The organism is Streptantibioticus silvisoli, from assembly GCF_027947535.2.
In the GTDB taxonomy this organism is placed as follows: domain Bacteria; phylum Actinomycetota; class Actinomycetes; order Streptomycetales; family Streptomycetaceae; genus Streptantibioticus_C; species Streptantibioticus_C silvisoli.
This window is the reverse complement of the sequence record NZ_JAAGKO020000060.1, coordinates 1-47,071: the sequence shown is the minus strand read 5'-3', so window position 1 is coordinate 47,071 and position 47,071 is coordinate 1. Positions and strand designations below refer to the sequence as shown.

Genomic DNA, 47,071 nt, shown 5'->3' with positions numbered 1-47,071 from the left:
GGGGCGGGCAGCAGGATCGACAGCCAGATGATGCGGGCCGAGCCGATCCGCCGGGTCAGCGGGCCGGCCAGCAGGCCGCCGGCCACCCCGCCGAGGGACGCCAGGCCGAGGACCGCGCCGACCGTGCCGGGCGACGCCCCCAGGACGCGGACCAGGAAGACGACGGTGACCGCGCTGACGCCGCCGCCGAAGAAGTTGGCGGTCGTGGTGCAGGCCACCACCTTGCGCAGGATGGGGTGCCGGGCCAGGTAGGTCAGCCCCTCGCCCATCGCCGCGCGGAAGCCGGGGCGGTCGGCGGCGGCCGCGGTGCGCGGCTCGGGCAGCCGCATCAGCAGCAGGGCGGCGGCACTGGCCGCGTAGGACAGCGCGTCGGCGGTGACGGCGCGGGCGGCGCCGAACAGCCCGGTGAGCGCGCCGCCCAGCGGGGGTCCGGCGAACCGGGCGAGGGCCTCGGTGGTGGCCAGTTTGCCGTTGGCGTCCATGAGTTGGCCGGGGGCCACCAGCGCGGGCAGGCAGCTTTGGTAGGCGACGTCGAAGAAGACGGTGAGCACGCCGATGCCGGCGGCGACCGCGAACAGCTGGACCAGCGTGACGTGGCCCCACCAGGCGACGGCCGGCAGGGAGGCGGTGAACAGCAGGCGGGCCAGGTCGCAGCCGAGCATCAGCCGCCGTTTGCGGACCCGGTCGGCGATCACCCCGGCCGGCAGCGCGAGCAGCAGGAACGGCACGGTGCCCAGCGCCTCGAGCGCGGCGACCTGGAAGGTGGTGGCGTGCAGCACGGCCACCGCCAGCAGCGGCAGCACCAGCGTGGAGACCGCGGAACCGGTCTCGCTGACCGCCTGCCCGGCCCACAGCGCCAGGAACGGCCGGTGCCGCCACAGGGAGGCGGGCGGGGTGCCCGGCGGGGTGGCCGGGGGTGCGGCCGCGGTCGTGCCGTCGGATGCCATGGGCCCACCGATACCCCGCGGCGCCCGGCGGCGGCAACCGCTTTACGCCGCGGGGGCCGCGCGCCGGCCACCGCGCCGGTCCGGGGACCGGCGCGGTGGGCGGCCCCGCCGTGTCAGGCCATCGGCAGGGTGGGGACGAAGCCCTCCGTCAGGTCGACGTCGACGAGTTCGTCGCTGATGTCGTCGATGAGGGTGACGCGGACCGCCGGGCTGGGCGCGGTGTCGATGGTGTCGTGCGGGTCGAGCGAGAACAGCACGGTCACCGGGCGGGCGCCGCCCTGCGGGGTCTCGTGGACGCCGGAGTACTGCAGGAAGCGCCAGCCGTCGGCCTCCCAGTGGTCGATCAGGCCGGACCGCACGACGGGTGAGGCGGCGGTCCAGGCCAGCGAGCGTTCCAGCAGCTGCACGGAGGCGGCCACCGGGACGTCGGCGGCCGCCGCGGTGAGCGGGTGGCCGAAGACCTTGATCCGGGCCTTGCGCAGCGGCGTGAGCCACAGGTGGTCCAGGTCGCGCGAGACGGCGACGAGCAGCGCCGCGGTGACGGCCAGGAAGACGACCGCGGTGACCGGGTGCCGGTCGGCCTGGGTCCACCAGGCCGACCGGGCCGCGATGGCGAAGGCGCCGCCCGCCACGACCAGGCCCGCGCGGACGAAGGACCGCCAGGAGACCGGGCCGTTGTCCCGTGCGGTGCATCCGCAGGAGGACTCCGGCGCGGTGACCCGGGCGTACCCGAGGTATCCGACGAAGCCCACGCCGAGCGCGGTGCCCGCCACCGCGGGGACCACCGTCGTCGGCGCGGCCAGCAGGCCGGCGGCGATGACGAGTTCGGCGACGCCGGTGGCGCGCAGCACCAAGGTGGCGCGCCGGCCGTCGTTGAGGACGCGGACCAGCACCGTGCCGGCCGCCTGGCGCGCCACCTGGCGTCCGAACGCCTTGCCCACGCCGGTGGCGATGAGCAGGACGCCGAGCGCGAGGGGCGCGAGGTTCGTGATGAGCGAGGCCATGCCGTTCCCCCTGACTCAGTGCCCGACGGTGATCCGGGCGATGTCGACGCTGTCGTCCTCGGGCCGCCAGGCGCCCAGGACCTGGGCGTGGTTGCCGATCTTCAGCTGCGACAGGTTGGAGGTGAGGGCGCCGCCGCGGAAGGCCGCGGCGGTCTTCTTCTCCACGATGTTGCCGACCAGCGCGTTGCGCCCGTGGCTGAAGTGCAGGCGCTTCTTCTCGATGCCGCGCACGGTGACGTAGAGGTTGACGATGTTGACCCACACCGCGTCGGCGGCCATGGTGCCGTCGGGCATCGGGACGCCACGCGCGTAGAGTCCGTCGCCGACATGGACGGACTCGGCGGTGACCGTCTCCAGCTTCCAGATGCTGGTGGCGTTGGTGAGCTGGATGAGGTTCTTCTCGCCGTAGGAGCCGGCGACCTCCAGCACGCTGCCCTTGATGGCGGTGATGCGGCCCTCGGCGAAGGTGGACCGGGCGATGGCCGGGTCCAGGGAGGGGGTGGGGGCGGCGAAGGCGGCGTCGGCGTCGAATCCGCCGAGCGCGGAGGCGCCCACGATGGTGGCACCGCCGACGGCTGCGGTGGTCAGGAACCGGCGTCGGTCGAAGCCCTTACGGGTCTCACTCATGGGTCTTCCTCCTCACTCGTAGATGTAGACGGGGACCAGGCCGGAGCTGAGGTTGCCGATGACGGAGAACGCCGCCGGGGTCAGGTCGATGACGCGGTGGGTGCGGCAGACGCCGTTGCAGCAGGTCTGCTCGCTGCACCAGTCCTGCACGTTGGGGCCGCAGTCGGCGACGGTGATGCAGACGGTGGCGCCGGAGCACTGGTGCTTGACGTTCATCACCGACCCGCAACCGCGTCTGGGCATGTTCTCGCCGCAGGCGCCGGGGTTGGTGGTGTCCCAGCAGGCGGCGGTGGTGTTGGGCCAGGCGGCCATGTTCTTGCTGGACTGACAGGTGCCGCAGGCGCCGGTGCCGGCGCTTCCGCAGGGACCCCAGGAACTGCCGCAGCAGAACCAGGAGCTCTCACCCGCCCACAGTTGGGTGGAACCGCATGCCATGAGCTGTTTCCCTTCGTCGGACGCGGATTCGGGGTGCGCTGCCGGGCGGGGGTGCGGCCCGGGCGCGGACTTCCGTGGAGCGCGGACGACTGCCATGCCCATGACAAATTAAACGACCTGGGACGGCAGCGGGTCGAGCGTGGAGCACCGCAATGATGCTCGCTCGGCCCTCCGTTGACCAGTGGGCGGGGAGGGAAAACAGTGGGTGGTGGGAATTGCCGCCCCCGGCAACTCCCACCACCCAAGCGGAACGCACTGACGTCACGTCAGCCCTTGTTGGCCCCCAGCGTCAGGCCGGAGACGAACTGGCGTTGCAGCGCGAAGAAGACCACCAGGGTCGGGATCGCCACGATCAGCGCGGCGGCCGCGATGAGGTTGTTGTTGACGAAGAACTCACCGGTGAGGTTGTTCAGCGCCGCGGTGACCGGCCGGTTCGCACCGGTCTGCATCAGCACCGTCGCCCAGAAGAAGTCGTTGTAGATCCAGGTGAACTCCAGCGTGGCCAGCGCCGCCAGCACCGGGCGGCACAGCGGCAGGATCACCTGCCAGTACTGCCGCCACACCGAGGCGCCGTCCATCACCGCGGCCTCGCCGAGTTCGGCCGGGATCGTGCGCATGTAGTTCGACATCACGAACGCGCAGAAACCGGTCTGGAACGCCACGTGGATCAGGATCAGCCCCGGGAAGGAGTCGTCCAGCTTGCCGGAGGCCGCCAGCCACTGCGGCAGCGGAACCAGCTGGTAGAGCTTGAACAGCGGCGTCACGATGGCCTGCTGGGGCAGCAGGTTGCCGGCCGTGAAGAGCATCAGCAGCGCGATGTTGATCCGGAAGCGGAACCGGGCGACCACGAACGCCACCATGCTGGCCAGCCACAGCGTCAGCACCAGCGCCGGAACGGTGATGAGCACCGAGTTCCAGAAGTAGTGCGGCAGCTGCGCCTGCACCCAGGCGGCGGAGAAGTTGCCGGTGCCGTAGTGCCCGCCGACCGAGACGTAGCCGCGCCGGGCGGTGTCGGCGTACGGGCGCAGCGCGGTGTAGAAGGCGTACAGCAGCGGGACCAGCCACACCAGGCAGGTACCGGCCAGGAAGATGTGCAGGGCTATCCGGGCCGGTGCCGGGGAGTCGCCGCGGGCGCGGTCGGCCTTGCGGGACCGGCGGGCGGGCGCGGCGGCGGGGAGCGTGCCGGGGGCGGTCATGGGCGGCTGTCCTTCCGGAAGACGCTGACGAGGTACGGCACGATGAACGCCAGCGAGATGACCAGCAGGATGGTCGCCAGCGCCGAGCCGAAGCCGATCCGGCTTGCCTCGCCGATGATGTTGTCGGTGACCAGCACCGACAGCAGTTCCAGGCCGTCGGTGCCCTTGTTGATCACGTAGACGATGTCGAAGGCCCGCAGCGACTCGATGACGGTGACGACCAGCACGACGACGTTGATGGGCCGCAGCGACGGCCAGGTGACGTGCCGGAAGATCTGCCGGCCGTTGGCGCCGTCGAGGGAGGCCGCTTCCTTCAGCGACGGGTCGACGGACTTCAGCCCCGCCAGGAAGAGCACCATGACGTAGCCGGTCTGCCGCCAGCAGGCCATCAGCATGACCGCCCAGATGTTCAGGTGCGGATTGCCCAGCCAGTCGGTGACGTGGCCGTGGGTGTGGCCGGTGAGGTTGTTGATCAGGCCCTGGGTGGGCGAGAAGATCAGCTCGGTCATGAAGCCGATCAGCGCCAGCGACAGCACCACCGGCAGGAACAGGATGCTCTGGTAGAGCCGGGAGAAGCGGATGCGCTTGTCCAGCTGCACCGCGAGGAAGAGCCCGAAGGGCGCCGGCAGGCAGAAGAAGACCGCCAGCCACTCCAGGTTGTGCTCGATGGCCGGCGGGAACTCCGGGTAGATGGTGAAGATGTTCTTGTAGTTCTCCAGGCCCACCCACTGGATGGACGACACGCTGCCGTACCCGGACCAGCTGGAGAACGACAGGCCCACCGACGCCAGCGCCGGCAGCCACACCAGCGCCACGGTCAGCAGGGTGGGCACCCCGGCCATCAGCGTGATGACCACCCGGTCCCACCCGGACAGCCGCCTGGTGCGGCGCCGTTTCGGCGTGCCGCGCGGGGCGAGCTCCACCTCGGTCATGCCAGTTCCTCCAACGCGCGAGCGGACATGCGTAAGTCACGGTCCCGGCGGCCGCCCGCGGGTGCGGGCCGGCCGCCGGGACCGTCGATGGCTTCGATCAGCCGCCGGCCGCCCAGATGGACTTGGCCTGCTTGTCGACGTTCGACAGGATCGAGGCGGCGTCACCGGGGCTGTTGAGGAACTTCTGCAGCGCCGGGAGCATCACCGGGTCGGCGAAGTCCGGCCGGGTGTCGCGGTCCATGAACTGCGAGAGGTTCTTCGCGCCGCCGATGAGCTTGACGGCGGCGTTCTGCGGCGCGGTGTACTTGCTGGCGTCCACGCCGGTGGCGGTGGCGATGTCGGCCGGGTTGCTGCCCAGCCACAACTGCTGCGCCTTGGCGGTGCCCAGGTACTTCAGCAGCTTGACCGCGCCGGCGTGGTTCTTCGGCGACTTGGAGACCATCATGCCGTCGATGGGCGCCTCGACCGCCTGCTGCCCGTTGGCCGGGTCGATCTCCGGGAAGGCGAAGAAGCCCAGGTCGTCGGCCTTGGCACCGGTGAAGATCGTGCCGATCTGGTCCAGTCCGATGACCATCATCCCGGCCTGGTGGTTGAGCAGCTGCTGCGCGCCCTCCTGCCAGGTCAGGCCGAGGAAGCCCGGCGAGTAGTACGGGATGAGCTGCCGCCACTGGTCGAGGACCGCCTTGACCTGCGGGGTGTTCCACTTGTCGCCGTTGCGCATCAGCGAGATGTGGAAGTCGAAGCCGTTCATGCGCATGTTCAGGTAGTCGAACGTGCCCATGGCGGGCCAGCCGTCCTTGTCGGTGAAGGCGATCGGGATGGACCCGTCCTTCTTCATCCGCTTGGCCAGCGCGATCCACTCGTCCCAGGTGGTCGGCTCCTCGTACCCCTTGGCCTTCCACATGCTCTTGCTGTAGAAGACGGCCCACGGGTAGTAGTCGAACGGCACCAGGTAGTAGTGGCCGTCCTTGCCCTTGCTCTGGGCCTTCATCGCGTCGGTGTAGTGCGCGCCGATGGTCTGCCACACGTCGTCGACCGGGCTGACCAGGTCCTGCCCGGCGAAGAACTGCATGCGCTCGCCCGCGAACCAGTTGAAGACGTCGTCGGGGTGGCCCTGCAGATAGGTGGAGATGTTCTGCTGGAACGTGTTGTGGTCGACCCAGTTGGGCTTGACGCTCATCCCGGTCGCGGTGTGCGCGGCCTTGAACAGCGTCTCGTAGGCGCCCTTCGGCTGCGGGACGGCCGCGTTGGAACCGAAGGTGACCGTGGTGCCGCCGCCCGAGCCCGAGGAGCCGCTGCCACCGCAGGCGGCCAGCAGCGGGCTCGCCGCCATCGCGGCGATACCGAGCGCGGAGCCGCGCAGCAGCGAACGGCGGTCCAGGGTACGGGCGGGGTGGGTGGTGCCGGAGCTCGTCGTACGGCCGTCGGCCGGCTTTATGTCCAAGACCCCTCCCGGGGAAGCAGAAAAGAACACACAATCGAACGTGTCCCGTCAGATATCACCAACCCTCGGGTCCGCTGTCAAGACATCCGGCACCCCCGTTTCCGCTGGCAGGCGCCCGTTATCACCCCGATATGCGACGCCTCCGGCGGGGTGCGCGTTTCCGCCGGCGCCACGACCGACGGCACACCCGCCCCCACCTGGGAGGTGAGGGCGGGCGGCGGGGGGACGGCGGGGCGCGACGGCCCGGCGGGGCGCAGGTGACCCATGGTGCGGCGCTTCGGCCCGTGGTAGGGCGGACCGGCGCGCGACCATCGCCTCGGGCGCTGGACGGCGGGGGGGCCGGCGGCGCGGGGGCGGATGGGGACGGCCGGGGGCTGCGGCGCGGCGGCAGCGGGCCGGTGGGGCGCCGGGCGGGCGGCGCGGGCGTTGCGTACCGGGCGGACGGGCGAGCGGGCGGGCGGTGGAACGGGGGCCGGGCCGACCGTGCCGGGCGGTGGCGCGGCCGTGGCGTACCGGGCGGTGGAGTGGGAGCGGTGCCGGGCGGGCGGTGGAGCGGGGGAACGGGAGCCGTGGCGTGCCCGGGTCAGAACTCCTCGTGGGTGTCCGGGTCGCCGCCGAGGCGGCGTTCGGGGCGGTCGCCGATCGCGGCCATCTCGGCGTCGGTCAGCTCGAAGCCGAAGACGTCGAGGTTGAGCCGCTGGCGCTCCGGGTCGCCGGACTTCGGGATGGGCACCGCGCCGAGCTGGACGTGCCAGCGCAGCAGCGCCTGCCCCGGCGTGACGCCGTGGGCGGCGGCGACCGCGGCCACCGCCGGGTCCGCCAGCAGGCCGCTGCCCCGGCCCAGCGGGCTCCAGCTCTGGGTGACGACGCCCCGCTCGGCGTCGGCGGCCCGCAGGGCGTGCTGGGGCAGCATCGGGTGGAGTTCGACCTGGTTGACCGAGGGCAGCACGCCGGTCTCCCGCTCCAGGCGGTCGATGTGCTGCGGCGTGAAGTTGGAGACGCCGAGGGAGCGCACCAGGCCGTCCTCGCGCAGCTTGACCATCGCCCGCCACGACTCGGTGAACTTCCCCACCCGGGGCAGCGGCCAGTGGATGAGGTAGAGGTCGACGTACTCCAGGCCCAGCCGCCGGCGGGACGCCTCGAACGACGCCAGGGTGCTGTCGTAGCCGTGGTCGCGGCCGGGGAGCTTGGTGGTGACGGTGATGTCCTCGCGCGGCACCCCGGAGCGGGCGATGCCGCGGCCGGTGCCGGCCTCGTTGCCGTACCGCACGGCGGTGTCGATCAACCGGTATCCCAGCTCCAGCGCGCCGGCCACCGCCCGCTCGGCCTGCGCGTCGTCCATCGGGTAGGTACCGAGGCCCAGGGCCGGAACGGTCGTGCCGTCGTTGAGCCGACGGACCGGGGCGGTGCTCACCGGGAACTCCCTTCGCCTTTTACTGTACGGTGCGACCATTATATGGCGGCGCGTGGTATGCGCGAGGAGGGCGGGGTCGGGGTGGAACGGGTGACGCGGGCACCGGGGGCCGGGACGGTCGGCGCGCCCCGGGGCCGGCCGCGCAGCGAGCGGGCCAGGGCGGCGGTGCTGGAGGCGGCGGCCGACCTGCTGGTGGACGGCGGCATGGACGCGGTCACCATGGAGGCGATCGCGGCGCGGGCCAAGGTCAGCAAGGCGACGGTCTACAAGTGGTGGCCGTCACGGGCGCACGTGATGCTGGAGTCGTTCTTCAGCCGCACCCGGGAGACCACCGAGGTGCCCGAGGGCCTGTCGCTGGAGGAGTCGCTGACCTCGCTGGTGGCCGCGCTGGCCCGGCTGGTGCGCGACACCACCGGCGGCGCGCTGCTGGGCGACCTGATCGCCGCCGCCCAGAGCGACCCGGACATCCGGGCGGCGCTGGACGAGCGCTGGGTGCGACCGCGCCGCCAGGCGTCGGCCGGCCTGCTGCGCGCGGCGGTGGAACGCGGCGAACTGACCCCCGGCCTCGATGTCGCCGCCGCCGTGGACCAGTTGTTCGCGCCGGTCTACTACCGCCTGCTGCTGGGCCACGAACCGCTGGCCGACGACCTGGCGGCCACTTTGGTCCGGCAGTTGCTGGGCGGCCTGCGGCCCCCGCGTCCGCCGCGGTCCTGAAAACCGGGACCGGGCGCCACCGCGGTCCCACCGGGAGGACTCGTCACGCACCGGCTCGGGCGCACCGGCGCCGGCGGCCGGCGGCCGGGGCGGTGCCGACCGCCGCGGCCGGCCGCCGTGACCGGGCGCGTCGACAGTGGCGAGGTGGCGACCGCGGCCGCTCCCCCGGCGGGGCGTACGGGCCGCCGGCGCCTTCTGGTGGGCACCGTCACGGCCGCCGACGAGCCGGCGGCGCGAACGGCACCCGGCTCAACCGTTTCCCGGCCGCGCGGAACCCGCCGGCGGGGAACCTGCGGCGCGGAACCTGCCGGCGCGGGCCGCCGCAGCGGTCACCGGGGCCTCCGCGGCCTCCGCGGGAAACCGGCGCCACCTCCCCGGCCGGGGAGGGCGCGTCACCGGGAGGACTCGTCGCGCACCGGCTCGCGTGCACCGGCGCCGGCGGCCGGGAAGGTGTCGGCCGCCGCGGCGCGTTCGGCGCGGCGCTGTCCGACGGTGGAGACGGTCCACAGCACCAGGCCGAACAGGGGCAGGGCGGCGCCGAGCAGCGTCACCCCGGTCCAGCCGTAGCTGTCGTGCACGACGCCGGCCACGCCGGTGGCCACCGCGCCGCCGAGGAAGACCGAGCCCATGAAGACGGTGTTGATCCGGGCGCGGGCCTCGGCGCGCAGGCCGTAGATCTCCCGCTGGCTGAAGACCTGGTGGCCCTGGACCGCGATGTCCAGCAGGACGCCGGCCAGCCCGAGCAGCACCAGGTTCCCGGCCCACACGTCGGCCAGCACCATGGAGACGGCGGCCAGCGCCAGCGCGATGCCGCTGCCGAGCCGGCCGTGGCCCAGGTCGCCGATCCGGCCGGCCACCGGTGCGATCGCCGCGCCCGCCGCGCCGACCAGTGCGAACAGCGCGATGCCGACCTGGCCGAGGTGGTGGCGGCCGATCAGCTCGAAGGCGACCGAGGTCCAAAAGCAGCTGAAGGCGCCGAACATCATCGCCTGGCAGGCGGCGCGGCGGCGCAGCGCGGGCTCGGCCCGGGCGAGGCGGCCGATGGACAGCATCAGTTCGCGGTAGCCGGCGGTGTGCGTGGGGTGCCGGGTGGGCAGCGCCCGCACCAGCAGCACCGCCAGCAGCAGCATCAGCACGCCGGAGGCGAAGTAGATGGTCCGCCAGCCCCAGGCCGCGGCCACCAGGCTGGAGACGGTCCTGGCCAGCAGTATGCCCAGCAGCAGTCCGGTCATCACGGTGCCGACGTAGCGGCCGCGGTCCTTCTCCGGCGCGAGGTGCGCGGCCAGCGGCACCAGGACCTGGGCGACCACCGAGGTGGCGCCGACCAGCACCGACATCGCCAGGAACAGCCCGTAGCCCGGCGCGAGGCCGGCGGCGAACAGCGCGACGGCGGTGACCAGCAGGGTGCGGGAGGCCAGCGCCCGGTTCTCCAGCAGGTCGCCCAGCGGCAGCACCACGACCATGCCGATCGCGTAGCCCAGCTGGGTGAGGGTGACGACGAGCTCGGCGCTGCCCTGGCCGACGCCGAAGGCCGAGCCGATCGCGGCCAGCAGCGGCTGGGCGTAGTAGAGGTTGGCGACGGTGACGCCGCAGCCGATGGCCAGCACCAGGATGACCTGGCGCAGCCGGGCGGGCGGCAGGCCCGCGTCCGGGACGGCCGCCGTGGCGCCGCCCGTCGTCGTCCGAGGGGTCTCCCCCACCTGAACCCCACCCCTCGCCGGCCGCGCCCGTCTTTCTGTACGTCGCGTTCAGTTTATAGGGGCGGGCGGCGCGGTGGGTGCCCGTCGCGGGTGGCGGTCGCCACACCACGGCGCCGGGCGGAGCGGGCGGCTCAGCGCTGCGGGCGGTAGACGACCAGCCCGCGCTGCGACTTGCGGATCGTCAACTCCTCCGGCGCGGCGGCCACTTCGCCGTCGTACGCCAGCCGGGTGCCCGGGTGCAGGCCCCCGACGCGCAGGCTGCGGCGGCGTACCGCGGTGTACACCGGCGAACCGGCGCTGCCCTTGCGGCCCAGGCCCCCGGTGAGCGCGGCGGCGACCAGCCGGGAGCGCGGGTAGGGGCCGGCGTCGACCAACCGCACGTCGAGCGTGCCGTCGGCCAGGTCGGTACGGCGCAGCGGTGCCAGGCCGACGCTGCGGTACGCGCAGTTGCCGGCGAACAGCAGCCAGATGCGGCGCGGCCGGCCGCCGAGGGTGATCTCGACCGGCTCGGCGGTGCGCAGCACGTGGACGGCGGCCAGCACGCTCGCCGGCCAGCTGCCCAGCCGGCGCGACCAGCGTTCCCGGACGCGGACCAGCTCGGGGTAGGCGCCGATGCTGAAGGTGTTGACGAACAGCACGGGTTCGCCGTCGGCGCCCTGGAAGGTGGCCAGGTCGATGGCGGCGGCGTGCCCGGCCTGCACGGCGGCGGCGGTGTCGCCGAGGTCCCGGATGCCCAGGTCGACGGAGAGGTGGTTGCGGGTGCCGCCGGGGAAGACGGCGAGCGGGACGTGGTGCCGGGTGGCGGCGGCCGCGGCGGTGTTGATGGTGCCGTCGCCGCCGTGCACCCCGAGCGCGCCGCCGTCCTCGGCGGCCGCGCGGGCCGCCTCGTCGAGCAGGGCGGCCAGGTCGTCGTCCTCGGTGGCCTCCAGCACCCGGGCCTTCGGCAGCAGCAGCCGCAGCTGGTCGGCGGCGGGCATCAGGATCTCCGGGACGCCGGAGGCGGTGTTGACCACGACGGTCAGCCCCTCGCCGGCGTTCAGCGCCGGTGCCTCGGCGCGCGGCGGGGCGGTGTCGCGGCGTTCGGGGACCAGGCCGCGCACCGCCAGCGCCGCGCCGGCCCCGACCGCGACGCCGGCCAGCACGTCGCTGGGGTAGTGGGCGCCGGTGTAGACGCGGGAGAAGGCCACCGCAGCGGCCAGCGGAACCAGCGCCAGCCCCCAGGCCGGCGTCTCCAGCAGGACGCCGGCGGTGAAGGCGGCGGCCGAGGCGGAGTGCCCGGAGGGGAAGGAGGTGGTGAACGGCTGGCGGTGCAGCCGCCGGATCAGCGGCACCGCGTCGAGCACCGGCCGGGGCCGGCCCACGGCGTGCTTGCCGACGGTGTTGACCACCGCGGACGCCAGGGCCAGCGACCCCAGGCCGCGCAGCGCGGCACGTCGGCCCGGTTTGCCGCCGGCCGCCGCGAGCGCGGCGGCCGCGCCCATCCACAGCACGCCGTGGTTGGCGGCCCGGCTCAGCCGCGGCAGTACCGCGTCCGCCCCCGGCCACCGGGTCGCCGCGACCTGCCCGAACAGTTGCCGGTCCCACTTCAACAGCCGTCTCATACCGCACCCGTACCCCGGGCCCGCGCCCTGATACGCCCGCGCACCGGCTGCCACCTGCCCGGCCGTGGCCACCCGGCGGAGCAGGCGCTAGGCTTCGGCCTGATCCGAGTGGAATGTTGCAGGGGTAGGGGTAGCTGTGGTGGTCACTGGCCGGATTGTGCGGTTCGACGATGTGCGCGGGTACGGCTTCATCGCGCCCGACGACGGTGGCGAGGACGTGTTCGTCCACGCGAACGACCTGCGCGACGAGAAGTTCCGTTACCGCGCCGGCCTGCGGGTCGGCTTCGAGGTGGAGGACGGAGACCGCGGTTTGAAGGCCTCCGACGTCCATCTCCTGGAACAGCCGAAGAAGCGCGCCGACGACGAGGAGATCCTCTGCGACGTGCTGTCGTACGCGGACTTCTCCCTGGAGCTGACCGAGGCCATCCTCGACGGCGTCCCCACGCTGTCCGGCGCGCAGATCGTGCAGGTGCGCCGGCGTGTCATGGAGTTGGTCCAGACCCACAACTGGGTCGAGGGCTGACCCCGGTCAGTCCCCCGTCACCAGTGCCGCCGCCCGCGCCGCGCTGCCCCACGAGACGGTGACGCCGGCTCCGCCGTGGCCGTAGTGGTGGACGACGTCCCCCTCGCGATCCAGCCGGACCTCGGAGCGCACCGGGCGCAGTCCGGCGCGGTGGGCCAGCACCCGGGCGCCGGCGATGCGCGGGTCGACGCGGGCGCAGCGGCGCCGGATGGCGTCGGCGACGGCCGGGTCGGGGGTGGTGTCCCACGCACCGGGGTCCGCGGTGCCGCCGAGCAGGAGGCGGCCGGGCTGCGGGAAGAAGTAGACGGGTTCGGCGGACTCCTCGTCGGCGTCGACGAACCACTCGGTGATGCCCGGATTCTCCACGATGACCAACTGACCGCGTACCGGCGTCAGTTCACGGTCGCCGAGCAGTTCGCGCGAGCCGAGGCCGGTGCAGTTGACGACGACGGGCGCCTCGCAGGCCGGCTCGTCGAGCGTGCCGACCGTGCGAACGGTCACCGTGCCGCCGGCCGTGGTCAGCCGCCGGGTCAGGTGGTCGAGGTAGGCCGGCATGTCGACGAGCGGGAGCCGCATGCGGTGGCCGGAGCGGTAGCCGTCGGGCAGTTCGGCCGCGGTGGCCGGGCGGACGCCGGGGACCGAGGCGGCCCAGCCGGGCGGCGGGCAGCCGGCGCCGGACTGCGCCTGGAGGCCGTCGACCATGCGGACCCCGGTCTCGGCCGGCCGCTCCGCCAGCCGGGCGAAGACCGCGAACGCCTCGACGGCCCACCGCTCGGCCTGCTCCCGCGGCGCGATCCGGTACGGCTCCCACAGCCCGCCGGCCACCGCCGACGTGGTGTGCGCTGCGGTCCGCTCCGTCCACACCCGTACCGCGGCGCCGGACTCCGCCAGGACGACGGCGGTCGTCAGCCCGATGACCCCGCCGCCCACCACGATCACGTCGGCCTGCGTCACACGTTCCTCCCCGGTCCCCGCTCGCCCCGCCGTGCCGGAACCTACCCGGGAGGCCGCCGGTCCACCATCGCACCGTCCGGTGTCGCACCGTCCGCTGTCGCACCGCCCGGTGCCGTCCCACCCGACGCCGTCCCGTCCGCCGCCGGGGCCCGGTCAGCGGCGGCGGGTGCGGCCGGGCAGCGGTATGCCGGGGGCGGCGACCGCGACGCCGAGGGAGGCGGCGAGGGCGGGGGCGAGGTCGAGCAGCTGGCCGGGGGTGATGGTGGCGCCGCGCAGCGCCTCGTGGCCGTCGGCGAGGTCCAGGACGGTGGCGCCGCGCAGGTCGGCGCGGGTCAGCGCGGCCCGGCCCAGCCGCAGCCGGTGCAGGGCGGTGCCGGGGAAGGAGACGTCGGTGAGGGTGGCGCCGCCCAGGTCGGTGTCGCGCAGCACGCAGTCCTCGAAGACGACCTCGCGCAGCGTGGCGGAGCGCAGGTTGACCGACTCGAACTTGCAGCGCCGGAAGACCGTGCGGCGGATGCGCGCGCCGAACGCCTCGACGCCGGCCAGCACGCAGGCGTCGGCCGTGCCGTCCTGCCACTCGGTCTCGGCCAGCGAGGTGCCCACGAAGCGGCTGCCGCTGACGAAGACGTCGTTGAGGCCGCAGCCGCGCAGCGATCCGTCGGTGAACGCGCAGTCGGTCAGGGCGCATTCGAGGAACCGCGCGTCGAGCGCCTCGACGCCGCCGAAGGCCGTCGCGTCGAAGTGCACGGTGTCGTAGCGCTCGCCGGACCGCAGGCCGGCGCCCTCGTGCGGCTGGAGCAGGTCCGCGTACGGCAGGTCGCGGAGCGAGGCGGGGTTGTCCATGGTGCGACGCTAGCGCGCGGGTCCGACAACGGCGCCGGGCGGAGCGGGGACGGTCGCGTCTCACCCGTGCCGGTGCGCGCGCCCGCCCGTCCGTGCGTGCCGTCGCGCGCCGGCGCCGGCCGGCGTCCCCGTCTCCGGGCGGGTCGTGCGGTGCTGTCCCTCGGGGCGCTGGTTGACCATGATCGCGGCGACGATCGCGGCGGCGAGCATGATGCCGGCCGCGGTCGCGGAGGCGGTGTTGTAGCCGTGGACGGTACCGGCGACGCGCAGGGCGGGGGTGACCCGGCCGGCGGCGTGCGAGGCGATCCAGGCGGTGGCGGCGCTGGCGGCGATGGTGTTGAGCAGCGCGGTGCCGATGGAACCGCCCACCTGCTGCGCGGTGTTGACGACCGCGGAGGCGCTGCCGGACTCGCGCGGTGCGACGCCGAAGGTCGCCACGCTCATCGCCGGCATGAAGACCATGCCCATGCCGAAGCCCAGCAGCAGTTCGGCGGGCAGCACGATGTCGACGTAGGAGCTGTCGGCGCGCAGGAACGTCAGCAGGAACATGCCGCCGGCCGCCAGCAGCAGTCCGGGCACCATCAGGGCGCGGGCCGGCACCCGGGTCATCAGCCGGCTGGCGACCTGGGTGGAGGAGATGACGATGCCGGCCGTCATGGGCAGGAAGGAGATGCCGGCGACCACCGGCGAGTAGCCCTTGATGGTCTGAAGGTAGAACGTCAGGAACAGGAACAGGCCGAAGAGGCTGATGATCGCCAGGGCCACCGCGATCGCCGCGCCGCCGCGGTTGCGGTTGCGGACGATGTGCAGGGGCAGCAGCGGGTTCTTGATCGCGGACTCCACGAAGTAGAACACCACCAGGAGGAAGACGCCGCCGGTCAGCATGCCCAGCACCAGCGGGGACAGCCAGCCGCGGGTGACGGCCTCGGCGCAGCCGTAGACGATGGCGAGCAGGCCGCCGCAGCCGAGGACCGCGCCGACCAGGTCGAGCCGGATCCTGGACTGCCGCATGGTGTCCTTGAGCGTCCGGGTGGCGCTGAGGGCGGCGATGACGGCGATCGGGGTGTTGACGAACAGGCACCAGCGCCAGTTGAGGTACTCGGTGAGCAGCCCGCCCAGCACCAGGCCGACGGCCGCGCCGCCGCCGGCGATGGCACCGTAGACGCCGAAGGCCTTGGAGCGTTCCTTCGGCTCGGTGAAGGTGGTGGACAGCAAGGACAGCGCGGCGGGCGCCAGCAGCGCGCCGAAGGCGCCCTGGAGGGCGCGGGCGGCGAACAGCATCTCCTGGCCCTGCGCGGCGCCGCCGATCGCGGAGGCCACCGCGAAGCCCAGCAGTCCGATGATGAAGACGCGCTTGCGGCCGAAGAGGTCGCCGACGCGGCCGCCGAGCAGCAGCAGGCCGCCGAAGGCCAGCGTGTAGGCGGTGATCACCCACTGCCGGTTGGCCACCGAGATGCCCAGGTCGCGCTGGGCGGTGGGCAGCGCGATGTTCACGATGGTGGCGTCCAGGACGATCATCAGCTGGGCGACGGCGATGACGGCGAGGCCCCACCACCGGCGCGGGTCGTTGTCGGCGGTCTGCTGGGCCGGGGACGGCTGGGCATCGGATGCCATGGGCGGGGACCTTCCTGGACGGAAGTGCGGAACCGGCGAGAAAAAGACAAAATATGAGAAGCATAAGAAATAGGCACCTCCCCCATGAAAACCCTGGCCATCGACACACGCAACGTGCGAGCGCCAGCGCGGCCGCGGCGCCGCTTGCTAGGTTGCGGCCATGAGCGCTCCCAGGGCTGCCGCTCCCGTGGCCCCCGTACGGCAGCCCCGGCGCCGCGGGGTCGAGCTGTCCTTGCTGGCCGCCGCGGTGCTGATCGCACTGTTCGGTTACGTGAATGTCGGCCTGGCCCAGGACGGCAGGGTGCCGCGCGGCGTCCTGCTGTACGGTCCGGCGCTCTGCGTCCCGGTCGTGCTGGCCCACCTGGCGGTGCGGTGGCGGGCGCCGTACGCCGACCCGCTGCTGCTGCCGATCGCGGTGCTGCTCAACGGCATGGGGCTGGTGCTCATCCACCGCCTGGACCTGGCCACCCCGCACGAGCGGGCCGGGGCGCCCAGCCAGGTGATCTGGTCGTCGCTGGGCATGACGCTGTGCGTCGCGGTGGTGGTGCTGCTGCGCGACCACCGGGTGCTGGCCCGCTACGGGTACGTGTCGATGGCGGTCGCGCTGGCGCTGCTGGTGGTGCCGATCTTCTTCCCGGCGATCAACGGCGCCCGCATCTGGATCCGGGAGGGCGCGCTGTCCATCCAGCCCGGTGAGTTCGCCAAGATCCTGCTGGCGGTCTTCTTCGCCGCCTACCTCGCGGCCAACAGCAACGCGCTGGCGTACACCGGCCGCCGGGTGCTGTGGAAGGTGCAGCTGCCGACCGGCCGGGTACTGGGCCCGATCCTGCTGGTGTGGGCGATGAGCATCGGCGTGCTGGTGCTGGAGACCGACCTGGGCACCTCACTGCTGTTCTTCGGCCTGTTCGTGGTGATGCTCTACGTGGCCACCGGCCGGCGCGGCTGGATCGCGGTCGGCCTGATGCTGGCGGCGGCCGGGGCGGGCGTCGTCGGGTCGCTGGAACCGCACGTGCACAGCCGGGTCGTCGACTGGCTGCACCCGTTCGCCTCCATCCGGGCCGGCCAGGGCGCCGGCCAGTTGGCGGAGGCGCTGTTCGCGTTCGCCGCCGGCGGGCTGCTGGGCACCGGGCTGGGCCGCGGGCACTCCATCCTGATCGGCTTCGCCGCCAAGTCGGACTTCATCGTGGCCACCGCGGGCGAGGAACTGGGCCTGGCCGGGGTCACCGTGCTGATCCTGCTGTACGCGCTGCTGGTGGCCCGCGGCTTCCGGGCCGGGCTGGCGGTGCGCGACGCCTTCGGACGGCTGCTGGCGGTGGGACTGGCCACCATCGTGGCGCTCCAGGTGTTCGTCATCGTCGGCGGCGTCACCGACCTGATCCCGCTGACCGGGATGGCCATGCCGTTCCTGGCGCAGGGCGGGTCGTCGGTGGTGACCAACTGGATCATCGTCGCCCTGCTGATCCGGCTCAGCGACTCCGCCCGCGCCCCCGGTCCGCTGGAGGCGGAGACCGGCGTCATCGCGATGGTCCGGCCGAGCGGGGGGCTGGAGTTTTGACCCGTTACATCCGGCACGCCGCCGCCTTCAGCCTGCTGCTGCTGATCGCCCTGCTGGTCAACCTCACCCGCATCCAGGTCCTCGACGCCCCCTCGTACAACGCCAACCCGGCCAACGGCCGCACCACCATGTCCCGTTACGCCCGCGCGCGCGGCGACGTCTACGCCGGCCGCACCCGGCTGACCGGTTCGGTGCGCACCGGCGGCACCCTGGCCTGGCAGCGCGCGTACACCGCCGGGCCGGTCTTCGCGCCGGTGACCGGGTACGCCTCGCAGGCGTACGGCACCACGCTGCTGGAGAACGCCGGCGACCCGGTGCTGTCGGGCACCGACCCGGCGCTGTCGGCGGCGCCGCTGTGGAACGCGGTGACCCGGCGGCCGGTGCGCGGCGGCCGGGTGGTCTCCACCGTCGACCCGGCGGCGCAACGGGCCGCCTACCGGGCGCTGGGCGTGCGCACCGGTGCGGTGGCGGCCCTCGATCCGTCGACCGGCCGCATCCTGGCGCTGGTGTCCACCCCGTCCTACGACCCGGCGGAGGTCGCGGGCGACGGGCGCGGCGCGCTGGCCGCCTGGCGGCGGCTGACCACCGACCCGCGGCAGCCGATGCTGAACCGGGCCATCCGGCAGACCTACCCGCCCGGTTCGACGTTCACCGTGGTCACCGCGGCCGCCGCGCTGGACTCCGGCGCCGTCACCGGCCCGGACGCCGCCACCGACTCCCCCGACCCGTACACACCGCCGGGCACCGGCGACCGGCTCGCCGACCGCACGCCCCGCTGCCGCGACGCCACCGTGCGGTACGCCTTCGAAGCCGGCTGCGACACCGTCTTCGCCCGCCTCGGCGTGCGGGTGGGGCTGCCGGGGATGGTGGGCGCGGCCCGCGCCTTCGGCTTCGACGACCCCGGCACGTCGATACCGTCGCACGTCAGCGAGAGCGTGTTCGACACCTCGATGAACGACGCGCGGCTCGCGCGGTCCTGCGTCGGCCAGGACGACACCCGGGCCACGCCGTTGCAGATGGCGATGGTGGCCGCCGCGGTGGCCGACGGCGGCACGGTGATGGCGCCGTACCTGATCGACCGGGAGACCGACGCGACCGGGCGGACCGTCCGCACCACCCGGCCCCGGCCGCTGGGCCGGGCGATGAGCGGGCGGACCGCGGCGGTGCTGGCGGACCTGATGGCCGGCGCCGTCACCGACGGCACCGGCACCGGCGCGGCCGTCCCCGGCGCCCGGGTCGGCGGCACGTCCGGCACCGCCAGGACCGGCACCGGCGACCGGGGCACGCCGTACGCCTGGTACGTCTCCTGGGCGAGGCCGGCCCGCGCCGCGACCGCGCCGGTGGCGGTCGCGGTCGTCGTCGAGGACACCGCCGCCGCCCGGACCGGGGCCTCCGGCGGCGGCAGCGCGGCCCCGGTGGCCCGCGCGGTCATGAAGGCGGCGCTGGGGGGCGGGGGTTGACGGGCGGTGCGGTTGACGAGCGGCGCGGTTGACGGGGGCGAGGGCGGGGCGGTGACCGGCTGACGCGGTGGTGACGGCTGAGGGGGCGGCTGACTGCTGACGGCGCGGTGACGGCCGGCGGGGCGGTGGCGGCCCGATCGCCCGCGGAACGCCTGACGGCCCTGTCGCGCCGCCGCGCCCACCCCTGTCGCGCCGCCGCCCTGTCGCGCTTCCGCGCCGACCGCCCTGTCGCGCCGCCGCGCCCACCTCTGTCGCGCCGCCGCCCTGTCACGCTTCCGCGCCGACCGCCCTACCGTGCCGCCGCGTCGAGCGCCCGGCTGAGGTCGGCCCACAGGTCGTCCACGTCCTCCAGGCCGGCCGACAGGCGCAGCAGGCGGTCGCTGATGCCGGTCGCGGTGCGGTCCTCGGGGTCCATGATGCGGTGGCTGATGGACGCCGGGTGCTGGATGAGGGTGTCGGTGCTGCCCAGGCTGACGGCCGGGGTGATCAGCCGTACCGCCGCGATCAGCGCGTGCGGATCGCCGTCGGTCTCGAACGCCAGCACCGGTCCGCCGGTCTCCATCTGCCCGGCGGGGCGCGGCCGGACGGTGGGGTGGAAGACGCGGGTGACGCGGGGGTGGGCGGCGAGCCGGGCGGCGAGTTCCCCGGCGGTGGCGGACGCGGCGCGGACCCGCAGCGGCAGGGTGGCCAGGCCGCGCAGCAGCAGGTACCCGGCGAGCGGGTGCAGCACCGCGCCGGTGACGAACCGCAGTTGGCGCAGCGTGCGGGCGCGGGACTCGTCGCAGGCCACCACCCCGCCGAGCACGTCGCCGTGGCCGCCGAGGAACTTCGTGGCGCTGTGCAGCACCATCCGGGCGCCGTGCTCGGCCGGGCGCTGGAGGACGGGCGTGGCGAAGGTGTTGTCGGCCAGCAGCGGCACGTCGCCGCACTCGTCGGCCAGCGCCCGCAGGTCGACCTCGGTGAGCGTGGGGTTGGCGGGCGTCTCGACCAGCACGAGTCCGGTGTCGGCGCGCAGCGAGGGGGCGACCTTGCCGGGTTCGGCCCAGGTGACCTCGGTGCCGAGCAGGCCGGAGGAGAGCAGGTGGTCGCTGGTGCCGTACAGCGGGCGGACCGCGACGACGTGCGGGCGGCCGGCCGCGACGGCGGCGAGCAGGCAGGCGGTCAGCGCGGCCATGCCGCTGGCGAACGCCACCGCGGCCTCGCAGCCCTCCAGTTCGGCCAGCGCGGTCTCGAACCGGGCGACCGTGGGGTTGCCGGCCCGGCCGTAGACCGGCGGCCCGGGCGGCATCTCACCGGTGGCGAGCACGTCCAGCCGCCGGGCCTCCTCCAGGCTGTCGCGCGAGGGGTAGGTGGTCGACAGGTCGAGCGGCGGCGCGTGCAGGCCGAGGTCGGTGAGGTCGTCGCGGCCGGCGTGCACGGCGCGGGTGGCGAGGGCTTCGCGTCGGGTCATGCCGCACACCGTGGCAGCCGGCCGGCCCCGGCGGCCCGGCCGCCGTACGGGTGACGGCCGCCGCCGCCGAAGTGGCCACCGGATTCGGCGCGGCCGGTCCGCGGACGGGGCGCGCCGCAGCGGGAACGGCGGGGGGGCCGGCGGCGCGTCCGGGGTCGGCGGAGGACGAAGAACGGGGAACGGAGGACGGCCGGGGTCAGTCCTGGGCGCCGTCGCGGATCGCGGTGGCGACCTCCTCGGTGCGGGCGGCCTCCTCGGCGGCGAAGCGGCGGGCGTCGAGCCGTTCGGCGATCTCCTCGTCCTGGGCCATCAGCTGGTCGAGGTTGGAGTCGCCCAGGTCGAAGACGCCCATGTCGACGTAGGCGCGTTGCAGGCGCGGGCCCCACAGGCCGATGTCCTTCACGCACGGCACGATCCGGCTGAACAGCAGCGCGCGGAACATCGTCAGGTACTGCGACTGCTCGCTGAGTTCGCCGGCCTCGCGGGCGCCGATGCCGAAGTTCTCCAGCACCTCGGCGCCGCGCAGCCGGTCGCGCATCAGGTAGCAGCCCTCGATGACGAACTCCTCGCGCTCGCGCAGTTCGGCGTCGGACAGCTGCCGGTAGTAGTCGCGCAGCGCCATCCGCCCGAAGGCGACGTGCCGGGCCTCGTCCTGCATGACGTAGGACAGGATCTGCTGCGGCAGCGGCTTGCGCGTGGTGTCGCGCAGCATCCCGAACGCGGCCAGCGCGAGGCCCTCGATGAGCACCTGCATGCCGAGGTAGGGCATGTCCCAGCGCGAGTCGCGCAACGTGTCGCCCAGCAGCGACTGGAGGTTGTCGTTGACCGGGTAGAGCATCCCGACCTTCTCGTGCAGGAAGCGCCCGTAGATCTCGGCGTGCCGTGCCTCGTCCATGGTCTGGGTGGCGGAGTAGAACTTCGCGTCCAGGTCCGGGGCGCTCTCCACGATGCGGGCGGCGCAGATCATCGCGCCCTGCTCACCGTGCAGGAACTGGCTGAACTGCCAGGAGGCGTAGTGCCGGCGCAGTTCGCGCCGGTCGGCCTCGGTCATCGCCGACCAGTAACGGGTGCCGTACAGCGTGAGGTTCTCGTCGGGCACGCCCAGCGGGTCGTAGGGGTCGACCTCGATGTCCCAGTCGATGCGCCGGGCGCCGTCCCACTGCTTGTCCTTGCCCTTCTGGTACAGGGCGAGCAGGCGGTCGCGCCCGTCGTCGTACTCCCAGCTGAAGCGGGCGTTCCCGGCGGCCGGGACGGCCCAGTCGGGTGCTCCGGGGGCGATGGCGTAACGGTCGTGGCTGGACACCGGCGGCTCCTCAGCGGTGCTGTGGCTCGGGTGCGGGCGGTCCGGCGCGGTCGTTCCCGCCGCCTGACGGCTCCCCGGCAGCGTCACACGGACGTTACCGGTGAGTCAACAAGCCGGCGGAGGGCTTGACGTCGTTACTGACAAAGAGTCTCATAAGCGGGGTGACCGCCGGTAACCCCAAGGGGGCAGTCGAATGACGCCACTGAAGATCAAGGAACGCGAAGAGGTCGCGGCCCGGTTGCTGGAGGCATCCGCCAAGCACTCCTTCGACCCCGACACCGAACTGGACTGGGACGCGCCGTTCGAGGACGGCCTGTGGTTCTGGCCGCCGGAACTGCTCTCGCTCTACGACACCCCGCTGTGGCGGCAGATGTCGCTGGAGCAGCAGATCGAACTGAGCCGGCACGAGTCGGCGTCGCTGGCCTCGGTGGGCATCTGGTTCGAGACGATCCTGCTCCAGCTGCTGGCCCGGCACATCTACGACCTCGACCCGACCAGCGACCACGTGCGGTACGCGCTGACCGAGGTCGCCGACGAATGCCGGCACTCGATGATGTTCGCCCGGCTGATCCGCAAGTCCGGCACCCCGGTCTACCGGCCCAGCCCGCTGCACCACGGCCTGGCCCGGCTGATGAAGACCGTCTCCACCACGCCCGGCGCCTTCACCGCGACCCTGCTGGTCGAGGAGATCCTCGACTGGATGCAGCGCCAGACCTTCCCCGACGAGCGCGTCCAGCCGCTGGTACGCGGCGTGACCCGCATCCACGTGGTCGAGGAGGCCCGCCACGTGCGGTACGCCCGCGAGGAGTTGCGCCGCCAGATGGTCTCCGCACCGGCCTGGGAGAAGGGCCTGACCCGGGTGATGTCCGGCGAGACCGCCCGGGTGGTCGCCGCCTCGCTCATCGGCCCCAAGGTCTACGAGTCCGTCGGGCTCGACCCGCGACTCGCGATGCGCGCCGCCCGCGACAGCCCGCACCGCCGCGAGGTGATGAAGCGCTCCGCCCAGCGGCTGACCGACTTCCTCGACGAGACCGGCGTGCTGCGCGGCCCCGGCCGCCGCCTCTGGGTCAGTTCCGGCCTGCTCGGTTGACCGGTGCCCCGCCCGGCACGGCGGTTAGGCTGCCCCGCATGGGGAGCCGAGCCGCCGAACCGCGCGGAAACGCGGAGGGACCACCGGGCGGCACCGGCCCGGTCACGGGGAACAACGCGCCCGCGCGCGACGGGAGTTCGGGCGGGAGGCCGGGGTCCGGCGGAAGGCAGGGCGTCGGCGGAAAGCCGGTTGCCGGGGGCGCGCGGGAGGCCGGCGGGAGGCCGGGGTCCGGCGGGACGCGGGACAGCGGCGGGTACCGCAGGCTGCCGGTGGAGGAACGCCGGCGCCAACTGCTGGACGCCGCGCTCGACCGGTTCGGCCACCGCTCCCCCGAGGACGTCTCCGTCGACGACATCGCGCGGGCCGCCGGCGCCTCCCGCCCGCTGGTCTACCGCTACTTCCCCGGCGGACGGCAGCAGATCTACGAGGCGGCGCTGCGCAGCGCCGCCGAACAACTGCTGGCCTGCTTCGTCGAGCCGCCCACCGGCACCCCGGCCGGCCGGCTGTCCAACGTGCTCGACCGCTACCTGGCCTTCGTCGCCGAACACGACGCCGGCTTCTCCGCGCTGGTGCGCGGCGGCTGCGTCACGGAGACCAGCCGCACCAGCGCCATCATCGACGGGGTCCGCCGCGGCGCCGCCGAGCAGGTCCTCGTCCACCTGGAGGAGACCGCGCCCTCGCTGCGGCTGCGGATGGCCGTGCGCTCCTGGATCGCGGCCGTCGAGGCGGTCTCCCTCATCTGGCTCGACGAGGGCCGCACCCCGCCGGCCCAGGAACTGCGCGGCTGGCTCGTCAACCAGTTCGTCGCCGTCATCACCGCCGCCGCGGCCGACGACCCGGCGACGGCGGAGGTCGCCGCACGGCTCGTGGGGTAGGGCGCGGGGGGCGGATGGCGGTGCGGGGGGCCGACGGTGCGGGGGGCCGACGGTGCGGGGGGCCGACGGTGCGGGTGGGCCGACGGTGCCGTGGGGGGCCGACGGTGCGGCCGGACGGCGGTACCGGGCTCGGGCCGGCGGCGCGTGGGCCTGGCCAGCGGTGCGGGTGGGTGAGCTGGCGGTGCGGCCGGACGGCTGTGGTGCGGACGGCGCCGGGATCGTGGCGCGCGGGTCGGTCGGGGCGGGCGGAACCGGGGGCCGGGGCGGGCGGAACCGGCGGCCGGGGTGGGCCGGGTGCCCGGCGTGGGCCGTTGTCGGTGGCGGGTGCCATGCTGAGGGCGTGCGAAGCGAGCAGACGCGGTTCGTCGGAGGACCGCTGGACGGACGAGTGCTGGCGGTGCTGGTGGGACCCACCGGCCGACCGCCCAAGTACTACCGCGTGCCGGTGCCGGCCACCGGCGACGCGCCCGCCGGCGTGCTCGTGTACCGGCTGGCCCCGGTGGCGCGCGGCCGCCGAACCGACACCTGGCGGTACGACTACGCCCCCGACGGGCCCGCGGTCGCCCGGCCGCGCTGGCCGTGGGGAAAGGGCGGATCATGACCGACCTGACCCTGCGCGTCGAGGGCCACACGCTGCCCGGCTTGCGCTGGTGCGGCCACGAGGCCGTCCACGTCGGCGTCCAGCGCGGCGCCGACCCGGTGGACCTGGTGCCCGCCGACGCCCCCGCCGCCGTCTTCACCTTCCGGGTGAGCCCGCGCCCGGCCGCCGACGGCACCTGGGACTTCCGCGGCCCCTACGTCCACGGCCGCCCCGGCGGCCGCTTCCTCTACCTCACCTGGGGCGACGTCGACCCGGCCGGCGCCTTCACCATGTTCCGCCGGGCCAAGCTCCGGCTCGCCGACATCCCCGCCGCGGTCCTCGACACCGCCCTGCGCGACGCGCTCCCGCTCACCACCCGCATACGGCTGTCCGCCGCCGACGGTTCCCCGCGCTGCGCGGCGGTACGGCCGCCCGACGTGGCATGGACGGTCGCCGGCGCCTGACGGGGAGCCGCCCGGCCGGTGAGCGGTGCCGCCGCGACACCGGGACGTGGCCGGGCGACGGCGCCGAGCCCCGTCATGCCGCGCCGCCGGTGCGCTGTGACACCAGTGCGCCGTGGCACCGCTGCCACGCCGCACCGTCGCCGTCGTCGCCGCCAACGCGCCGGGCGGGCGGGCGGTTGCCGTGCCGCCATCGCACCCTGCCGCCACAACGCCGTACCGTCGTCGCCGCCCCCGTGCCCACCCCGGCACCCATGAGCCACCGTCAACAGCGCACCCTCCGTCACCCGTGGCCCCCGTCAACCTTGAGCCCTCAACGTCACCCGTAGCCCCGTCAACCGCGAGCCCGCACCCGTCACCCGTGCCCCCGTCAACCACCGGACCTCACCCCTCACCCCTGAGCCCCCGCCCGTCACCCGGGGACCCGTGTGGACCCTTCACCGTCAGCCCCGTCACCCGTGGCCCCGTGGACCCGTTCCCGCGAAGCCGGACCCCTCACCCGTCCATCCCTCCCCCGCTGGCGCATCGCTGACCGCCTGTCAGGATCGGGAGGCGTGACCCGCGACCGCAGGACTTCCCGCGCCGTCCGACGTCCGGCCCGCCGCGAAGGGCGCCGCAGGGCGTTCCGCTGCGCCGTCCTGGCGGTGTGCCTCGCCGCGGTCGGGCCGCTGACGGTGCCGGCCGCACCGGCCGCCGTACCGCCTGCCGCGTCCGGTGCGGCGGCCGGCGCGACCGCCGGGCCGGCCGGGGAACCGGACGACACCGCGGACGGCGCCCCCGACGGCCTCCCGGACGGCCGCCCGCCGAGCGCCGGGGAGCTGCTCGGGCGGTTGCGGACGCTGTACCGGCAGACGGAACGGGCGACGGAGGCGTACGACGGGACGCGCAGGAAGCTGGCGGAGCGTCAGCGGGCCTACGACACGGCGACGCGCGGTCTGACGGGCCGCCGGGCGGCGATGCGGGCGGCGCGGGACGCCATCGGCACGCTGGCCCGCGAGCAGTACCGCACCGGCGGGATCTCGCCGTACGCGCGGCTGCTGCTGTCGGACGATCCGACGGAGGCGCTGTCGCAGGCGCATGTGCTGGCCCGTGCGGAGGCGGCCCAGGCGGTCACGGTCGCCCGGCTGCGGTCCGGGGAGAAAGCGCTGACCCGGGGCACGGCGCAGGCGGCGAAGGCGCTGAAGTCGGTGCGCGAGCTGTCCGGGCGGGCGCAGCGCGACCGCGACCGGATGACGGCCGACCTGGCGCGGGTGGAACGGACCATCGCGTCGCTGGACGGCGACCAGCCGGGCGCGTCGGGCACACCGGCAGCGTCAGAGCAGGACAAGCCGCCCGGACGGCGGGCGCCGGCCGCCGCCCGCGCGCGGCCGGACGCCGGGAAGGACCTGGAGGACGGTAAGCCGCCGGGCGGGGCACCGCGGCCGACGCGGGCCAGGACGCGGCCGGTGGACTTCGCGCCGGCGCGGCTGGACGAGCCGTCCGGCCCGGGCGCGCGGGCACCGGCCGCGTTCGGCTCCTCGCGGCCGGCGCGGGGCGCCCGGCGGCGGGCGGGCGAACCGGTGCCGCGTACCCGCGGGGAGCGGTGGTCCGGGCTGCCGCGGGTGCCGCTGGACCGGGTGCGGCCGGGCGACCTGGTCGTCTCCTGCCGGCACCCGGCGCAGGCGGCGCTGTACGTGGGCGGCGGGCTGGTGGCACGGGTGCCGCGACCGGGCGCGGCGGTGACGGTCACCCCGATGGCGGCGGACCCGCTCCTGGGCGCGGTACGACCGGACGCCGGGCAGCCACCGGTGCGGGACTTCCGGCCGGCCGCCGGCCTCCTGGCAGCGGCGTACGACCCGGTACCGCCGAGCACCACCGGGCCGGCCGGCGGCCCGCTGTGGCCAGGCACCGGGCGATCCCCCGTACCGAACCTCCGGCCGCCCGCCGAGATCCCGGCGGCGGCGGACCACCCGGCGCCGCCGGGCACCACCGCAGGACTCGGCGGTGCCCGGGGTGCGGCGGGCGGGGATGGTCAGGCGGACAGGCTCGCCAGGTAGTTCTGGGCGCGCTCGGGCTCGAAGAACCACTCCTCGAAGTCGGAGGGGTCGTCGAAGCCGTTGGCGAACCGGTCGGCGACCGGCTGGAGCTGGCCGCCGGCGCCGATCAGGCCGAGGACGTGCTCGGGCGGCGGGGAGAGCATCGCGTTGGTCCACTTGGTGACGTGGCCGGCGTAGTCCCAGTACCGCTCGAAGGTGGCGCGCATCCACTCGCCGTCGAACGGCTTGTCACCGCGGGCGAGGATGCTGTCGAGGTAGGAGGCGGCGCACTTGGCGGCGTTGTTCGACCCCTGGCCGGTGATGGGGTCGTTGGCGACGACGACGTCGGCCACCCCCAGGACCAGGCCGCCGGACGGCAGTTCGCCGACCGCGTCACGGACCACTGGGGTGTAGCGGCCGGCCAGCGTGGCGTTGGCGTCGGTGAGTTCGACGCCGCGGGCCCGGTCGTACTCCCAGGGCACGAACTGCTTCATCAGCTCCAGGGTGGTCCGCAGGTGCTCGGCGGGGTCGTTGACGCCGTCGAAGACATCGAGCGGGCCGCCGGGGACGCCCTCCCAGAACAGGATGTCGGCCGGTCCGGAGGTGGTGAGCGTCGGCATGACGAACAACTCGCCGACGGTGGGCACCAGGTTGCAGCGCACCGCGTGGAAGTCGGGGTGCTCCGGGCGCGGGCCGAGGCCGTGCACGTAGGAGACGGCCAGCGCCCGCTGCGGGCTGGTGTACGGCGAGCGGGCGGCGTCACGGCCGAACATCCCGACGAGTTCGCCCTTGCCGGCCGCGACCAGCACCAGGTCGTAGCGGCCCGCGAAGTAGTCGAGGTCGGAGACGGCCGCGCCGTGGATGACGAGCTGGCCGCCGCGCTCGGTGAACGCCTTCAGCCAGCCGGCCATCTTGACGCGCTGGTCGACGGACTGGGCGTAGCCGTCGAGCCGACCGACCCAGTCGATGGGCCGGGTGCCGTCCGGGGCGGCGACCGACACGCCGAGGCCCTCGATGCGCGGGGCCTGCGGCTCCCAGAAGTTCAGGCCGAGGTCACGTTCCGTCTGCAAGGCGGAGGCGAACATGCACTGGGTGGACATCACCTTGCCGTCGCGGACCTCATCGGCCGTGCGATTGGTCATCAGGGTGACCTCGTAGCCGTGCGACAGCAGACCGAGGGCCAGTTGGAGCCCGGACTGGCCGGCTCCCACCACGAGTATCTTGCGCATACGGATCCTTAACGGGACGCGGGGGCCGCCCGGCCCCCGGAGGAGACGTCAGTTCGGCAGCGCGGTGAGGGCGTGCCCGCACAGCGCGAGCAACGCCTCGACCACCGAGTACCGTTTGCGCGCGTCGCACAGCAGCACCGGGATGTGGTTCGGCACCGACAGCGCCTCGCGCACGTCGTCCTCACCGTACTGGGGGGACCCTTCGAACTGGTTGACGGCCACCACGAAGGGCATGCCGCAGGTCTCGAAGTAGTCCAGCGCCGGGAAGCTGTCGGCGAGCCGGCGGGTGTCCGCCAGGATGACGCCGCCTATCGCGCCGCGCGCGATGTCGTCCCACATGAACCAGAACCGCTGCTGGCCGGGGGTGCCGAACAGGTAGAGCACCAGGTCCTGGTCAAGGGTGATGCGCCCGAAGTCCATGGCCACCGTGGTGGTGGTCTTCTCCGGGGTGGAGCCGAGGTCGTCGATGTCCTCGCTGGCCCGGGTCATCAGCGCCTCGGTGGTCAGCGGGGTGATCTCGGAGACGGCACCGACGAACGTGGTCTTGCCGACCCCGAATCCGCCCGCGATGACGATCTTGGCAGAGGACGGCGCGCGGCTGGTGTCCTTCTGCCAGTCCTGTATGTGCTCCTCCGTCTCCGGGATCGCCGCGAGAGCGGACTCGGCCACCGGGGCCGCCGTCTCAGAGCCTGCGAAGTCCACTGAGTACCCTTTCCAGCAGCGCGCGGTCGGGCTGGGCCGGTCCTTGGCCGGTGCCGTAGACGCGGATGATGCCCTGGTCCGCCAGGTCGCTGAGCAGTACGCGCACCACGCCGAGCGGGATGCGCAGCAGGGCCGAGATCTCCGCCACCGACCGCATGCGGCGGCAGAGCGTGACGATCGCCCGGCTCTCCGGCATCACCGCGGCCGCGGTTTCGCCGCCCGGGCCGGCCGGTTCCTCCAGGTGCGCCTGGCCGTCGCGGCCCTGGTACCCCTCGGCGGTGGCCACGAAGGTCTCGACGAGCAGGACGTGGGCGGACCGGGTCCGCCCACCGGTCAGCGCGTACGGCCTGACCCGGGACGGTCTGCGGTCGCCGCCGCGCACCGGCAGCGCCTGCGCGGTCATCAACGTTCCTCCCCCGGCCCGCGGTCGATGGCGATCGGGTCGCCGGGCCCGGCCAGTTCCCTGCGCAGTTCCGGGGTGAGGACGTGTCCGGCCCGGCCGACGAAGAGCGCCATGTGGTACGCGACGACGCTCATGTCGCACTCCGGGGAGGAGTGCACGCCCAGCAGCGAGCCGTCGCTGATCGACATGACGAACAGGCAGCCGTTGTCCATCGCGACGACCGACTGCTTGACCGGGCCGGCGTCCATCAGCCGGGCGGCGCCGTCGGTGAGCGAGGCGAGTCCGGAGACCACGGTGGCCAGGTCGCCGCCGGACTTCGCCGGTCCACCGGGGTCCACCGGCGCCGCGGCGGCGTTCTGGTCGGCGTCGGAGGAGCAGAGCATCAGCCCGTCGGAGGAGATGACGGCGACCGAGCGGACACCGGGCACCTCCTCCACCAGGTTGGCCAGCAGCCACTGGAGGTTGCGCGCCGCGGCACTGGCACCGCCGGGGGCGGTGTCGTGCGTGCCGGGGGCGCCGCCCTGGGTGCTGCTGCGGTCCGTACTCGACGTGCTCACCCGCGTGCCTCCTCGGAGGGTTCACTGTCGCTGCGGTCCCCCGGTGTCCGTGGTGCGGGCAGCGGTACCGCGCCCGTGGCTTCGGCCTCGGCCTCGGCGTCCCGGCGCCCGTGGCGCAGCCCGGCGGCGAACCCGCCCAGCTTGCGGCGCAGCGCGTCGGCGTCCACCGGTGTGTCCCGGCCGCGTACGGCGGGCTCCCCGCTGAGGCCGCTGGCCCGTGGTATCCGCTTGGGCAGCGCCGCCCCGGCGGGCGCCGGCCGGCCGCCCCCGGCACCGGCCAGGCCGTCCGGGGCCGTGCCGCCCGCCGTCGGCGCGCCGGACCGCGTGCTGTCCGGTGCCGCCGGCTCGTCAGATCCCGGTGCGCCGCCGGCCCGCGGACGGGTGGGCAGCCCCCCGGCCCCCGGCCCGGCGGCGGACCGCGCGTGCTCGGCACCGGGGGCGGGGGTGGTGTGCGCGGGGGCGGCGTGCGCCGGGCCGGTCTGCGCCGGGACGTTGTGCACCGGTGCGGCCTGCGCGGGGGCTGCGTGCGCCGGGCCGGCCTGCGCGGGAGTGGCGTGCGCCGGGCCGGCCTGCGCGGGGGTGGTCGGGGTCGGCGTGGTGGGCCCGGCGGTGTGCTCGGGCGCCGCGTGGGCCGGGGTGCCGTGCGCCGGGGTGCCGTGCGCCGGCGTGCCGTGCGCCGGGGTGCCCTGAGCCGGATCGGCACCGTGGTTCGGAGTCGCGCCGTAAGCCGGGGTGCCGTCGGCCGGAGCGGTGCCCTGGGTCAGCGTGCCGGCGTCCGGGGTGGTGTCGTGGGCGGCGAAGGGGTCGGCGGGGGGCGTCAGTTGGGTCCAGTCGGAGTCCGGCGGGCCGGTGACCAGGGCGGCCGGCAGGACGACGATGGCGCAGGTGCCGCCCTGGGACTGCGGGCGCAGCTCCACCCGGATGCCGTGCCGGCCGGCGAGGCGGGCGACGACGTACAGGCCGAGTCCGGCGGTGGAGGTGGACTCGTCGGGGTGCGGGTCGGCCAGCATCCGGTTCAGCTCGTCGAGCCGGGCGGCGGGGATGCCGATGCCGTGGTCCTCGACGGAGAGCATGACCTCGCCGGTCTCCAGCAGCCAGCCGGCCACCCGGACCTCGGCGTCCGGCGGGGAGAACGCCGTGGCGTTCTCCAGCAGTTCGGCGACCAGGTGGCCCGCGTCGTCGGCGACGAAGCCGACCAGCTGGGCGCGTGGCAGGAACGGGATGCGCACCCGCTCGTACCGTTCGATCTCCGAGACGCCGGCCCGGACCACGTCGACCAGCGGGACCGGCCTGCTGACCGCGCCGCCGCCGGTGTCGGCGCCGGCCAGCACCAGCAGGCTCTCGCTGTTGCGCCGCATGCGGGTGGCGAGGTGGTCGAGGCGGAAGAGGGTCTCCAGCTCGTGCGGGTCCTGCTCGCGGTTCTCCAGCCCCTCGATCAGGGCGAGTTGGCGATCGACCAGCGCGAGGGTGCGCAGCGAGAGGTTGACGAAGGTGGAGTGGACGGTGCCCTGGAGCGAGCCGAGGCGGGCCAGCAGCGCCTCGCGGTCCTGGACGAGCTCGTCCATCTGCCGGGCCAGCGCGCGCATGTCGCGGGCGAGGGTGTCCTTCTGCGCGGCGACCGCGGTGCGTTCTTCGAGCAGCACGGCCTCGCGGCGGCGCAGTTCGTCGCGTTCGGCGGCCGCGGCCTGCCGGACGGCGGCGATCCGGGCGCGTTCCTCGTCGCGCTCGGCGACGCGTTGCCGCAGGGTGTCGAGTTCGCCGGACAGTCGCTCGATGGCGCGTGCCACGACGGCGAACTCGTCGCCGCTGGCGACCGGGGCGGGCCCGGTGGGCTCGGCGGCGTAGCGGCGTACCCGGGCCAGCGGGCGGGTGACCGAGCGGGCGGTCTGTGCGCCGATGCCGAGGGTCAGCAGGGCGCACAGGCCGACGAGGGCGGCGCGCAGCTCCAGCGCGGTGACGTCGTGGTCGCGCAGCGCGGTGAGCCGGCTGCTGTCGTCGGCGGCCAGCGAGGCCTGCACCGCGCGCATCCGGTCGATCCGGGCCGAGACCGCCTGGTCGACGGTGGAGACGTTCAGCTGCCGGTCGGCCGGGGTGAGGTCCGCGGTCGCGGTCAGCCGGCGCAGGTAGCCGTCGGCGGCCTGTACGTCGGAACCGGTGACCGTCTGGTCGTACTGGGTGCGGGCGGTGACGCTGGCGGCCGTGGTGAAGTCGTCCTCGGCGGCCTGCTCGCGCAGCCGGGCGATCCGGGCCGCGCCGACCAGCGAGGAGGTGCTGCCGCCGGAGTCGAGGGCGGCGATCAGCAGGCCGTGCTGGGCGGAGGTCTGGGTGACCGCGCGGGCCAGCGCGGGCCCGGCGCTGGTGTCGGGGTCGGCGGCCCGGTCGGGCAGCGCGCGGGCCAGCGCGCCGCTGACCGCGTCGAGCGCGTCGACGACCGGGGTGTAGGAGTCGAAGACCTGGTCGGCGTTGGCGGTGCCGGCCAGCGCCGCCTGCCGGATGTTCGGCACGCCGGCCAGCGCGGTGCGCAGGTCCCGGGTGACGTCGGCGAGGTCGGCGGAGCCCTGGGTGTCCAGGCTCGCGGCGGACTGGCCGACGTCGGCGATCTGCCGGTCGACGCCGGCCTCCTGGTCCGGGGTCAGGCCGCCGCCGTGCGGGCGGCCGGCCGCGGCGAAGGCGGTGACGGTGTCGCGTTCGTCGGCCAGGGCGTGGGAGAGCGCGATGGCCGAGGTGTTCAGCTGGGTCAGCCGCAGCAGGTGCTGGGAGGCGGTCAGATCACCGGCCGCGACGGCCACCGAAGGGGCACCGGCCGCGAGGACCGCGACCAGGGTGACCAGGACGGCGGCCAGCAGTCTGGTCCGCAGGCGGCGTCCGGGCCGGTCGGCCGGCGTCGTCGGGGGCGCCGTGCGCGTCGCGTCGCGCCCTTTCCGCGTAGTCCGCACCGCTTCTCGCATTCCTGTCTCGTCCGTCGTGCGGCCGTCCGTACGGCCGAGGTGACGACAAATCAGTTGGGCACCGCGCCGGGCGCGACTCGCGCGTCGCCGCCGGCGCTTCCCCCGATGCGTGGTGGTCACAGCGGTACGCGGTGGCGCACCCGGTCCGACCCCGTCATGACTGCGACCTTCGCAGCCCGGCGGGCGGGGGTGGCACGTCTTTGCGCCGCAGCACCTGATGGAGTGAACAACAAGCCGAAGTTGACCTTCAACTCGACGCCACGGCACGGGCCTCCCGCGCCGTCGGCACGGTTTGGTGAAGCGTACGGGCTGCTGGAAGGATGCCCACCCGCAGCCGGACGGCGCAAACAACTCACGGTATCTCCACAGATCATCCCGGGCGGACCCACGCATCCCGGCCCCCGCGCCCCGCCCGGGGCAAACTGGTCGCATGCGTATCGAGACGGCCACTGCCGCGGGCGACCCGGACCGGCCCAACGAGGACTTCACCGGGGTCATCTGCCCCGGCTCCGGCCGCGGTGGCGTCCTGGCCGTACTGGACGGTGTCACGCCGCATCCCGACGGCACCGGCTGCACGCACGGACTGCCCTGGTACGTCGCCCGGTTGGGCGGGGTGCTCCTGGAACTGTCGGCGTCGCGACGGGATATGACGCTGTCGCAGTGTCTCGCGCAGGCCATCGGGCGGACGGCGGCGGCACACCGCGACACGTGTGACCTTTCTCACCCAAATACCCCTCAGTCCACCGTCGTCGCGGTGCGCTGGGACGACGAGGCGGTGGAGCATCTGGTGCTCTCCGACTCGGTGTTGCTGCTGGAGTCGCCGTCCGGCGCGGTCCGCCCGGTGCTCGACGACCGCCTCGACCGGCTGCCGGAACCGGTGCCGTCGCTGCGCGCCCGGCTGCGCGCGCTCCCCCGCGACAGCGGGCAACGGGCGGCAACGCGGCGGGAGTACACGGCCGCCGTCGAGGCGCTGCGCAACGCGGAGGACGGCTTCCTGACCGCGGCCGCCGACCCCGGCGTCGCCGACCACGCGGTCACCGGCTGCGACCCGCGCGCCGCGGTCCGCGCGGTCGCCGCGCTGTCCGACGGGGCCGGCCGCCTGGTGGACGTCTTCGGCCGCACCGACTGGCCCGGCGCCTTCGCCCTGCTGCGCACGGCCGGCTGCGACGGGCTGATCGCCGCCGTCCGCGCCGCCGAGCACGCCGACCCCGACGGCACGGCCCACCCCCGCGGCAAACGCCACGACGACGCGACGGCGGCACTGGCGGAACTGTGAGGCCGGACGGGACGCGGGACCGCGCGAGGGCGGTCCGCTGCCCCGGCCGCCCCGGCGGGGGCGCACCGGAGGGCGGGCGCACCGGGACGCGGGAGCGCGCGCAGATGTGGGAACCCGCGGGCGCGGGACGGCGCGGGCGCGGGACCGCGCGGAGGGGCTACGCCGGGGTGTCCGCGTTGAGGCGGCTCAGCAGCCGGGCGAGGTCGCGGATGTCGGCGCGGTCCCAGGCGGACAGCCGGCTGCGGTAGCCGGCCCGGCGGGCGTCGCGGACCTCGTTGAAGCGGGCGAGTCCGCCCGGGGTGAGCCGGACCAGGAAGGCGCGGCCGTCGGCCGGGTCGGGTTCGCGGCTGACGAAGCCCAGTTCCTCCAGGGCGCGCAGCTGGCGGCTCATGGTGGCCTTGCCGACGCCGAAGTACCCGGCGAGGTCGGTGGCGCGCTCCTCCCCGGACTCCGCCAGCCGCACCAGCAGCCCGTAGGCGGCCGCCTCCAGGTCGGGGTGCATCTGACGGGCCATCTCACCGGAGGAGGCCCGCGCCCGGCGGTAGAGCACGGTCAACTCACGCTCCAGCGCCTCCATGTCGGGGCCGATGTCGGGGCCGATCCCCGTGCCGGTGCCGGGGGTGTTCCCGGGGCCGGGGCCGGTGCCGCCCGGTGCGGCGGGCCCGCCGGGGTGCCGGGCGGCAGCGCCGGGCCCGGTGACCGCGCCGTCCGCGGTGACGACCGCCGTCGCGCGGACCGCGCTCGGTGGGGGAACCTGTGGTCCGTCGTGCTCGTGTTCGGCCTTGCGCACGTCAGTGCCCTTTCCCGCCGGTGAAAGATTCCGCCAGTCTCCGGCATCACCGCAGTTCCCTCAGTATTTCGCAGGAGTAGACCAACGGCGCTGCGCCGCACTCTTCCACGGCCGGTTCTACGCGCGTACATTCGCGCTGTTCTGTCATGGCCACACCAAGGAACCACCCCCTCGCGCCCTTGGAGGCATTCCCATGAAGGTCACCGGCACCCCCTTCCGGCACAGATCCGCCTTCCGCCGCTCCCTCGCCGTCGCGGGCGGCGCGCTGGCCGGCCTGACGGCCCTGGCGTTCGCGGTCCCGGGCACTGCCACCGCCGCCACCGCCCCGGCGCCCGCCGCCGCGCACAGCCACATCAGCCACCCCCAGCTGGACTGGATGGGCTCGACCGTCGCCGCCCACGAGGGCACCGCGCAGGCCGCGCCGGGCACCGTCGGACCGCTGGTCGCCCAGACCCCCGGCATGGACGTCAGCGCGTACCAGGGCTCCGTCAACTGGGCCGGCGCCTGGGCCAACGGCGGCAAGTTCGCGTACATCAAGGCCACCGAGGCGACGACGTACACCAACCCGGACTTCACCCAGCAGTACAACGGGTCGTACAACGTCGGCATGATCCGCGGCGCCTACCACTTCGCCACCCCGGACACCTCCTCCGGCGCCGCCCAGGCCGACTACTTCGTCGCGCACGGCGGCGGCTGGTCGGCGGACGGCAAGACGCTGCCCCCGATGCTCGACATCGAGTACAACCCCTACGGCGCCGAGTGCTACGGCCTGAGCGCCTCCGGGATGGTCGGCTGGATCTCCTCGTTCGTCAACGAGGTGCACGCCAAGACCACCCGCTGGCCCACCATCTACTCGACCACGGACTGGTGGACCACCTGCACCGGCAACAGCTCGGCGTTCTCCACCAACGACCCGCTGTTCATCGCCCGGTACTCCTCCAGCGCCGGTACCCTGCCGGCCGGCTGGGGCTTCTACACCTTCTGGCAGTACGCCGACTCCGGCACCTTCCCCGGTGACCAGGACTACTTCAACGGCGCCCTGGACCGCCTCCAGGCACTGGCGCTGAACCAGTAGCACCACCGGCACCGCCGCACCGCACGGCACGCCGTGGCCCCCGTCCGCACAGGGCGTCGGACGGGGGCCACGGGACGTCGCGCCGGGCGGCGGAGGCCGGGTCGGGCGCCCGGCGGTGCCGCGTCCGGCGCCATCGGCCGGACACCGCGTCAGGCGGCTCGGTCACCCGCCGTCGGTCACACCTCCACGGCACGTCAGGCGGTGTGCCGCTGGCGCCGGTCACGGCTCGCGGCGGGTCAGGCGGCCACCGCGGTGACGGACTCGGCGGCCGGTTCCAGGGCGATCCGCAGGGCCTGGCGGACGTCGGAGACCGGGTGGACGTCGAGGCGTTCCAGCACCTCGGCGGGCACGTCGTCCAGGTCGGCCTCGTTGCGCTTGGGGATGATCACGGTGGTCACCCCGGCGCGGTGGGCCGCCAGCAGCTTCTGCTTGACGCCGCCGATCGGCAGCACCCGACCGGTGAGGGAGACCTCCCCGGTCATGGCCACGTCGGCGCGCACCCGGCGGCCCGACAGCAGGGACGCCAGCGCGGTCGTCATGGTCACGCCCGCGCTCGGGCCGTCCTTGGGCACCGCGCCCGCCGGAACGTGCAGGTGTATGCCGCGTTCCTTCAGGTCGCCGACCGGCAGTTCCAGCTCGGCGCCGTGCGAGCGCAGGAACGACAGCGCGATGCGTGCCGACTCCTTCATCACGTCGCCCAGCTGCCCGGTGAGCGTCAGCCCGGTGCCGCCGGTCTCCGGGTCGGCCAGCGACGCCTCGACGAAGAGCACGTCACCGCCCGCGCCGGTCACCGCCAGCCCGGTCGCCACGCCCGGCACCGCCGTGCGCCGCTCGTCCGGGTCCTGGGCGGCCTCCGGCGTGTGGTGCGGGCGCCCGATCAGCCGGCGCAGGTCGTCCGCGCCGACGTGCTGCGGCAGTTCGGTCTCCCCCAGCTCGGTGCTCGCGGCGACCTTGCGCAGCACCCGGGCGACGGCACGCTCCAGGTTCCGCACGCCCGCCTCACGGGTGTACTCCCCGGCCAGCCGGCGCAGCGCCGCGTCGTCGACGGTCACCTCGCCGTCGGCCAGCCCGGCGCGTTCGAGCTGGCGGGGCAGCAGGTGGTCGCGGGCGATGGTGACCTTCTCGTCCTCGGTGTAGCCGTCCAGCCGCACCAGCTCCATGCGGTCCAGCAGCGGCTGCGGCACGGCCTCCAGCACGTTGGCGGTGGCCAGGAACACCACGTCGGACAGGTCGAGCTCGACCTCCAGGTAGTGGTCGCGGAACGTGTGGTTCTGCGCCGGGTCCAGCACCTCCAGCAGGGCGGCCGCCGGGTCGCCGCGGAAGTCGGAGCCGACCTTGTCGATCTCGTCCAGCAGGACCACCGGGTTCATCGAGCCGGCCTCCTTGATGGCGCGGACGATACGGCCGGGCAGCGCGCCGACGTAGGTGCGCCGGTGGCCGCGGATCTCCGCCTCGTCCCGCACGCCGCCGAGGGCGACCCGGACGAACTCGCGGCCCATCGCACGGGCCACCGACTCGCCCAGCGAGGTCTTGCCGACACCGGGCGGGCCGACCAGCGCCAGCACGGCCCCGCCGCGCCGGCCGCCGACCACGCCGAGCCCGCGCGCGGCCCGGCGCTTGCGGACGGCCAGGTACTCGGTGATGCGCTCCTTGACGTCGTCCAGACCCGCGTGGTCGGCGTCGAGCACGGCGCGTGCGGAGGTGATGTCGTAGGCGTCCTGGGACGTGGTGTTCCACGGCAGTTCCAGGACGGTGTCCAGCCAGGTGCGGATCCAGCCGCCCTCGGGGGACGCCTCGGTCGAGCGCTCCAGCTTCTCGACCTCCTTCAGCGCCGCCTCGCGGACCTTGTCCGGCAGTTCGGCGGCCTCGACGCGGGACCGGTAGTCGCCGGCCTCGTCCTCCGGCTCGCCGTTCAGCTCGGACAGCTCCTTGCGCACGGCCTCCAGCTGGCGGCGCAGCAGGAACTCGCGCTGCTGCTTGTCCATGCCCTCCTGGACGTCCTGCCGGATGGTCTCGGCGACGTCCTGCTCGGCCAGGTGCTCGCGCAGCAGCGTCAGGGCCAGGCGCAGCCGCTCCACCGGGTCGGTGGTCTCCAGCAGCTGGACGCGCTGTGCGGTGCTCAGGTACGGGGAGTAGCCGGCGTTGTCGGCCAGCTGGGAGGGGCCGTCGATCTGCTGGACCCGGTCCACCACCTGCCAGGCGCCGCGCTTGCGCAGCCAGCTGGTGGCCAGCGCCTTGTACTCGCGGACCAGGTCGGCCACCACGCCGGGCGCCTCGGTGGGCTCCGGTTCGGTGATCTCGGTGCCCTCGACCCACAGCGCGGCGCCGGGGCCCGCGGTGCCGGCGCCGATGCGCACCCGGCTCACCCCGCGGATGACCGCGCCGGGGTCGCCGTCGGCCAGCCGGCCGATCTGCTCGACGCTGCCGAGGGTGCCCACGGCCGCGTACCGCCCGTCGACCCGCGGCACCAGCAGGACCTGCGGCTTGCGGGCCGCGGCGGTGGAACGGATGCCGGGAACACGCTCGGCATCCGCGCGGTTCTCCATGGCCCGGGCAGCCTCCACGGCGGCCCGCACCTCGCTGTCGGTCAGGTCCAGCGGCACGACCATCCCGGGCAGCACGACCGCGTCGTCGAGCGGCAGCACGGGCAGGGTGAGCGGCGCGGACGTCGTGGACTCGTGAGCCATGATCTCTCCCTAGGCAAACTAGTTGAGCTTCATCCACTCAATGCCTGGAACGGCTTGGATGTTCCCCGTCATCTGTTCGCCGTGAGCGATCGGCCGGCGGCACCCGGACCGCGCCGGATGCGGAGCGCGGCGCCGGGCAGGGGATCGGGGCGCCGGAGCGGGAATCGCGGCGGCCGCAGCTGGGACGGGTGGCACCGGAGCGGGAACAGGTGGCACCGGAGCAGGAACGGCTGACGCCGGAGCGGGAACGGGTGGCGGTCGACCGCCGCCGGCGTCATCCGGCACCAGCGGCATCCGGCACCGGCGGCACCGGCACTGTTCACCGGCCGGCGTGCCGGACGATCCGCGGGCACACGTCATCGACAGTGATCTAGTGATCTGGCCCGCTGCCCGCCCCCGGCCGGCGAGCGGTACGGCATGTTGCGCCCGGACTGCGGCAACGGACCGCAATCGGCGGTCACCGGCTCGCGCCCCGCGCCGCACGCGTCGGCCGGTCCCGGGAACGGCTCGGGACGGCTCGTGACGGGCGGACATACCGGCCGCCCGGTCGGCGTTGCCGCCCCGGACGTTGGCGCGGGCGTGACGTAACACCGCATTCGTCCGGGTGAAGACCGTCACGGCACTGGTTGTCCGAGGTGTTCCGGATGTGGTGCATCTCGCCGAGTGCCCGGGTGGCCCGACGTAGCCGCAGGCCACGCGCGCCCCTTACGCTGCATGCCAAGCAGCGCGACCACGTAGGGGCGGGCCCGAATGGACAACACACAAACGACGACGGTCAGCGGCGGTGGCAATCCACCGTTGCCGGGAACCCAGCGCCGGGTCCTGGTCGTCGAGGACGATCCGACGATCGCCGAGGCGATCGCGGCACGGCTGCGCGCCGAGGGCTTCCAGGTGCATACCGCGAACGACGGCCCCACGGCCGTGGACACCGCGCACGCCTGGCAGCCCGACCTGCTGGTACTGGACATCATGCTGCCCGGCTACGACGGCCTGGAAGTGTGCCGTCGGGTTCAGGCGCTCCGGCCGGTACCGGTACTGATGCTGACCGCGCGCGACGACGAGACCGACATGCTGGTGGGTCTCGGGGTCGGCGCGGACGACTACATGACGAAGCCGTTCTCCATGCGCGAGCTGGCGGCGCGGGTACACGTGCTGCTCAGAAGGGTGGAACGGGCGACGGTCGCGGCGCGCAGCCCGCGCGGGGGCACGCTTCAGCTGGGCGACCTGTCGATCGACCACGCGCAGCGCCGGGTCCGGGTCCGCGGCGACGACGTACACCTGACGCCCACGGAGTTCGACCTGCTGGCCTGCCTCGCCCAGACGCCGCGCGCGGTGCTCTCCCGCGAGCAGCTGCTGGCCGAGGTGTGGGACTGGGCCGACGCCTCCGGCACCCGTACGGTCGACAGCCACATCAAGGCGCTGCGCCGCAAGATCGGCGCGGAGCGCATCCGTACCGTGCACGGCGTGGGTTACGCGCTGGAGACCCCGGCGCCGTAACGCCCGCCGCCGCCGGGCGCGACCGGGCGGGCCGCACCGCGCGGCCGGCGGCGGCACAACGGGAGTCACCGAAGGACCGGCGCCACCGGGCAGGGCGGCGGCACCGGACGGACCGACGGGCACCGAACGAACGGGACACCCCGAAAGGAAGGTGCGCGCATGGCGCGCGACGAGGCCCCCGGAACGGGTTTCCCGCGGGCACGGGGGGCGCGCAGGCGCCGGCTGCGCGCCGTGCTGGAGACCGCACGCGTCCAGGGCACGCCCCGGGCATCGAAGAACCCGGCCCGCGACGCCGCCCGCTCGCTGCGGCTGGCGGCCCGCGGTGCCGCGAAGCGGCCCGGAGGACTGCGCGACCGGGCCGGGCGCGGCTTCTGGACGCAGCTGTGGGACGGACTGGCACCCGTCGACCCGTACCGCTCGATCAAGGCGGCGCTGGGCTTCCTGGTGATCACCTCGGTGGTGGTCACCACGCTGCTGGTGACGGTCGCCATCCACTCCGACACCGAGCTGCGGGTCATCACCGTCTTCTCGCTCATCATCTCGATGTGGCTGATGCAGTACGTGGCCACCTGGCTGACGTCGCCGCTGCGCGAGATGACCGCGGTCGCGCGGGCGATGGCGCACGGCGACTACAGCCGCCGGGTGCGCACCGGACGGCGCCGCGACGAGCTGGGCGACCTGGCGGCGGCGTTCAACAGCATGTCCGCCGACCTGGGCGCCAACGACCGGCACCGCAAGGAACTCGTGGCGAACGTCTCGCACGAGCTGCGCACCCCGATCTCCGGGCTGCGCGCCCTGCTGGAGAACGTGGTGGACGGCATCTCCGAGGCCGACCCGGAGACCATGCGGGCGGCGCTGGCGCAGACCGAGCGGCTGGGCCGGCTGGTGGCCGACCTGCTGGACCTGTCCCGGCTCGACAGCGGCGTGGTGCCGTTGCGGGCCCACAGCTTCGAGGTCTGGCCGTTCCTGTCCGGCGTGCTGAAGGCGGCGAGCATCAAACCGGGCGTGGCGATGGCCGCCCGGTCCGGCTCACGCAGCGACGTCCACCTGCACCTGGACGTCTCCCCGCCCGAGCTGACCGGCTACGCCGACCCCGAACGGCTGCACCAGGTGATCTCCAACCTGGTCGACAACGCCGTCAAGCACAGCCCGCCCAGCGGCCGGGTGACGGTACGGGCCCGCCGCGGCCCGACGCCGGACAGCCTCCAGCTGGAGGTGGAGGACGAGGGCCCGGGCATCCCGCAGGCCCAGCGCCTGAAGGTCTTCGAACGCTTCAGCCGCGGCGCGATACCGGCGCCGCACGGTTCGGGCAGTGACGGCGGCACCGGCCTGGGCCTGGCCATCGCCCGCTGGGCCGTCGAGCTGCACGGCGGCCGGATCCAGGTGGCCGAAACGGTCCGGGGCTGCTGTATGCACCTCACCCTTCCGGGGAAGAGTCCATCGTCGGACTGACGTAAGATTCCGAACGGGAGAACGGGCACAAAACCCGAATTCGGCCGACACCGGCCGAATTCATGCCTTCGCGTAAGCACAGCGACGCGAAGGCACCCAAAAGAGTGCCAGTTTCCCGCCAAAGACAGCGGTCAAACCAGTCTTCGAGTGTGACGTACGCGACGTGTGGCCCTCGTAGCCTGCGCCGACCCGTCCAGAAGGCGTAGCCTTTATTTCCGCTGTCCATCACCTTGTGAAGCGGAAGAGGGCGGTTGCCGCCGTGTCGTCACAGTCCCCCAACACATCGAGTGTCTCGACCGAACAGAACGGCGAGGGCGCAGGCCCCGCCGCGGGGTTCGGCGCGAACGAGTGGCTCGTCGATGAGATCTATCAGCAGTACCTTCAGGACCCGAACTCGGTAGACCGGGCCTGGTGGGATTTCTTCGCCGACTACAAGCCGGGAACGGACGCCGCGGTCACTGCTCCGACGCAGGCGCCGGCCGCCCCGGCCGCCGCCAACGGCAACGCCCCGGCGCAGCCGGCCGCCGCGCCCGCGGCACCCGCCGCGCCGGCTCCGGTCGCCCAGCGGCCCGCGCCCGCGGCTCCCGCCGCACCGGCCGCCGCCGCGCCCGCGCCGGCAGCTCCGGCTCCTGCGGCGCCGGCTCCGGCCGCCGCGCCGAAGGCCCCGGTCAAGCCGGCCCAGACGCCCGCAGCCGCCGTCAAGGCCGCTCCGGAGGCGTCGGACGACGGGCGGGCCGAGGGCCCGGAGTACGTGGTGCTGCGCGGTCCGTCCGCCGCGGTCGCCAAGAACATGAACGCCAGCCTGGAACTGCCGACCGCCACCAGCGTGCGCGCCGTGCCGGTGAAGCTGTTGTTCGACAACCGCATCGTCATCAACAACCACCTCAAGCGGGCCCGCGGTGGGAAGGTCTCCTTCACCCACCTCATCGGGTTCGCGATGGTGCAGGCGTTGAAGGCCATGCCGTCGATGAACTACTCGTTCGGCGTCAAGGACGGCAAGCCCGCCCTGGTCAAGCCGGCCCACGTCAACCTGGGCCTGGCCATCGACCTGGTGAAGCCCAACGGTGACCGCCAGCTCGTCGTCGCGGCCATCAAGAAGGCCGAGACGCTGAACTTCTTCGAGTTCTGGCAGGCCTACGAGGACATCGTCCGCCGCGCCCGCGACAACAAGCTGACGATGGATGACTTCACCGGGGTCACCGCGTCGCTGACCAACCCCGGCGGCATCGGCACCGTCCACTCCGTGCCGCGCCTGATGCCCGGTCAGGGCCTCATCCTCGGCGTCGGCGCGATGGACTACCCGGCGGAGTTCCAGGGCACCTCCCAGGACACCCTGAACCGGCTGGGCATCTCCAAGGTCATGACGCTGACCAGCACCTACGACCACCGGGTCATCCAGGGTGCCGCGTCCGGGGAGTTCCTGCGGATCATCAACCAGCTGCTGCTGGGCCAGAACGACTTCTACGACAGCATCTTCGAGTCGCTGCGCATCCCCTATGAGCCGGTGCGCTGGCACAAGGACATCGACGCCGGCCACGACGACGACGTCACCAAGGCCGCCCGGGTCTTCGAGCTGATCCACTCCTACCGGGTGCGCGGCCACGTCATGGCCGACACCGACCCGCTGGAGTACAGCCAGCGCAAGCACCCCGACCTCGACGTCACCGAGCACGGGCTGACGCTGTGGGACCTGGAGCGTGAGTTCGCCGTCGGCGGGTTCGCCGGCAAGTCCCTGATGCGGCTGCGCGACATCCTCGGCGTGCTGCGCGACTCCTACTGCCGCACCGTCGGCATCGAGTACATGCACATCCAGGATCCCAAGCAGCGCAAGTGGATCCAGGAGCGGGTGGAGCGTCCGCACTCCAAGCCCGAGCGCGACGAGCAGTTGCAGATCCTGCGCCGGCTCAACGCCGCCGAGGCGTTCGAGACGTTCCTCCAGACCAAGTACGTCGGCCAGCGCCGCTTCTCGCTGGAGGGCGGCGAGTCCGTCATCCCGATGCTGGACGCCGTCATCGACGCCGCCGCCGAATCGCGGCTCGACGAGGTCGTCATCGGCATGGCGCACCGCGGCCGGCTCAACGTGCTGGCCAACATCGTCGGCAAGTCCTACGCGCAGATCTTCCGGGAGTTCGAGGGCAACCTCGACCCGAAGTCGATGCACGGCTCCGGCGACGTGAAGTACCACCTGGGCGCCTCCGGCACCTTCACCGGCCTGGACGGCGAGCAGATCGCCGTCCACCTGGCGGCGAACCCCTCGCACCTGGAGACCGTCGACCCGGTCGTCGAGGGCATCGCGCGGGCCAAGCAGGACATCATCAACAAGGCCGGCACCGACTTCACCGTGCTGCCCGTGCAGCTGCACGGCGACGCGGCCTTCGCCGGCCAGGGTGTGGTCGCCGAGACGCTGAACATGTCGCAGCTGCGCGGCTACCGCACCGGCGGCACCGTGCACATCGTCATCAACAACCAGGTCGGCTTCACCGCCGCCCCGGCCGCCTCACGCTCGTCGATGTACTGCACCGACGTCGCCCGGATGATCGAAGCACCGATCTTCCACGTCAACGGCGACGACCCCGAGGCCGTCGTCCGCGTCGCCCGCCTGTCCTTCGAATTCCGCCAGGCGTTCAACAAGGACGTCGTCATCGACCTCGTCTGCTACCGGCGCCGGGGCCACAACGAGGCCGACAACCCCTCGTTCACCCAGCCGCTGATGTACGACCTGATCGACAAGAAGCGCTCGGTGCGCAAGCTCTACACCGAGTCGCTCATCGGCCGCGGCGACATCACGATGGAAGAGGCCGAGCAGGCCCTCCAGGACTACCAGGGCCAGCTGGAGAAGGTCTTCACCGAGGTGCGCGAGGCCACCAGCGCCGCGCCCAGCAGTGCCGAGTCGCCCAGCAGCCAGCCGGAGTTCCCGGTCGCGATGGACACCTCGATCGCCGACGAGGTCGTCAAGCGCATCGCCGAGTCCCAGGTCAGCCTGCCGGACTGGCTCACCGTGCACCCGCGCCTGCTGCCGCAGCTCCAGCGGCGCACCGCGAGCGTCAGCGACGGCACCATCGACTGGGCGACCGGCGAGACGCTGGCGTTCGGCTCGCTGCTGATGGACGGCATCCCGGTGCGGCTGTCCGGCCAGGACTCGCGCCGCGGCACGTTCGGCCAGCGCCACGCGGTGCTCGTCGACCGGCACACCGGCGAGGAGTACACCCCGCTGCAGTACCTGTCGGAGGACCAGGCCCGTTACAACGTCTACGACTCGCTGCTGAGCGAGTACGCGGCGATGGGCTTCGAGTACGGCTACTCGCTGGCCCGCCCGAACGCGCTGGTGCTGTGGGAGGCGCAGTTCGGTGACTTCGTCAACGGTGCGCAGAGCATCGTGGACGAGTTCATCTCCTCCTCCGAGCAGAAGTGGGGCCAGACCTCCGGCGTCACGCTGCTGCTGCCGCACGGCTACGAGGGCCAGGGCCCGGACCACTCCTCGGCCCGCCCGGAGCGCTTCCTGGCGCTGTGCGCGCAGAACAACATGACGGTCGCCATGCCGACCCTGCCGTCGAACTACTTCCACCTGCTGCGCTGGCAGGTGCACAACCCGCACCACAAGCCGCTCATCGTCTTCACCCCGAAGTCGATGCTGCGCCTGAAGGCGGCCACCTCCACGGTGGAGGAGTTCACCACCGGCGGCTTCCGCCCGGTCATCGGGGACGACACCGTCACCCCGGACAACGTGCGCAAGGTCGTCTTCTGCTCCGGCAAGGTCTACTACGACCTGCTCGCCGAGCGGACCGCCCGCAAGGCGGACGACGTCGCGCTCATCCGCATCGAGCGGCTCTACCCGCTGCCCGGTGAGGAGATCCAGGCGGCACTCGCGCCGTTCACCAAGGCCCAGAAGTTCGTCTGGGCCCAGGAGGAGCCGGCCAACCAGGGTGCCTGGCCGTTCATCGCGCTCAACCTGATCGACCACCTCGACCTGGTTCTCGGCGCGGCCCCCGACAACGCGGACCGACTGCGCCGGGTCTCGCGCCCGTCCTCCTCGTCGCCGGCGGTGGGTTCCGGCAAGCGGCACGCGGAGCAGCAGCAGCAGCTGGTGGCCGAGGTCTTCGAGATCTGACCCCGGTCCCCGCACCACCCGCCCCACCCGAAAGGCCCGACCGCTCCGGCGGCCGGGCCTTTCGGCTTTGGGGCTTTCGGCTTTGGGCTTTGGGCTTTGGGTTTTGGGCTTTGGGTTGGGGCTTTCGGCCTTCGGCTTTCGGCATTTCCCGGAGGGGGTTGCCGGTGGGGGCTTGGTTGTTGGCGGGGGCTTGGTTGCTGGCGGGGGTGTGTTTGTTGGTTGGGGGGGTGCTGGTGGGCGCGGTGTCGGACTGGCGCGGCGCTTGGTGGTTGGTGCGGGGCGTTGGTTGGCGCCGCGTTGGACTGGCGCGGCGGTGCACACCCGGCGCTCACGGCACCCCACTCGTCAGCTCGCGCACGGGATCGTCGGTGACCGCCGCATCGGCTCGACGCGCCGCCGCATCCCCGGCTGCCGCTCCCCCGGCTGCCGCACGCCGGGCGTTCGCGGCAGGCCGCTGTCCAGCTCGCGCACCGGATCGTCGGTGACCGCCGCATCGGCTCGACGCGCCGCCGCTCCCCCGGCTGCCGCGCGGCCGGCTGCCGCGCGGTCGGCTGCCGCGCGCCGGGTGTTCACGTCGGGCCTCCGGTCAGTCGGCGCAGGGGGCGTGGGCGACCGGATCACACCGGCGCGGCACCGCACCGACCACCGCACACCGGGCGTTCGCGGCAGGCCGCTCGCCAACCGGCGCGAGCGGTGCTCGGCGGTCCCCGCAGCGCCGGGCCGCTCCCCCGCTCCCGGGGGGTCACGGCAGGCCGCCGGTCAGCCGACGCAAGCGATCACCGACGGCCTCCACACCGCACCCCCTGCCACCGCATCCCCCGGTGCTCACGGCAGGCCCCCCGTCAACCGGCGCAAGCGGTCATCCGTGGCCGCCGCGTCCGGTCCGCGCACCACGCCGCCGCGCCACCAGAGGGTCTGGGCGGCGCGGAACGCGGTCGTCGCGCCGGCCCGGTCGCCGCAGCGCTGGAGGATCGCGCCGAGTTGGTGGCGGGCGCGGGCGGCCAGCAGCCAGAGCCGGGCGTCCTGTGCCGCGCCGGCCGCCCGGCGCAGCGACTCCGCCGCGTCGGCGTCCCGCACCAGGTCGCGCAGTACCTCGCCGCGCTCCAGCCAGGCCCGCGCGGCCGTTACCCGGTCCGGCGCCGCACGGGCGGCCCGGTGCAGTGTCCACTCCGCCTCGTGCAGGTCGCAGGCCGCACCGCCCGCCGCCCAGCGCCGGCGCAGCGCCTCGGCGAACAGCAGACGCCGCCGGGCCAGCGCCGGGTCCTCGTCCGCCGTCTGCGCCAGCGCCTCGCGCAGCACCCGGACCGCCTCCGTCGCGGTGCCGGCACCGCCGCCGTGTCCGGTCCACGCCACCAGGATTCCGCCCCGCTCGGCCAGCAACGCCGCCCGTCCGGGATCGCCCACCGGTGACGACCGCTGCGCCAGCCCCAACACCCGATCGGCCGCCGCGAGTTCGCCCGCAGCACCGCCCCGCGCGAACCGCGCCGCGTGCCCCCGCCCGATCCGCCGCAGACACCGCACCCGGCACACGGGATCCACGACCGGGGGTACGGGGGTGGGGCCGGCGGTGGGGCTTTCCGGGGCGGGGGCGGGGAGTTCCGGGGTGGGGG

Annotated in this window: 37 protein-coding genes and 1 pseudogene; 14 read left to right on the top strand and 24 right to left on the bottom strand. The window is 74.0% G+C overall.

Translation table 11 applies throughout. The features are described 5' to 3' along the window. From POF43_RS29260 to POF43_RS29225, 8 genes are all read right to left on the bottom strand, one after another. A partial coding sequence (locus tag POF43_RS29260; protein WP_282704846.1) for an MFS transporter occupies positions 1-947 on the bottom strand: 947 nt, incomplete at its 3' end. A 113-nt stretch (positions 948-1,060) separates the two neighbouring features. Then, positions 1,061-1,951: a MauE/DoxX family redox-associated membrane protein gene (locus POF43_RS29255; RefSeq protein WP_271324580.1), complete on the bottom strand. Its 891-nt coding sequence runs from the start codon at positions 1,949-1,951 to the stop codon at positions 1,061-1,063. 15 nt (positions 1,952-1,966) lie between these two features. Then, a complete protein-coding gene (locus tag POF43_RS29250; RefSeq protein ID WP_271317025.1) occupies positions 1,967-2,578 on the bottom strand; it encodes a twin-arginine translocation signal domain-containing protein in 612 nt (203 codons plus the stop codon). Between the two features lie 12 nt (positions 2,579-2,590). Beyond that, positions 2,591-3,013 (bottom strand): RlpA-like double-psi beta-barrel domain-containing protein, encoded by a 423-nt coding sequence (locus POF43_RS29245; protein WP_271317026.1) that lies wholly within the window; start codon positions 3,011-3,013, stop codon positions 2,591-2,593. Between the two features lie 266 nt (positions 3,014-3,279). After that, positions 3,280-4,209, bottom strand: a complete 930-nt coding sequence (locus tag POF43_RS29240) for a carbohydrate ABC transporter permease (RefSeq protein ID WP_271324581.1) — start codon at positions 4,207-4,209, stop codon at positions 3,280-3,282. Next, positions 4,206-5,141, bottom strand: a complete 936-nt coding sequence (locus POF43_RS29235) for a carbohydrate ABC transporter permease (RefSeq protein ID WP_271317028.1) — start codon at positions 5,139-5,141, stop codon at positions 4,206-4,208. The genes POF43_RS29240 and POF43_RS29235 overlap by 4 nt, the downstream gene beginning before the upstream one ends. A 97-nt stretch (positions 5,142-5,238) precedes the next feature. Further along, positions 5,239-6,585: an ABC transporter substrate-binding protein gene (locus POF43_RS29230; protein WP_271317029.1), complete on the bottom strand. Its 1,347-nt coding sequence runs from the start codon at positions 6,583-6,585 to the stop codon at positions 5,239-5,241. 583 nt (positions 6,586-7,168) lie between these two features. Continuing rightward, on the bottom strand, positions 7,169-8,038 hold the full coding sequence (locus tag POF43_RS29225) for an aldo/keto reductase (RefSeq protein ID WP_303659780.1): 870 nt from the start codon (positions 8,036-8,038) through the stop codon (positions 7,169-7,171). Positions 8,039-8,041: 3 nt separating this feature from the next. Here POF43_RS29225 and POF43_RS29220 point away from each other — a divergent pair, with 3 nt between their 5' ends. Next, on the top strand, positions 8,042-8,713 hold the full coding sequence (locus POF43_RS29220) for a TetR/AcrR family transcriptional regulator (RefSeq protein WP_271324718.1): 672 nt from the start codon (positions 8,042-8,044) through the stop codon (positions 8,711-8,713). 392 nt (positions 8,714-9,105) lie between these two features. On the opposite strand, the gene POF43_RS29215 is transcribed toward POF43_RS29220, so the two are convergent. Together POF43_RS29215 and POF43_RS29210 are read right to left on the bottom strand one after the other, a co-directional pair. Then, positions 9,106-10,413, bottom strand: a complete 1,308-nt coding sequence (locus tag POF43_RS29215; protein ID WP_271314921.1) for an MFS transporter — start codon at positions 10,411-10,413, stop codon at positions 9,106-9,108. A 131-nt stretch (positions 10,414-10,544) separates the two neighbouring features. Further along, entirely contained in the window at positions 10,545-12,014 is a 1,470-nt protein-coding gene (locus tag POF43_RS29210) for a bifunctional phosphatase PAP2/diacylglycerol kinase family protein (protein ID WP_271324717.1), read from the bottom strand. Positions 12,015-12,150: 136 nt separating this feature from the next. Here POF43_RS29210 and POF43_RS29205 point away from each other — a divergent pair, with 136 nt between their 5' ends. Continuing rightward, complete coding sequence (locus POF43_RS29205; protein ID WP_271314923.1) at positions 12,151-12,537, top strand: cold-shock protein; 387 nt, start codon at positions 12,151-12,153, stop codon at positions 12,535-12,537. Positions 12,538-12,543: 6 nt separating this feature from the next. Here the strand turns inward: POF43_RS29205 and POF43_RS29200 are convergent, their stop codons facing one another. From POF43_RS29200 to POF43_RS29190, 3 genes are all read right to left on the bottom strand, one after another. Beyond that, on the bottom strand, positions 12,544-13,491 hold the full coding sequence (locus tag POF43_RS29200; protein WP_271324716.1) for an FAD-dependent oxidoreductase: 948 nt from the start codon (positions 13,489-13,491) through the stop codon (positions 12,544-12,546). A 153-nt stretch (positions 13,492-13,644) separates the two neighbouring features. Further along, entirely contained in the window at positions 13,645-14,334 is a 690-nt protein-coding gene (locus POF43_RS29195; RefSeq protein WP_282704845.1) for a pentapeptide repeat-containing protein, read from the bottom strand. Positions 14,335-14,394: 60 nt separating this feature from the next. Next, the gene (locus tag POF43_RS29190; protein WP_271314926.1) at positions 14,395-15,948 is read right to left on the bottom strand and encodes an MFS transporter; all 1,554 of its coding nucleotides are present in this window, start codon (positions 15,946-15,948) and stop codon (positions 14,395-14,397) included. 160 nt (positions 15,949-16,108) lie between these two features. Here POF43_RS29190 and POF43_RS29185 point away from each other — a divergent pair, with 160 nt between their 5' ends. Together POF43_RS29185 and POF43_RS29180 are read left to right on the top strand one after the other, a co-directional pair. Continuing rightward, complete coding sequence (locus POF43_RS29185; protein ID WP_271314927.1) at positions 16,109-17,503, top strand: FtsW/RodA/SpoVE family cell cycle protein; 1,395 nt, start codon at positions 16,109-16,111, stop codon at positions 17,501-17,503. Further along, complete coding sequence (locus POF43_RS29180) at positions 17,500-18,963, top strand: penicillin-binding transpeptidase domain-containing protein (RefSeq protein WP_271325024.1); 1,464 nt, start codon at positions 17,500-17,502, stop codon at positions 18,961-18,963. The genes POF43_RS29185 and POF43_RS29180 overlap by 4 nt, the downstream gene beginning before the upstream one ends. A 289-nt stretch (positions 18,964-19,252) precedes the next feature. On the opposite strand, the gene POF43_RS29175 is transcribed toward POF43_RS29180, so the two are convergent. Continuing rightward, entirely contained in the window at positions 19,253-20,413 is a 1,161-nt protein-coding gene (locus tag POF43_RS29175) for a trans-sulfuration enzyme family protein (protein WP_282704844.1), read from the bottom strand. Positions 20,414-20,609: 196 nt separating this feature from the next. After that, positions 20,610-21,716, bottom strand: a complete 1,107-nt coding sequence (locus POF43_RS29170) for a ferritin-like domain-containing protein (RefSeq protein WP_271317674.1) — start codon at positions 21,714-21,716, stop codon at positions 20,610-20,612. 193 nt (positions 21,717-21,909) lie between these two features. On the opposite strand from POF43_RS29170, the gene POF43_RS29165 reads away from it, so the two are divergent. The 5 genes from POF43_RS29165 to POF43_RS29145 all read left to right on the top strand — a co-directional run bounded on the left by POF43_RS29165 (position 21,910) and on the right by POF43_RS29145 (position 26,758). After that, entirely contained in the window at positions 21,910-22,806 is an 897-nt protein-coding gene (locus POF43_RS29165; RefSeq protein WP_271317673.1) for an AurF N-oxygenase family protein, read from the top strand. A gap of 269 nt (positions 22,807-23,075) precedes the next feature. Continuing rightward, positions 23,076-23,681 (top strand): TetR/AcrR family transcriptional regulator, encoded by a 606-nt coding sequence (locus POF43_RS29160; protein WP_372516148.1) that lies wholly within the window; start codon positions 23,076-23,078, stop codon positions 23,679-23,681. A 340-nt stretch (positions 23,682-24,021) separates the two neighbouring features. After that, a complete protein-coding gene (locus POF43_RS29155; RefSeq protein WP_271318811.1) occupies positions 24,022-24,282 on the top strand; it encodes a DUF8847 domain-containing protein in 261 nt (86 codons plus the stop codon). Then, entirely contained in the window at positions 24,279-24,725 is a 447-nt protein-coding gene (locus tag POF43_RS29150) for a DUF5990 family protein (protein ID WP_271318810.1), read from the top strand. The genes POF43_RS29155 and POF43_RS29150 overlap by 4 nt, the downstream gene beginning before the upstream one ends. Positions 24,726-25,276: 551 nt before the next feature. Continuing rightward, positions 25,277-26,758: a coiled-coil domain-containing protein gene (locus POF43_RS29145; RefSeq protein WP_271324858.1), complete on the top strand. Its 1,482-nt coding sequence runs from the start codon at positions 25,277-25,279 to the stop codon at positions 26,756-26,758. Here POF43_RS29145 and POF43_RS29140 read toward each other — a convergent pair. The 5 genes from POF43_RS29140 to POF43_RS29120 are packed head-to-tail and all read right to left on the bottom strand — an operon-like array spanning position 26,734 to position 32,564. Next, the gene (locus POF43_RS29140; RefSeq protein WP_271324859.1) at positions 26,734-27,966 is read right to left on the bottom strand and encodes a styrene monooxygenase/indole monooxygenase family protein; all 1,233 of its coding nucleotides are present in this window, start codon (positions 27,964-27,966) and stop codon (positions 26,734-26,736) included. The genes POF43_RS29145 and POF43_RS29140 overlap by 25 nt on opposite strands. A gap of 48 nt (positions 27,967-28,014) precedes the next feature. After that, positions 28,015-28,635, bottom strand: coding sequence for a GTP-binding protein (locus tag POF43_RS29135; RefSeq protein WP_271313455.1), 621 nt, complete (start codon positions 28,633-28,635; stop codon positions 28,015-28,017). Between the two features lie 13 nt (positions 28,636-28,648). After that, on the bottom strand, positions 28,649-29,071 hold the full coding sequence (locus POF43_RS29130; RefSeq protein WP_271324860.1) for a DUF742 domain-containing protein: 423 nt from the start codon (positions 29,069-29,071) through the stop codon (positions 28,649-28,651). Continuing rightward, on the bottom strand, positions 29,071-29,628 hold the full coding sequence (locus tag POF43_RS29125) for a roadblock/LC7 domain-containing protein (RefSeq protein ID WP_372516147.1): 558 nt from the start codon (positions 29,626-29,628) through the stop codon (positions 29,071-29,073). The genes POF43_RS29130 and POF43_RS29125 overlap by 1 nt, the downstream gene beginning before the upstream one ends. Further along, positions 29,625-32,564, bottom strand: a complete 2,940-nt coding sequence (locus POF43_RS29120; protein ID WP_282704843.1) for a sensor histidine kinase — start codon at positions 32,562-32,564, stop codon at positions 29,625-29,627. The genes POF43_RS29125 and POF43_RS29120 overlap by 4 nt, the downstream gene beginning before the upstream one ends. Positions 32,565-33,006: 442 nt before the next feature. On the opposite strand from POF43_RS29120, the gene POF43_RS29115 reads away from it, so the two are divergent. Beyond that, positions 33,007-33,852 (top strand): hypothetical protein, encoded by an 846-nt coding sequence (locus POF43_RS29115; RefSeq protein ID WP_271323162.1) that lies wholly within the window; start codon positions 33,007-33,009, stop codon positions 33,850-33,852. Between the two features lie 157 nt (positions 33,853-34,009). On the opposite strand, the gene POF43_RS29110 is transcribed toward POF43_RS29115, so the two are convergent. After that, positions 34,010-34,429 carry a MarR family winged helix-turn-helix transcriptional regulator gene (locus POF43_RS29110; RefSeq protein ID WP_271323164.1) on the bottom strand — a complete coding sequence of 140 codons (420 nt, stop codon included), beginning with the start codon at positions 34,427-34,429 and terminating at the stop codon, positions 34,010-34,012. Positions 34,430-34,835: 406 nt separating this feature from the next. Here POF43_RS29110 and POF43_RS29105 point away from each other — a divergent pair, with 406 nt between their 5' ends. Then, on the top strand, positions 34,836-35,717 hold the full coding sequence (locus POF43_RS29105; protein WP_271323161.1) for a lysozyme: 882 nt from the start codon (positions 34,836-34,838) through the stop codon (positions 35,715-35,717). Between the two features lie 236 nt (positions 35,718-35,953). On the opposite strand, the gene lon is transcribed toward POF43_RS29105, so the two are convergent. Continuing rightward, positions 35,954-38,404 carry an endopeptidase La gene (gene lon / locus POF43_RS29100; RefSeq protein ID WP_271323160.1) on the bottom strand — a complete coding sequence of 817 codons (2,451 nt, stop codon included), beginning with the start codon at positions 38,402-38,404 and terminating at the stop codon, positions 35,954-35,956. A gap of 750 nt (positions 38,405-39,154) precedes the next feature. Between lon and POF43_RS29095 the strand changes: the two genes are divergently transcribed. From POF43_RS29095 to POF43_RS29085, 3 genes are all read left to right on the top strand, one after another. Further along, positions 39,155-39,901, top strand: coding sequence for a response regulator transcription factor (locus POF43_RS29095; RefSeq protein ID WP_271313461.1), 747 nt, complete (start codon positions 39,155-39,157; stop codon positions 39,899-39,901). A 159-nt stretch (positions 39,902-40,060) separates the two neighbouring features. Next, on the top strand, positions 40,061-41,353 hold the full coding sequence (locus POF43_RS29090) for a HAMP domain-containing sensor histidine kinase (RefSeq protein WP_271323159.1): 1,293 nt from the start codon (positions 40,061-40,063) through the stop codon (positions 41,351-41,353). Positions 41,354-41,612: 259 nt separating this feature from the next. Further along, complete coding sequence (locus POF43_RS29085) at positions 41,613-45,461, top strand: multifunctional oxoglutarate decarboxylase/oxoglutarate dehydrogenase thiamine pyrophosphate-binding subunit/dihydrolipoyllysine-residue succinyltransferase subunit (RefSeq protein ID WP_271313463.1); 3,849 nt, start codon at positions 41,613-41,615, stop codon at positions 45,459-45,461. Positions 45,462-45,806: 345 nt separating this feature from the next. Here the strand turns inward: POF43_RS29085 and POF43_RS29080 are convergent, their stop codons facing one another. Beyond that, the gene (locus POF43_RS29080; RefSeq protein WP_282704842.1) at positions 45,807-46,034 is read right to left on the bottom strand and encodes a hypothetical protein; all 228 of its coding nucleotides are present in this window, start codon (positions 46,032-46,034) and stop codon (positions 45,807-45,809) included. Positions 46,035-46,286: 252 nt separating this feature from the next. Further along, positions 46,287-47,071 (bottom strand): annotated as a pseudogene (locus POF43_RS29075) (hypothetical protein); the annotation flags it as partial.

Coding starts and splice junctions, on each gene's coding strand:
- POF43_RS29255 (WP_271324580.1), bottom strand. CDS start 1,951: ATGGCCTCGCTCATCACGAACCTCGCGCCCCTCGCGCTCGGCGTCCTG.
- POF43_RS29250 (WP_271317025.1), bottom strand. CDS start 2,578: ATGAGTGAGACCCGTAAGGGCTTCGACCGACGCCGGTTCCTGACCACC.
- POF43_RS29245 (WP_271317026.1), bottom strand. CDS start 3,013: ATGGCATGCGGTTCCACCCAACTGTGGGCGGGTGAGAGCTCCTGGTTC.
- POF43_RS29240 (WP_271324581.1), bottom strand. CDS start 4,209: ATGACCGCCCCCGGCACGCTCCCCGCCGCCGCGCCCGCCCGCCGGTCC.
- POF43_RS29235 (WP_271317028.1), bottom strand. CDS start 5,141: ATGACCGAGGTGGAGCTCGCCCCGCGCGGCACGCCGAAACGGCGCCGC.
- POF43_RS29225 (WP_303659780.1), bottom strand. CDS start 8,038: ATGGTCGCACCGTACAGTAAAAGGCGAAGGGAGTTCCCGGTGAGCACC.
- POF43_RS29220 (WP_271324718.1), top strand. CDS start 8,042: ATGGCGGCGCGTGGTATGCGCGAGGAGGGCGGGGTCGGGGTGGAACGG.
- POF43_RS29210 (WP_271324717.1), bottom strand. CDS start 12,014: ATGAGACGGCTGTTGAAGTGGGACCGGCAACTGTTCGGGCAGGTCGCG.
- POF43_RS29195 (WP_282704845.1), bottom strand. CDS start 14,334: ATGGACAACCCCGCCTCGCTCCGCGACCTGCCGTACGCGGACCTGCTC.
- POF43_RS29190 (WP_271314926.1), bottom strand. CDS start 15,948: ATGGCATCCGATGCCCAGCCGTCCCCGGCCCAGCAGACCGCCGACAAC.
- POF43_RS29185 (WP_271314927.1), top strand. CDS start 16,109: ATGAGCGCTCCCAGGGCTGCCGCTCCCGTGGCCCCCGTACGGCAGCCC.
- POF43_RS29175 (WP_282704844.1), bottom strand. CDS start 20,413: ATGACCCGACGCGAAGCCCTCGCCACCCGCGCCGTGCACGCCGGCCGC.
- POF43_RS29165 (WP_271317673.1), top strand. CDS start 21,910: ATGACGCCACTGAAGATCAAGGAACGCGAAGAGGTCGCGGCCCGGTTG.
- POF43_RS29150 (WP_271318810.1), top strand. CDS start 24,279: ATGACCGACCTGACCCTGCGCGTCGAGGGCCACACGCTGCCCGGCTTG.
- POF43_RS29140 (WP_271324859.1), bottom strand. CDS start 27,966: ATGCGCAAGATACTCGTGGTGGGAGCCGGCCAGTCCGGGCTCCAACTG.
- POF43_RS29130 (WP_271324860.1), bottom strand. CDS start 29,071: ATGACCGCGCAGGCGCTGCCGGTGCGCGGCGGCGACCGCAGACCGTCC.
- POF43_RS29115 (WP_271323162.1), top strand. CDS start 33,007: ATGCGTATCGAGACGGCCACTGCCGCGGGCGACCCGGACCGGCCCAAC.
- POF43_RS29110 (WP_271323164.1), bottom strand. CDS start 34,429: ATGGAGGCGCTGGAGCGTGAGTTGACCGTGCTCTACCGCCGGGCGCGG.
- POF43_RS29105 (WP_271323161.1), top strand. CDS start 34,836: ATGAAGGTCACCGGCACCCCCTTCCGGCACAGATCCGCCTTCCGCCGC.
- lon (WP_271323160.1), bottom strand. CDS start 38,404: ATGGCTCACGAGTCCACGACGTCCGCGCCGCTCACCCTGCCCGTGCTG.
- POF43_RS29095 (WP_271313461.1), top strand. CDS start 39,155: ATGGACAACACACAAACGACGACGGTCAGCGGCGGTGGCAATCCACCG.
- POF43_RS29090 (WP_271323159.1), top strand. CDS start 40,061: ATGGCGCGCGACGAGGCCCCCGGAACGGGTTTCCCGCGGGCACGGGGG.